Origin of the sequence: Pseudomonas sp. UYIF39 (assembly GCF_029963765.1) — a bacterium.
In the GTDB taxonomy this organism is placed as follows: Bacteria; Pseudomonadota; Gammaproteobacteria; order Pseudomonadales; family Pseudomonadaceae; genus Aquipseudomonas.
The window spans coordinates 57,029-113,678 of the sequence record NZ_JALBYU010000011.1 but is presented as its reverse complement, the minus strand read 5'-3'; the positions used below and the strand labels follow the sequence as shown (position 1 = coordinate 113,678).

49 protein-coding genes, 1 other RNA gene and 1 pseudogene (2 of these 51 cut by a window edge) are annotated in these 56,650 nt (G+C 59.8%); 35 read left to right on the top strand and 16 right to left on the bottom strand.

Translation table 11 applies throughout. The annotated features are described in order from the left end of the window. Both MO767_RS16995 and MO767_RS16990 read right to left on the bottom strand, forming a co-directional pair. Positions 1-320, bottom strand: the start of a protein-coding gene (locus MO767_RS16995) for a class I SAM-dependent methyltransferase (protein ID WP_282481437.1). The gene continues 679 nt to the left of window position 1, outside the view; the window shows 320 of its 999 coding nt (coding positions 1-320); it begins with the start codon at positions 318-320; the stop codon falls past the left edge of the window. A 33-nt stretch (positions 321-353) separates the two neighbouring features. Further along, complete coding sequence (locus MO767_RS16990) at positions 354-1,319, bottom strand: 2-hydroxyacid dehydrogenase (RefSeq protein WP_282481436.1); 966 nt, start codon at positions 1,317-1,319, stop codon at positions 354-356. 91 nt (positions 1,320-1,410) lie between these two features. On the opposite strand from MO767_RS16990, the gene MO767_RS16985 reads away from it, so the two are divergent. Next, complete coding sequence (locus MO767_RS16985) at positions 1,411-2,040, top strand: LysE family transporter (RefSeq protein WP_282481435.1); 630 nt, start codon at positions 1,411-1,413, stop codon at positions 2,038-2,040. A 15-nt stretch (positions 2,041-2,055) separates the two neighbouring features. Here MO767_RS16985 and MO767_RS16980 read toward each other — a convergent pair whose 3' ends face one another. After that, positions 2,056-2,949 (bottom strand): glycosyltransferase family 2 protein, encoded by an 894-nt coding sequence (locus MO767_RS16980; protein ID WP_282481434.1) that lies wholly within the window; start codon positions 2,947-2,949, stop codon positions 2,056-2,058. 344 nt (positions 2,950-3,293) lie between these two features. On the opposite strand from MO767_RS16980, the gene MO767_RS16975 reads away from it, so the two are divergent. The 4 genes from MO767_RS16975 (at position 3,294) to MO767_RS16960 (ending at position 11,760) form a co-directional block, all read left to right on the top strand. Continuing rightward, positions 3,294-4,976, top strand: coding sequence for a fatty acid--CoA ligase (locus MO767_RS16975; RefSeq protein ID WP_282481433.1), 1,683 nt, complete (start codon positions 3,294-3,296; stop codon positions 4,974-4,976). Positions 4,977-5,312: 336 nt separating this feature from the next. After that, positions 5,313-7,250: a DUF1302 domain-containing protein gene (locus MO767_RS16970; RefSeq protein ID WP_282481432.1), complete on the top strand. Its 1,938-nt coding sequence runs from the start codon at positions 5,313-5,315 to the stop codon at positions 7,248-7,250. Between the two features lie 28 nt (positions 7,251-7,278). Then, positions 7,279-8,643: a DUF1329 domain-containing protein gene (locus MO767_RS16965; RefSeq protein WP_033061304.1), complete on the top strand. Its 1,365-nt coding sequence runs from the start codon at positions 7,279-7,281 to the stop codon at positions 8,641-8,643. A 378-nt stretch (positions 8,644-9,021) separates the two neighbouring features. Beyond that, positions 9,022-11,760, top strand: a complete 2,739-nt coding sequence (locus MO767_RS16960) for a LuxR C-terminal-related transcriptional regulator (RefSeq protein WP_282481431.1) — start codon at positions 9,022-9,024, stop codon at positions 11,758-11,760. Between the two features lie 54 nt (positions 11,761-11,814). On the opposite strand, the gene MO767_RS16955 is transcribed toward MO767_RS16960, so the two are convergent. Then, entirely contained in the window at positions 11,815-12,624 is an 810-nt protein-coding gene (locus MO767_RS16955) for a PP2C family serine/threonine-protein phosphatase (protein ID WP_282481430.1), read from the bottom strand. Between MO767_RS16955 and MO767_RS16950 the strand changes: the two genes are divergently transcribed. Further along, on the top strand, positions 12,623-12,802 hold the full coding sequence (locus tag MO767_RS16950; RefSeq protein WP_282481429.1) for a hypothetical protein: 180 nt from the start codon (positions 12,623-12,625) through the stop codon (positions 12,800-12,802). The two genes, MO767_RS16955 and MO767_RS16950, sit on opposite strands and share 2 nt — an antisense overlap. Positions 12,803-13,283: 481 nt before the next feature. Here the strand turns inward: MO767_RS16950 and MO767_RS16945 are convergent. Further along, positions 13,284-14,141, bottom strand: a pseudogene (locus MO767_RS16945) (sialidase family protein); the annotation flags it as partial. A 254-nt stretch (positions 14,142-14,395) separates the two neighbouring features. On the opposite strand from MO767_RS16945, the gene MO767_RS16940 reads away from it, so the two are divergent. From MO767_RS16940 to MO767_RS16930, 3 genes are read left to right on the top strand one after another with little or no spacing between them, the layout of a single operon-like run. Further along, the gene (locus MO767_RS16940; protein ID WP_282481428.1) at positions 14,396-16,117 is read left to right on the top strand and encodes a type I secretion system permease/ATPase; all 1,722 of its coding nucleotides are present in this window, start codon (positions 14,396-14,398) and stop codon (positions 16,115-16,117) included. Positions 16,118-16,124: 7 nt separating this feature from the next. Beyond that, on the top strand, positions 16,125-17,459 hold the full coding sequence (locus MO767_RS16935) for an HlyD family type I secretion periplasmic adaptor subunit (RefSeq protein WP_282481427.1): 1,335 nt from the start codon (positions 16,125-16,127) through the stop codon (positions 17,457-17,459). Further along, positions 17,456-18,784 carry a TolC family outer membrane protein gene (locus tag MO767_RS16930; protein ID WP_282481426.1) on the top strand — a complete coding sequence of 443 codons (1,329 nt, stop codon included), beginning with the start codon at positions 17,456-17,458 and terminating at the stop codon, positions 18,782-18,784. Before MO767_RS16935 ends, MO767_RS16930 begins: the two co-directional genes overlap by 4 nt. A gap of 275 nt (positions 18,785-19,059) precedes the next feature. Here MO767_RS16930 and MO767_RS16925 read toward each other — a convergent pair whose 3' ends face one another. Together MO767_RS16925 and MO767_RS16920 are read right to left on the bottom strand one after the other, a co-directional pair. Continuing rightward, positions 19,060-20,895: a tetratricopeptide repeat protein gene (locus tag MO767_RS16925; RefSeq protein WP_282481425.1), complete on the bottom strand. Its 1,836-nt coding sequence runs from the start codon at positions 20,893-20,895 to the stop codon at positions 19,060-19,062. 82 nt (positions 20,896-20,977) lie between these two features. Continuing rightward, the gene (locus tag MO767_RS16920) at positions 20,978-25,807 is read right to left on the bottom strand and encodes a hypothetical protein (RefSeq protein ID WP_282481424.1); all 4,830 of its coding nucleotides are present in this window, start codon (positions 25,805-25,807) and stop codon (positions 20,978-20,980) included. 404 nt (positions 25,808-26,211) lie between these two features. Between MO767_RS16920 and MO767_RS16915 the strand changes: the two genes are divergently transcribed. Both MO767_RS16915 and MO767_RS16910 read left to right on the top strand, forming a co-directional pair. Then, a complete protein-coding gene (locus tag MO767_RS16915) occupies positions 26,212-26,814 on the top strand; it encodes a methyltransferase domain-containing protein (RefSeq protein ID WP_282481423.1) in 603 nt (200 codons plus the stop codon). A gap of 155 nt (positions 26,815-26,969) precedes the next feature. After that, on the top strand, positions 26,970-27,200 hold the full coding sequence (locus MO767_RS16910) for a hypothetical protein (protein WP_282481422.1): 231 nt from the start codon (positions 26,970-26,972) through the stop codon (positions 27,198-27,200). 37 nt (positions 27,201-27,237) lie between these two features. On the opposite strand, the gene MO767_RS16905 is transcribed toward MO767_RS16910, so the two are convergent. Continuing rightward, on the bottom strand, positions 27,238-27,450 hold the full coding sequence (locus tag MO767_RS16905) for a hypothetical protein (RefSeq protein WP_282481421.1): 213 nt from the start codon (positions 27,448-27,450) through the stop codon (positions 27,238-27,240). Further along, the gene (locus tag MO767_RS16900) at positions 27,353-28,330 is read right to left on the bottom strand and encodes a tyrosine-type recombinase/integrase (protein ID WP_282481420.1); all 978 of its coding nucleotides are present in this window, start codon (positions 28,328-28,330) and stop codon (positions 27,353-27,355) included. Before MO767_RS16900 ends, MO767_RS16905 begins: the two co-directional genes overlap by 98 nt. A gap of 167 nt (positions 28,331-28,497) precedes the next feature. Between MO767_RS16900 and MO767_RS16895 the strand changes: the two genes are divergently transcribed. Beyond that, positions 28,498-29,142 (top strand): MBL fold metallo-hydrolase, encoded by a 645-nt coding sequence (locus MO767_RS16895; protein ID WP_282481419.1) that lies wholly within the window; start codon positions 28,498-28,500, stop codon positions 29,140-29,142. 116 nt (positions 29,143-29,258) lie between these two features. After that, positions 29,259-29,963: an OmpA family protein gene (locus MO767_RS16890; RefSeq protein WP_282481418.1), complete on the top strand. Its 705-nt coding sequence runs from the start codon at positions 29,259-29,261 to the stop codon at positions 29,961-29,963. Between the two features lie 109 nt (positions 29,964-30,072). Here MO767_RS16890 and MO767_RS16885 read toward each other — a convergent pair whose 3' ends face one another. Then, on the bottom strand, positions 30,073-30,507 hold the full coding sequence (locus tag MO767_RS16885) for a DUF1043 family protein (protein WP_008025941.1): 435 nt from the start codon (positions 30,505-30,507) through the stop codon (positions 30,073-30,075). 144 nt (positions 30,508-30,651) lie between these two features. On the opposite strand from MO767_RS16885, the gene MO767_RS16880 reads away from it, so the two are divergent. The 3 genes from MO767_RS16880 to zapE all read left to right on the top strand — a co-directional run bounded on the left by MO767_RS16880 (position 30,652) and on the right by zapE (position 33,847). Continuing rightward, positions 30,652-31,281 (top strand): alpha/beta fold hydrolase, encoded by a 630-nt coding sequence (locus tag MO767_RS16880; RefSeq protein ID WP_282481417.1) that lies wholly within the window; start codon positions 30,652-30,654, stop codon positions 31,279-31,281. Between the two features lie 24 nt (positions 31,282-31,305). Then, positions 31,306-32,661: a tryptophan--tRNA ligase gene (locus MO767_RS16875; RefSeq protein ID WP_282481416.1), complete on the top strand. Its 1,356-nt coding sequence runs from the start codon at positions 31,306-31,308 to the stop codon at positions 32,659-32,661. Between the two features lie 91 nt (positions 32,662-32,752). After that, complete coding sequence (gene zapE, locus MO767_RS16870) at positions 32,753-33,847, top strand: cell division protein ZapE (RefSeq protein WP_046048269.1); 1,095 nt, start codon at positions 32,753-32,755, stop codon at positions 33,845-33,847. A gap of 49 nt (positions 33,848-33,896) precedes the next feature. Here the strand turns inward: zapE and MO767_RS16865 are convergent, their stop codons facing one another. Further along, positions 33,897-34,793, bottom strand: a complete 897-nt coding sequence (locus tag MO767_RS16865; RefSeq protein ID WP_177338842.1) for a GlxA family transcriptional regulator — start codon at positions 34,791-34,793, stop codon at positions 33,897-33,899. A gap of 244 nt (positions 34,794-35,037) precedes the next feature. On the opposite strand from MO767_RS16865, the gene MO767_RS16860 reads away from it, so the two are divergent. Then, complete coding sequence (locus tag MO767_RS16860; protein ID WP_282481415.1) at positions 35,038-36,174, top strand: acyl-CoA dehydrogenase family protein; 1,137 nt, start codon at positions 35,038-35,040, stop codon at positions 36,172-36,174. Between the two features lie 86 nt (positions 36,175-36,260). On the opposite strand, the gene MO767_RS16855 is transcribed toward MO767_RS16860, so the two are convergent. Then, the gene (locus MO767_RS16855; RefSeq protein ID WP_149628860.1) at positions 36,261-37,301 is read right to left on the bottom strand and encodes an NADP(H)-dependent aldo-keto reductase; all 1,041 of its coding nucleotides are present in this window, start codon (positions 37,299-37,301) and stop codon (positions 36,261-36,263) included. A 245-nt stretch (positions 37,302-37,546) separates the two neighbouring features. Here MO767_RS16855 and rplM point away from each other — a divergent pair, with 245 nt between their 5' ends. From rplM to MO767_RS16820, 7 genes are all read left to right on the top strand, one after another. Continuing rightward, positions 37,547-37,975, top strand: coding sequence for a 50S ribosomal protein L13 (gene rplM, locus MO767_RS16850; RefSeq protein WP_007905295.1), 429 nt, complete (start codon positions 37,547-37,549; stop codon positions 37,973-37,975). Positions 37,976-37,989: 14 nt separating this feature from the next. Further along, positions 37,990-38,382 carry a 30S ribosomal protein S9 gene (rpsI, locus tag MO767_RS16845; RefSeq protein WP_003216038.1) on the top strand — a complete coding sequence of 131 codons (393 nt, stop codon included), beginning with the start codon at positions 37,990-37,992 and terminating at the stop codon, positions 38,380-38,382. Between the two features lie 267 nt (positions 38,383-38,649). Further along, positions 38,650-39,243 (top strand): ubiquinol-cytochrome c reductase iron-sulfur subunit, encoded by a 594-nt coding sequence (gene petA, locus MO767_RS16840; RefSeq protein WP_033061319.1) that lies wholly within the window; start codon positions 38,650-38,652, stop codon positions 39,241-39,243. Continuing rightward, complete coding sequence (locus MO767_RS16835; protein ID WP_008155974.1) at positions 39,243-40,454, top strand: cytochrome bc complex cytochrome b subunit; 1,212 nt, start codon at positions 39,243-39,245, stop codon at positions 40,452-40,454. The genes petA and MO767_RS16835 overlap by 1 nt, the downstream gene beginning before the upstream one ends. Beyond that, positions 40,454-41,236 (top strand): cytochrome c1, encoded by a 783-nt coding sequence (locus tag MO767_RS16830; protein WP_282481414.1) that lies wholly within the window; start codon positions 40,454-40,456, stop codon positions 41,234-41,236. The genes MO767_RS16835 and MO767_RS16830 overlap by 1 nt, the downstream gene beginning before the upstream one ends. Positions 41,237-41,384: 148 nt before the next feature. Next, positions 41,385-42,002, top strand: coding sequence for a glutathione S-transferase N-terminal domain-containing protein (locus MO767_RS16825; protein WP_008155978.1), 618 nt, complete (start codon positions 41,385-41,387; stop codon positions 42,000-42,002). Between the two features lie 16 nt (positions 42,003-42,018). Continuing rightward, positions 42,019-42,432 carry a ClpXP protease specificity-enhancing factor gene (locus tag MO767_RS16820; protein ID WP_282481413.1) on the top strand — a complete coding sequence of 138 codons (414 nt, stop codon included), beginning with the start codon at positions 42,019-42,021 and terminating at the stop codon, positions 42,430-42,432. 51 nt (positions 42,433-42,483) lie between these two features. Here the strand turns inward: MO767_RS16820 and MO767_RS16815 are convergent, their stop codons facing one another. The 4 genes from MO767_RS16815 to MO767_RS16800 form a co-directional block, all read right to left on the bottom strand. Continuing rightward, entirely contained in the window at positions 42,484-43,062 is a 579-nt protein-coding gene (locus MO767_RS16815; RefSeq protein WP_282481412.1) for a BON domain-containing protein, read from the bottom strand. Next, positions 43,059-43,652 carry a phosphoheptose isomerase gene (locus tag MO767_RS16810; RefSeq protein ID WP_008025961.1) on the bottom strand — a complete coding sequence of 198 codons (594 nt, stop codon included), beginning with the start codon at positions 43,650-43,652 and terminating at the stop codon, positions 43,059-43,061. The genes MO767_RS16815 and MO767_RS16810 overlap by 4 nt, the downstream gene beginning before the upstream one ends. A gap of 104 nt (positions 43,653-43,756) precedes the next feature. After that, entirely contained in the window at positions 43,757-44,119 is a 363-nt protein-coding gene (locus MO767_RS16805) for a YraN family protein (protein ID WP_282481488.1), read from the bottom strand. Next, on the bottom strand, positions 44,119-45,930 hold the full coding sequence (locus tag MO767_RS16800) for a penicillin-binding protein activator (protein ID WP_282481411.1): 1,812 nt from the start codon (positions 45,928-45,930) through the stop codon (positions 44,119-44,121). The genes MO767_RS16805 and MO767_RS16800 overlap by 1 nt, the downstream gene beginning before the upstream one ends. A gap of 177 nt (positions 45,931-46,107) precedes the next feature. Here MO767_RS16800 and rsmI point away from each other — a divergent pair, with 177 nt between their 5' ends. The 11 genes from rsmI to ftsW all read left to right on the top strand — a co-directional run. Next, on the top strand, positions 46,108-47,013 hold the full coding sequence (gene rsmI / locus MO767_RS16795; RefSeq protein ID WP_223429668.1) for a 16S rRNA (cytidine(1402)-2'-O)-methyltransferase: 906 nt from the start codon (positions 46,108-46,110) through the stop codon (positions 47,011-47,013). 75 nt (positions 47,014-47,088) lie between these two features. Further along, positions 47,089-47,442: RNase P RNA component class A (gene rnpB, locus MO767_RS16790), an RNA gene on the top strand. A gap of 355 nt (positions 47,443-47,797) precedes the next feature. Beyond that, positions 47,798-48,253: a division/cell wall cluster transcriptional repressor MraZ gene (gene mraZ, locus MO767_RS16785; protein WP_008147486.1), complete on the top strand. Its 456-nt coding sequence runs from the start codon at positions 47,798-47,800 to the stop codon at positions 48,251-48,253. Positions 48,254-48,255: 2 nt separating this feature from the next. Next, positions 48,256-49,197: a 16S rRNA (cytosine(1402)-N(4))-methyltransferase RsmH gene (gene rsmH, locus MO767_RS16780; protein ID WP_282481487.1), complete on the top strand. Its 942-nt coding sequence runs from the start codon at positions 48,256-48,258 to the stop codon at positions 49,195-49,197. Further along, the gene (gene ftsL / locus MO767_RS16775) at positions 49,194-49,487 is read left to right on the top strand and encodes a cell division protein FtsL (protein ID WP_003205353.1); all 294 of its coding nucleotides are present in this window, start codon (positions 49,194-49,196) and stop codon (positions 49,485-49,487) included. The genes rsmH and ftsL overlap by 4 nt, the downstream gene beginning before the upstream one ends. Continuing rightward, positions 49,487-51,226 carry a penicillin-binding protein 2 gene (locus MO767_RS16770; RefSeq protein WP_282481486.1) on the top strand — a complete coding sequence of 580 codons (1,740 nt, stop codon included), beginning with the start codon at positions 49,487-49,489 and terminating at the stop codon, positions 51,224-51,226. The genes ftsL and MO767_RS16770 overlap by 1 nt, the downstream gene beginning before the upstream one ends. Continuing rightward, a complete protein-coding gene (locus MO767_RS16765; protein WP_282481410.1) occupies positions 51,226-52,689 on the top strand; it encodes a UDP-N-acetylmuramoyl-L-alanyl-D-glutamate--2,6-diaminopimelate ligase in 1,464 nt (487 codons plus the stop codon). The genes MO767_RS16770 and MO767_RS16765 overlap by 1 nt, the downstream gene beginning before the upstream one ends. Then, complete coding sequence (murF, locus tag MO767_RS16760) at positions 52,682-54,049, top strand: UDP-N-acetylmuramoyl-tripeptide--D-alanyl-D-alanine ligase (protein WP_282481409.1); 1,368 nt, start codon at positions 52,682-52,684, stop codon at positions 54,047-54,049. Before MO767_RS16765 ends, murF begins: the two co-directional genes overlap by 8 nt. Then, positions 54,049-55,131, top strand: coding sequence for a phospho-N-acetylmuramoyl-pentapeptide-transferase (gene mraY, locus MO767_RS16755; RefSeq protein ID WP_282481408.1), 1,083 nt, complete (start codon positions 54,049-54,051; stop codon positions 55,129-55,131). The genes murF and mraY overlap by 1 nt, the downstream gene beginning before the upstream one ends. Before the next feature lie 5 nt (positions 55,132-55,136). Beyond that, complete coding sequence (murD, locus tag MO767_RS16750) at positions 55,137-56,483, top strand: UDP-N-acetylmuramoyl-L-alanine--D-glutamate ligase (protein WP_282481407.1); 1,347 nt, start codon at positions 55,137-55,139, stop codon at positions 56,481-56,483. Positions 56,484-56,485: 2 nt separating this feature from the next. Then, positions 56,486-56,650, top strand: the 5' portion of a protein-coding gene (gene ftsW, locus MO767_RS16745; RefSeq protein ID WP_282481485.1) for a putative lipid II flippase FtsW. Its footprint extends 1,047 nt past the window's final position; only the first 165 of its 1,212 coding nucleotides appear in the window; its start codon is at positions 56,486-56,488; the stop codon falls past the right edge of the window.

Sequence of the window (56,650 nt, the reverse complement as noted above, 5' to 3'; positions counted from 1 at the left end):
CCGCTGCGTTTTTCACCCACCAGATACAGTTCACGACCGGCCAGTCTGGAGGCGAGGGCGTTGAGGATGTAGTCGGTCAGGTCCTTGGACTTGGGCAGAAACACCACGGCGGTGTCGAACGCACGCTCTGTTACAGTCACACCAAAATGGCTGCGCTCGGCGAAGCGAGCATCCAGCGCTGCTTGATCGCCGGCATGCCAGCACCAGCCATGAGCGTCGGGCAAACGGCCCAGCAGGTCATCGTCGGGCAAACCGGCCAGCAGCACCGAACCCTGGAATAACTCGGCCTGACGAAGCAGTACTTCACTGCGCGGATCCATACTCTGCTCCTGTGAAAAAAGTGCCGCAGTCTATCAACTGACGACCCGCAGCGCTTTACCACTGAAGTATCCCTGAGCGTTTTCGGTCAACTGGCCCACGATTCGCTGGCGTGCCTCGCGACTGCCCCAAGCATTGTGCGGGGTGACAATCAACCGTGGAATGTCAGGGGCCAGCAGCGGATTGCCGGCGGTCGGTGGCTCGACGCTTAACACGTCGGTAGCCGCGCCACCCAGGTGACCGTTGCGCAAGGCATCGGCCAGGGCCTGTTCGTCGATCAGGCCTCCGCGTGCGGTGTTGACCACGAACGCACCGGGTTTCATCGAGGCCAGCTCACGGGCTCCGATGAAGTGGCGGGTGTGTTCGTTGAGCGGACAGTGCAGGGTCAGCGCGTCGATCTGCGGCAGCAGCTCATCCAGTGGCAAACGATCCGGCCGGGCAGGGCGCCCGGGAATCTGACCGAGCAGTACACGCATGCCAAAGGCTTCGGCCAGTCGTGCAACCGCGCCGCCCAGTTCGCCGTGACCGAGCAGGCCGAGGGTTTTGCCTTCCAGTTCGACAATCGGGTAATCCAGCAGGCAGAACTGTTTCGCCTCCTGCCAGCGACCTTCGCCGACAGCCTTTTGATAATCGGCCAGGCGCGTTGCCAGATTGAGTAGCAACATGATCGTGTGCTGCGCCACCGACGGCGTGCCGTAACCCTGGCAGTTGCAGACGGTAATTCCGTGGGCGCGGGCGGCGGCGAGGTCAACGTTGTTGGTACCGGTGGCGGTGATCAGAATCAGCTTCAGCTCGGGGCTGGCAGCGATGGCGGCGGCGTCGATCAGGATTTTGTTGCTGATGGCAACGGTGGCGCCCTTAAGGCGTTCGATCACTTGGTCCTGCGTGGTCTGGGCGAAAAGCTGTAAATCGCTGAAACACTCTTGCAGCGGGCTGAGGTCGAGGTCACCCAGGTCCAGGGACGGGTGGTCGAGGAAAACGGCGCGGTGAGTGTTCGTCATCAACTGTACCTTTTGTGCAATGAACTGAAGGCGTAATCTGCCGAGCCTACCAGATGAAACAAACAGTTACGCTTGGCGAAAAGGATCCCCCATGTACTGGACAGAGTTTTTGACCGTTGCCCTGATTCACTTGCTGGCCGTGGCCAGCCCCGGCCCGGACTTTGCCGTGGTGGTGCGTGAGAGCGTGACCCATGGTCGTCAAGCGGGCACCTGGACGGCGCTGGGCGTCGGCACGGCGATTTTCCTGCACGTCGGCTATTCGTTGCTCGGCATCGGCCTGATCGTGTCCCAGTCGATCGTGTTGTTTAATGCCCTCAAATGGGCGGCCGCCGCGTACTTGCTGTACATCGGCTTCAAGGCCTTGCGCGCACAGCCGGCCCAACCGGCGGCTGACGATCTGCACAAGGAAGCGGGCGAGCGCACCGCTCGTGGCGCCTTCACTTCGGGTTTCGTGACCAACGGTCTGAACCCGAAAGCGACGCTGTTCTTCCTTTCGCTGTTCACCGTGGTGATCAATCCGCAAACGCCGCTGGCGGTACAGGCGGGCTACGGCATCTACCTCGCGGTGGCCACCGCTGTGTGGTTCTGCCTGGTGGCGATGCTGTTCAGCCAGCAGCGCGTACGCGCAGGTTTTGCCCGGATGGGCCACTGGTTCGATCGGACGATGGGCGCCGTGCTGATTGCCATCGGTGTGAAACTCGCGTTTACCGAGATGCACTGAGGCCTTGTGAGGCGGCTAGCGATGTAATACCAGCCGCTTGAAGCGTTTGAAGCTGGTTCGATTGAGGTGTCGCCAGGGGATCGAGCGCAACAGCTGCCAGGCTTCTTGCTTGTCTTCGACCACCGCATATTTGAGAGCCTTGTTTACCAGTTTGGTGCGGGCGCTCTGATAGCCGGGATGGTTCACGTACGGCGCGATCGCCTCAAGGTCCGCCTGGAGCAGCATCCGGTATTTTCTAGACAGGTTGTTGGCATGGCGGCGATAGCGGGTCATGCAGATCGGCAATTCATGGATCTCATAACCCAGCCGGGCAATCCGCAACGTCATCTGGAAGTCCTGAACCCGCAGCTTCGGCGCGTAGAAGTCGGCACTTCGCATCGCTTTCATGCGATAGAGCGCAACAGGGGCGCCGATCACAACGGCACCTATGAGGACCTGATCGAAGTTGTAGGTGTGTATCCGGTCGCGTTGTTGCTGCTTGATGGTGTTGCCATCGCAGTCCATGTAGCTGATCAGCGCCCCCACGCAGCCGACGTTCGGGTGCTGGTCCAGGTATTCGGCGCGAATGCGTACGGACTCCGGCAACATGATGTCATCCAGGTCCGGCGTCGACACATAGACGCCTTTGGCGTATCGCAAGCCGTGGTTGAGTGCCGCGCTCACGCCCCGGTTCGGTTGCGAATACAGCTGGAAGTCATAGGTGTGTTGTAAGCGCTTGAGTATGGCGAGGCTGTCGTCGCTGGACCCATCGTCCACGATGATGACTTCGAAGTTCGGGTAGTCCTGGGCGAAGATGCTCTTGATGGCGACTTCCAGGTACTTTTTCGCGTTGAAACAGGGCGCCACGATGGAAACCAGAGGCGCTTGTGTCGATGGGGAGTTCTCGGGGGCGGTCAGTTCAATACTCATTGTTGTATGGGATACCGATGGCGTGTGACCAGACAGGTCTAGTGACAAGATCCTTCTCTTGAAGATGAGGTGGAGGGTTGGGCGACCTGGGCAACTGTTTGGCTGCCAACCGCTCGGCTCATCGTGGCCGTATCGTACGTAGGGTCACAGACAAGTGTTGCGCGCATGCGTTTCAACGTTTTACAGCGCAGGTCCCGAATTCTCGACGAAACACACCAGGTAGTGGCGCAAAGCTAGTATTTGTCCGGTTCTGCAAATCATTCCTTTGGCTGATTTGGCTGGCGTCCAAGCGCACTAAAGTGCTTACTTTCAGCCACGACCGTGCAGTCAGAAAAGGGACTCTTATGTTGCAGACTCGCGTTATCCCCCCAGCCGAAGGCGCTTACCAGTATCCGCTGCTGATTAAACGGCTGCTGATGTCCGGCGCTCGTTACGAGAAAACCCGCGAGATTATTTACCGCGACCAGTTGCGCTACAGCTATCCGACCCTGATCGAACGGGTCGCGAGGCTGGCCAACGTGCTGACGGCGGCCGGCGTCAAGGCCGGGGATACCGTAGCGGTGATGGACTGGGACAGTCATCGTTATCTGGAATGCATGTTTGCCATCCCGATGATCGGCGCGGTGATCCACACCATTAACGTGCGCCTGTCACCGGAGCAGATCCTCTACACCATGAACCACGCCGAGGACCGCTTTGTGCTGGTCAACAGCGAGTTCGTCGGGTTGTACCAGGCCATTGCCGGGCACCTGGCCACGGTGGAGAAAACCCTGCTGCTGACCGATCTGCCGGAAAAAACCGCCGACTTGCCGAACCTCATTGGCGAGTACGAGCAGTTGCTGGCGGCGGCGAGTACGCAGTACGACTTCCAGGACTTCGACGAAAACTCGGTCGCGACCACGTTCTACACCACCGGCACCACCGGTAATCCCAAAGGTGTGTACTTCACCCATCGGCAACTGGTGCTGCACACCATGGGTGTGTCGACCATCATGGGCGCCATCGACAGCGTGCGGTTGCTGGGCACCAACGACGTTTACATGCCGATCACCCCGATGTTCCATGTGCACGCCTGGGGCCTGCCGTATGTGGCGACCATGCTCGGGCTCAAGCAGGTCTATCCCGGTCGCTATGACCCTGAGTACCTGGTGGAGCTGTGGCGCAAGGAGAAGGTCACCTTTTCCCATTGCGTGCCGACCATCCTGCAAATGGTCCTCAATTCCAAAGCGGCGCAAGGCACGGATTTCGGTGGCTGGAAAATCGTCATCGGCGGCAGTGCGCTGAACCGTGCGCTTTACGAAGCGGCCAAGGCCAAGGGCATTCAACTGACCGCCGCTTACGGCATGTCGGAAACCGGGCCGTTGGTGTCGTGTGCACATCTCAACGATGAGCTGATGGCCGGCACCGAAGACGAACGCACCACGTACCGGATCAAGGCCGGTGTGCCGGGGCCATTGGTGGAGGCGGCAATCGTCGACACCGACGGCAACTTCCTGCCCGCCGATGGCGAGACCCAAGGCGAATTGGTGCTGCGTGCACCGTGGCTCACCGAAGGTTATTTCAACGAACCGCAAAAGGGTGCCGAGCTCTGGGCTGGGGGCTGGCTGCACACCGGTGACGTAGCGACCCTGGACAGCATGGGTGTGATCGACATTCGCGACCGGATCAAGGATGTGATCAAGACCGGTGGTGAGTGGATCTCTTCCCTGGACCTGGAAGACCTGATCAGTCGCCACGTGGCGGTACGCGAAGTAGCAGTGGTGGGGATTGCCGATCCGCAGTGGGGCGAGCGTCCGTTCGCGCTGCTGGTGGTCCGCGAAGGCCATGTGATCGGGGCCAGGGAACTGAAGGAGCACCTCAAGCCATTCGTGGAATTGGGGCACCTGAGCAAGTGGGCCATCCCGAGCCAGATCGCCCTTGTTACTGAAATTCCCAAGACCAGTGTCGGCAAACTCGACAAGAAACGTATTCGCGTCGACATCACCGAATGGCAAGCCAACAACAGCACCTTCCTCTCGACGCTTTAAGCGTCAATTGGCGTGCCCAAAAGGGCACGCCAGCCCCACCAAGCAAGCGCTTGGGTTGTCAAATCTGAAATTTCAGCCATCCTTGCCGGGCCGACGGGCGTCGGCTTGGCAAAGGACTGTTCCAGAGTGGCTGGCAGCTGCAAATCACACTTTAGAGGGATCAAGCAGTACTACCTGCTGGCTATAGTCCGCCCAAGGATTTTTAAGAACGGAGCAAGCGCACAAACGGGGGCGATGCAACTTTGGAATGACTTAGGGACGCCTTGGCTCCCAGTCATCCACAGCGTTTTTAGAAGTGCTCACTGCCATAACAATAATGCACATGGAGTAGCGTCGATGACATCAGTAAACCAGTTCTGGCGCCGGGCGAAACTGCCCCTGGCTGTCAGTCTTGCCTCTACGCTCGCCGGGCCAGCATTCGGCGTCAGTTTCAACGTTGGTGAAATCGAAGGTCAGTTTGACTCGTCTCTCTCCCTGGGCATGAGTGTCTCGACCCAGTCGCCGAACAAGAACCTCATCGGTGTCAACAACGGAGGGCATGGCCTGTCCCAGACTTCCGATGACGGTCACTTGAACTTCAAGAGCGGGCAGGCCTTTTCGAAGATCTTCAAGGGTATCCATGACCTCGAACTGAAGTACGGCGACACCGGTGTCTTCGTACGGGGTAAATACTGGTACGACTTCGCACTACAAAACGAGGACCTTGAGTTCAAGAACGTCAGCAATGACAACCGCAAGGAAGGCGCCAAGTCCTCTGGCGGGCAGATCCTCGACGCCTTCGTTTACCACAACTATGCCATTGCCGATCAGCCGGGTTCCGTGCGTCTGGGCAAGCAGGTCGTGAGCTGGGGTGAAAGTACCTTCATCGGTGGTGGCATCAACTCGATCAACCCGATCGACGTTTCCGCGTTCCGTCGCCCTGGTGCCGAGATCAAGGAAGGCCTGATCCCGGTCAACATGTTCTATGTCTCGCAGAGCCTCACCGAGAACCTCTCGACCGAAGCCTTCTACCAGCTCGAATGGGACCAGACCGTTGTCGACAACTGCGGCACCTTCTTCTCGCAACCGGACGTAATTGCCGATGGCTGCGATAACAACCTGGCCGTACTGCGCACCCAAAATCAGGTGAACAGTTCGCTGACGGCTGCGAGGCTGCCGGCTTCGCTGCGTGGTGCCACTCTCAACACCCTCGCAGCCCAGGGTGTGACCTGGGGTAACCCGGATGAAGGTGTAATCGTTCGTCGCGGTCCGGATCGCGATGCCCGTGACAGCGGTCAATTTGGCCTGTCCTTCAAATACATGTTCGATCCGCTGGACACCGAGTTCGGCGCTTATTTCATGAACTATCACAGCCGTGCGCCGATTTTCAGCGGTAAAGGCGCTCCAGCGAGCGCTTACAGTGCGACGGGCCTGGTGGGCTCGCTGGCGGGCGCGGGTGTTCCTGTCAGTGTCGCGCGTTCCCTGGCACCGAGCTTGTTGCCATTGGTGGTGGCCGGTAACTCCAGCTACTACGTCGAATACCCTGAAGACATTCGACTGTATGGCTTGAGCTTCTCCACCACATTACCTACAGGTACGGCGTGGAGCGGTGAAGTCAGCTATCGGCCGAATGCTCCGGTTCAGCTCAATACCACTGACATCCTCTATTCCGGTCTGACCCCCCTGAACCCTAACCTTTCCGTGCTCCAAGGGACCCCAGGACAGGATCAACCAGGCTATCGCCGCAAAGAAGTGACCCAGCTCCAGACGACGTTTACTCATTTCTTCGACCAGGTAATGGGCGCCGCACGACTGACCCTGGTGGGTGAGGTTGGCTGGACCCACGTCGGCGGACTGGAAAGCAACTCGAAAGCCCGTTACGGCCGTGACCCGAGCTACGGTCCGGGGCCGTTGCCAAATGGTCAGTGCGAGGCAGTAAACACCGGCACCCTGGCAGGTGGCGCGCAAAACAACGTGAGTCGCTACTGTGAAAACGACGGCTTCACCACCGCAAACTCCTGGGGCTACCGCGGCCGTGCGATCTGGGAATACAACGACGTATTTGCCGGTGTGAACCTCAAGCCGAACGTGGCCTGGTCCCACGACGTTGAAGGTTACTCGCCTGGCCCTGGCGGCAACTTCGAGGAAGGTCGCAAAGCGGTCAGCCTGGGCGTCGATGCCGAGTACCAGAACACCTACACCGCAAGCCTGGCGTACACCAACTTCTTCGACGGCAAGTACACCACCGTAGATGACCGCGACTTCGTTGCGCTCAGCGTCGGCGTGAACTTCTAAGCACTGTATTTTCAGGACGAACACACATATGAAAATAACAAAGAGTCTGTTCCACGTCGGTGTTCTGGGGCTTTCGCTGCTGGCGACCGGCGTCATGGCGGCGGTGCCTGCGGCCGAAGCGGACAAACTGGGCAAGAGCCTGACCCCGATGGGCGCCGAGATGGCGGGCAACGCTGACGGATCGATCCCGGCCTGGAAGCCGATGGCGAAAAACGCCGGCACTGCCGACAGCAAAGGTTTCCTGTCCGACCCGTACGCCAGTGAAAAACCGCTGTTCACCATCACTGCGCAGAACGTCGACCAGTACAAGGACAAGCTCGCACCGGGCCAATACGCGATGTTCAAGCGCTACCCGGAAACCTTCAAAATGCCGGTTTACCCGTCCCATCGCGGCGCGACTGTGCCGGATGCCGTGTTTGCCTCCATCAAGAAAAACGCCACCGCCACTAACCTGGTGTCCGGCGGCAACGGTCTGGAGAACTTTGAAACCGCCGTTCCATTCCCGATCCCGAAGACCGGCGTCGAAGTCATCTGGAACCACATCACCCGCTATCGCGGTGGCAGCGTGACCCGTCTGGTGACCCAGGCCACGCCGCAGCCGAACGGCTCGTACAGCCTGGTGTACTTCCAGGACCAGTTCGTGTTCCGCGACAAAATGAAGGATTACGATCCGGCGAACCCGGGCAACATCCTGTTCTACTTCAAGCAGAAAGTGACCGCGCCGGCACGTCTGGCCGGTGGTGTACTGCTGGTGCACGAAACCCTCGACCAGGTGAAAGAGCCGCGTTCGGCGTGGGTCTACAACGCCGGTCAGCGTCGTGTGCGTCGTGCGCCACAAGTGTCCTATGACGGGCCGGGTACCGCAGCCGATGGCCTGCGTACCTCCGACAACCTGGACATGTACAACGGTGCGCCGGATCGTTACGACTGGAAACTCGAAGGCAAGAAAGAGATGTACATCGCCTCCGACAGCTACAAACTCGACTCGCCGCAACTCAAGTACGACGACATCATCAAGGCCGGCCACATCAACCAGGACCTGGCACGCTACGAGCTGCGTCGGGTCTGGCATGTGGTGGCTACCTTGAAGGAAGGACAGCGTCACATCTACGCCAAGCGTGACTTCTACATCGACGAAGACACCTGGCAAGCGGCCGTGATCGACCACTACGACGGTCGTAACCAACTGTGGCGTGTGGCGGAAGCGCACTCCCAGAATTACTACAACGTTCAAGTGCCGTGGTACACCCTGGAAACCTTGTACGACCTGCAATCGGGCCGCTACCTGGCACTGGGCATGAAGAACGAAGAGAAATCGGCGTATGACTTCGGCTTCACCGCCACCACCAGCGACTTCACTCCGGCCGCGCTGCGCCAGGATGGTGTTCGCTAAGCTGCCCTGAACAGAGGCCGCATCCTCGAGAAACGCCCCGACTGGTTCGGGGCGTTTTTTTTGTATGGACATAACAATCCGTTGTAGCAGCTGCCGAGCCTGCGAGACTGCGTCCGGCTGCGAAGCAGTCGTAAAACCTGAATGCAAGGTTGTCCTGAAACACCGCAGCGTTTGACTTCACGACTGCTTCGCAGCCGGACGCAGCCTCGCAAGCTCGACAGCTGCTACGAGGGCGGTGTGACTGTCGGGTTTGCTCGACACTTCTGCTTGTATTCTTTTTGTAGCCATTTGTAGCAATAACCTTCATTCCCTCTTCGTTTACCGATAGGCTGCGGACATCTGCAACGCCGCCAACCGCCATTCAAACAAGAGCCGGCCATGACTGATCTGTCCCCACACCCGGGCCCTGCAAGCGTTGCCATCGCGGCACTGGATGGGCGTTTTTTTCGGCCTCCGTTGCCTGACGGCCATGTGCTGCGGCCACGTCTGTGCGAGCGGCTGAGTGCGGGTCTTGGTGGCAGGTTGTTGCTGGTCAGCGCACCGGCGGGGTTTGGCAAGAGTTCGTTGGCGGTGGAGTTCTGTCAGGGCTTGCCGGCTCACTGGCAAAGTCTGTGGCTGGGGTTGAGTCCGCGAGACAGCGATCCCGGACGTTTTCTTGAGCGGTTGCTCGAAGGCCTCCAGGACTTTTTTCCGCGACTGGGCAGCCAGTCCCTGGGGCTGCTGAAAATGCGCCAGCGGCACCAGCCGTTTGCCTTTGAAGAATGGCTGGACGGTTTGCTCGATGAGTTGGCCGTGCACCTGTCTGCGAGTACGCCCCTGCTGTTGGTGCTTGATGACTACCATCTGGCGCAGGGCCCGGTTCTCGATCGCTGCCTGCAATTTTTCCTCAATCACCTGCCTGACGGCTTGCTGGTCATGGTCACCAGTCGGCAGCGGCCGGACTGGCATCTGGCGCGCCTGCGGCTGTCGCGGCAACTGCTCGAGTTGAATGAACAGGACTTGCGCCTGACTCACGATGAAGCCTTGACCCTGCTTGATCGGCACAGCAGCTCCTTGCGCGGCGAAGCGCTGGAGAGCCTCATCCAGCGCAGCGAAGGTTGGGTCGCCGGGCTGCGTTTCTGGCTGTTGGCGGCGTCTGAAGCGGGCTCCCAGGGCGCTTTGCCGCAGGCCTTGCATGGCGGGGAAGGGCTGATCCGCGATTACCTGCTCGAAGAGGTCATCGATTGTCTGCCCGCCGAGGTGCAGTCATTTCTTTACGACACAGCACCTCAGGAACGCTTTTGCAGCGAACTGTGCGATGCCGTTCGCGAAGCCCATGACAGTGCCGAGATCCTGCGTTTTCTGCTGGCCCATCAGGTGTTCCTGGTGCCACTGGATGAAAACGGTCACTGGTATCGCTACCACCATTTGTTTTCCGATTTGTTGCGGACCCGGCCTACCGCGCAAGCGATGGTACCGGCGGCCAGCCTGCACCTGCGCGCCTGTCGCTGGTTCAATGCCCAGGGGCTGCTCGATGAAGCGGTGGAGCAGGCATTGCGCGCCGGGCACCTGGACGTCGCGGCGAACCTGGTGCAGAACCTCTCCGAAGAACAACTGTTGGCTGAACAGAACGTCGGCATGTTGCTGCGCTGGAAAATGGACTTGCCCGACAGCCTGCTGATCAGCACACCACGGCTGATCGTGCTGTACAGCTGGGCGTTGGGGCTGGCTTGTCAGCTGGACGCCGCCGAGGAGCTGGCCAGTCATTTGAGCCGCTTCCTGCCGGCCCCGTCCGCCACTGCGCAGAAATCCATGCTGGCGCAATGGCTGGCCCTGAGCGGGATCATCGCTCGCGGGCGCGGCAATCGTGAGCTGACACTGCTCTACTGCACCGAAGCGCAGGAGAGCCTGCCCGCCAAACGCTACGGGCAACGCCTGATGTGCCTTTCGACCCTCTCCAACCTGGCGATTGCCGACGGCGATTTGTGGCGTGCTCGCGGGTTGAACCGTGAATCTCTGGAGTTGGCGCAGCGGGTCGGCAACCCGCTGTTCGAAGCGCTGGCCCACTACGACCGCGCTCGCGTGCTGCAAGCACGAGGGGAAATCCTTCGTTCGCTGGATGAAGTGCGCCAGGGCCTGCAACGCCTGCAACGGTTATCCCCGCAACGGCTCTATGCGGTGCGCGCCCGACTGACCTTGTACGAAGGCTTTTTGCTGGCCCTGCGCTTGCAACCCCAAGCCGCGCGGGCACGCTTGCAAGCCGGTTTGAGTGAGGCACGCGCCTGTCGCGATATCAGCGTATTGATCGGCCACTGCGTGATCGCCAGGCTTGAGGGCAGCAGCGGCGAATTCGCCAAAGCCTTCGCCGAACTCGCCGAAGCCGAGCGCCTGATGCACATCTGGGACGTGCCACCGATCTACTACCTGGCGATGATCACCCTGGTCAAATGCGAACTCTGGCTGGCTCAGGGACGTACCGATCTGGCCGAAGCCTGGCTCGCTCGCTTGGGTCAGACCTACAACGGTGAACACGCGGCAGCCCCTCCGGAGTTCCATCCGCAACTGCCGCTGCATATCGAGTTGCAGCAGGCTTTGCTGGAGGTCATTCAGGGGCAGCCGATGCTGGCCGAAGGACGATTGGACGCGTTGCTTGAGCATGGGCAGCAAACGGGCAGGCAGCTGCTCAGCGTGATGGCACTGACTCAGAAAGTGACGTTATTGCTGGGGTGCGGACGCGAACCCGAGGCCCGCAAGGCCCTGAGTCAGGCACTCGAAGCAGCGGCCGGTGGAGTGTTGCAACCGTTTGACGGGCTGTTGACCGAACATGCGGACTGGCTGCGTGGACAACTTCAACTCGGTGCGCCGACGCCCGTTTCACAGAGCCTTTCAGAACTACTTCCGACAGTGGCAGCCCGTCCCGCAGCGGAGTCATCCGCCGCGGCGGAACAACTCAGTACGCGGGAAATGGCTGTCCTGCGACTGATCGCCCAAGGCTGTTCGAATCAGGAAATCAGCGATCAGTTGTTTATTTCGCTGCACACGGTGAAAACCCATGCCAGCCATATCAACAGCAAGCTTGGGGTTGAACGACGCACGCAGGCGGTCGCCAAGGCGAAAGAGTTGGGTGTATTGCAGTAGTCGCCGTTTGAAGACCCCCGAAACAAGTTGGGCCTTGCGATCAGAGGTTTTCGGTCATTTCTCCTCTGAGACAGTCACTCCGGATGTCTGTCCCATGTCGATGGAGTGCTTCAGGATTGACAGTAAGCCTATGGAGCAGTCATCTCCGGTTTTACTGGCAATGGACTGTTGCAAGTTGTCACCCAACACTTCCCTCATTTTTTTTCTGGGCAACGTTGCATTCCACTCCAGCAGCTTTTGGATCGCCGGGGCGGGGACGCCGCTGGATTTGTGATAGAGGCTTTCTGCGGTGCCGTCGCTCATGATCGCGAAGCCAGTCGTGGCTTCGATTTGCCCACGGTACAACCTGAGCTGCGACACCGCTTTATGATCAGTCAGAAACAGGGTGGTATTGGCGAACTCGCCATTTACTGGATGAGAAAGGGCCTGAAGTTGTCCGTCCGTATCAACGCTTGCGATGACGCCATCGCCCAAGTGGCCTGCCAGGTAGCGGCCTCGTGAGTAAGCGACGAACGACAAGGTACAGGCCAGGTCGTTGATATCGCCGCCAAGCTTTGCAGATTTACGTCTGAACGCGTCCAGGCAGCGATTAACCAGTCGCTGAGCTGCCTTCGCGTTGTGTTTGTCCATGTTTTGCCACAGGCTTTCAAAGTTTTTGCAGACAAAGGCCAGGGTAGCCGTGACCGCTACTTGGGCGCCGATTTCGGATCTGGCTCTGGAGCCAGCCCCATCGGCCAATGAAATGCAGGTCACTTCGTTGGACTCTCTGGCCGCGACATAGTCCTGGCAAGGCGTTTGAGTCTCGAGGTGCGAGCGTCCTGCCACAAACGCGCAGGCCGTTTTACAGCTGAGGTCTTCTGGCATGGGATTATCCTTGCTGGGAATTGGGTGGTTTGCCTGGCCGTTCTGTGGTGCCGTTGTTCGCTTGAGCGCGAAGATCGGAGTAGGCGATAAAGGGCAGACCATTCTTGCCGCGAATGCGGTTGATAATGTCCGGGTCCAGAAAAAGGACGCGTTTATCGACGAGCACGTGTTCCATTGAAGGGGGGCATTGGCTTCCTGCCGTCTTGTTTCAAAATAGGCGTGGCGCGAGGATAACCTATCAATTTTGCGGATCACAACCGCAGTACCCAGCCTTGGCACCAGGATTAAACCCATGCAAACCCCGAATACAGCCCTCATCCGCGAAACCTTCCCCGTCGGCCCGTCGGCCCGTTGCAGTGCAACTGCAATAACCCTTAGCTTCCTGACTACCTGATTCTTCGGGGTTTATTTTAATTTCTTATTGAAAATCAACTGGTTGTGTCATTGCAAATTGAAGCATTATTGAACGGTATTTTGCAGTGTGATGCAGTGCAGGTGTGCCAGATTTGTGCCGGACGACGAACTCAAAATAGCCTCGCAATACATTGTGATATCCAGAGTGTTGCCGCTGACCGAAAACTGACCCAGGTGTTCAACTGCTTCTGCTCATTTTCCGAGCAGGAGAACACAGGGTGATCAGCATGGAAATGTTGGGAAAAATCCAGCGGACAAGGTTCGCTCCAGCTTTGCCCGGCATCTTCAGTGCGGCTCGCCAGGACCCGGTGGTGGGTGGCGCCGGCATAACGCAACAAGGCAATGCCGCGCTGACCATCCAGCGGAACGATCGCCGGTTGCAATGAATTATTGCCGTGGCTGATACGGAATTTATCGATCACATCACCGTCGGCGCTCAAGTACAGGTACTCGGCAAACTTGCCCAGGAATTCGTGATAGACCGGCAAGCCGATGGAGCCGTCGACATGAAACACCGGTGCCGACCGGACCAGGGTGCTGATGTTCAGGAAAGGTGAAGTGATCAATTGGCGCGGTGCCGACCAATACCCGCCAAAGTCGTCTGAAACCATCACGTTGACCGCGCTACCGGCCCAGCCGCCCATGGATACGGAGACGTAGAACAGTCACAGGCGATTGTCCGGCGCGAGGGCAATCACCGGGTTGCCCAGTTTGCGGATGTATTTTCGTGTGCTTTGCTGGGTCGAATCCCGGGTCGCCATGACCTGTTCCTCCCCCCACTCGCCGGTGCTCAGGTTGAAACGGGCGGAGCGCACCTGCACATCGGCTGCGCCTTCGCGAGTGCCGGCAAACCAGACCGCCATCAGGCTACCGTCAGGCAAGGCAGTGACTGCCGCCGAATGCACGAAGTCCTCAAGCCCCGAGGAGGCGAAACGGCTGGTGTAGATGGGTTTGGCCTGTTTATCCGCCACCGCCATGAGTGGATTTACCAGGGCAAAGGAGGCATGCCTGGGGGCAGGGTGGGTGATCCATGCGCCTGCGAATAGACAAACCAGGGCAAGGTAGACGCCGAGAGCAGGAAAGGCGGGAAAATCAATGCGCATGATCAAGCCTTTGGCATTTCATGGCTCATTAAAACGCTGAAGTTCAGACTTTAGTACAGGTTCGGTTGCTGCTCGTCGGCACATTGAAAATAGGCTCAAGAACGGTTGGTTTGAGCCGATGGAGTAGGGAGCTGACTGGCTTCAGGCGATTTATTAGCTAGAGGCAAAATGCTTCATTGGCCGCCGCGCGATGCACCCGGTCATCGACACAATCATCGTTTTTTTCCCAATGCTTTTTTCATCTTTCGGACTTTATGCGATTTTTCCTAGATCCCCAGCGAGATATCGATGCAGCGCTGCTACGGTATCGTCGGCTTTTCGGCGTGTTGGCACTGTTCAGCGGGGTGATCAACCTGCTGATGCTGGTCCCTTCCATCTACATGATGCAGGTCTTCGACCGCGTCCTGACCAGCCGCAATGAAACCACCCTGTTGATGCTGAGCCTGATCCTGCTCGGGTTCTTTGCGCTTGGCTGTGTGCTGGAATGGGTGCGCGGCCAGGTCATGATCAAGATGAGCGCCGGGCTGGACACCCAGTTGGGCGAGCGGGTATTCGATGCTGCGTTCGAGCGTAGTCTCAAGGAGCACAGCGCCAACCCGGCGCAGGTGCTGAGCGACCTCAACAGCATCCGCCAGTTCGTGACCGGTCCGGCACTGATTGCCATCTTCGATGCGCCGTGGCTGCCGATCTACGTCATCGCGACGTTCCTGTTCCACCCCTGGCTGGGGGTGTTCACCGTCATCGGTTCGCTGATCCTGGCCGGGCTGGCGGTCTGGAACGAACTGACCACGCGCAAAAGCATGAGCGAAGCCAACCGGTTGTCCGTCGCGTCTTCCAGCTACGTGAACAGCACCTTGCAGAACGCCGAAGTGATTCAGGCGATGGGCATGCTCACGCCCCTGCGCCGGCGCTGGTACAACGTGCAGCAACGGGTAATCAGCGAGCAGGGCGAAGCCAGTGACCGCAGCTCGCGGATCGCCGCGCTGTCACGCTTTGTCCGCATGACCTGGCAATCTTTGGCCCTTGGCCTGGGTGCCATCCTGGTGATCGAGAACCAGATTTCCGCCGGGGTGATGATTGCCGTGTCCGTCCTGCTGGGGCGCGCGATGGCGCCAGCCGAGGCGCTGATTGGTTCGTGGAAGCAGATGGGTAACGCCAAGAGCAGCTACGAACGCTTGAACCGGCTCCTCACCGAATTCCCCAAGGCCGCGCTGCGCATGCCTCTGCCGCCGCCGACCGGGGCCCTGAGCATCGACCGCCTGGTGATCATCCCGCCGGGCATGCACAAGCCCGCAATCAACGGCGTGACCTTCAGCCTGGCCAAGGGTGAGGTCCTGGCGATCATCGGCCCGAGCGCTTCGGGCAAGTCTTCCCTGGCCCGCGCCATGGTCGGCATCTGGACCGCGAAACAGGGCTCGGTACGCCTGGACAGCGCCGAAGTCAGCCAGTGGTCGCGCGAAGCCCTCGGCCCTTACCTGGGTTATCTGCCCCAGGACATCGAGTTGTTCGATGGCACCATCGCTGAAAACATCGCGCGCTTCGGTGAGGTTGATTCCGGCAAGGTCATCGAAGCGGCACAGTTGGCCGGTATCAACGAGATGATCCTGCACTTCCCCAAAGGCTATGACACCTTGCTCGGGACCGGTGGACTGGGCTTGTCCGGCGGCCAGAAGCAGCGCATCGGCCTGGCTCGCGCGTTGTATGGCCAGCCGGCGCTGGTGGTGCTCGACGAGCCCAACTCCAACCTCGACGATGCCGGTGAAGCGGCGCTGGTGCAGGCCGTGCGCAAGCTCAAGGCCGAAGGCTGCACCGTAGTGCTGGTCACCCACAGGCCGAGCATTCTCGGCGCAGTCGACAAATTGTTGTTCCTCAAAGATGGCGTACAGACCCTGCTCGGCCCACGTGACCAGGTGCTCAAGACCCTGCTGCCAGCCGCGGCGCCAAAAGCCGTCGTAACCCGCAATGAAGAAGCCTGAGGCGTTAATGCAAGCCAGTTCGAGCGACATTTCGACCCCCGAGAACAAGCCAGATGCGGATGCCGCGGGCATTGCCCGGATCGGTGTCTGGTTTTTGCTCCTGGGCCTGGGCGGGTTTCTGCTCTGGGCCTGCCTGGCGCCGCTCGACCGCGGAGTGGTCGGCAGCGGCACCGTGGTGGTTTCCGGCGAGCGCAAGACTGTGCAGTCGCGCACCGGCGGCATGATCGACAACATCCTGGTGCGTGAAGGCGACCGGGTGCAGCAAGGTCAGGTCGTGGTGCAGCTCAATACCGTGCAGGCCAAGTCGCAACTGGATGTCGCCCTGGGCCAATGGCTCGGCGCACGCGCCGTCGAGGATCGGCTGATGGCCGAACGCCTGGACCGCGCCAGCGTGCAGTGGTCCGCAGCGTTGCTGGCCCGCGCCAGCGACCCGCGCGCCGTCGCGGCGATGGAGCTGCAAGGCTATCTGTTCGCCACTCGCCGTGCCGAACTGGCCAGCCGCATGCAAATCAGCCAGCACGAAGTAGCCTCGCTCAACGAACAGCTCAAAGGCTTCGAAGAGATCAAGCGTAACCACGCCGCACAGCTGCAGTTCCAGCAGCAAGAGCTCAACGGCCTGCGCGAGCTGGCCCGTGAAGGTTACTTGCCACGCAACCGGCTGTTCGAAGCGGAAAGCAGTGCGGCGCAGTTGGGCGCCCAGTTGGCTTCGAGCATTTCCGATATTGGCCGCACGCGCCAGGCGATCAATGAAAGCAAGCTCAAGGCCTTGCAACAGGCGCAGATCTTTCGCAGCGAAGCCGAGTCGCAGCTGACCCAGGTCGTGGCGCAGACCTCAAGCCTGACCGACCAGATCAAGTCACTGGAATTCGAAGTCAACAGCGCCGCCATCGTTGCGCCCGTCGCGGGCCAGGTGATGGGCATGACCGTGCATACCGTCGGCGGTATCGCACCGGCGGGCCAGCGCCTGATGGACATTGTCCCGCAAGGCTCCAGCTGGGTGGTCAAGGCGCAGTTCCCGCCGATGATGGCCGACCGGCTCAAGCCGGAGCTGCCGGTCGACCTGCGTTTCGGTTCACTGCAACGGGTCCACACCCCGGTGATCGTCGGCAAGGTGGCTACGGTATCGGCCGACCAGTTGATCGACGAACACACCGGTTCGCCTTACTTTTCGGTGGAGGTCTCGGTCAGTCCCGAGGCCATCATCCATCTGCGCGAGCTTGGCCTGGATATCAAGCCGGGCATGCAGGCCGAGGTACTGGTCAAAACCGGCGAGCGGACCCTCGCCAACTACTTGATGCAGCCGGTGACCGAGCGTATGGCCGGTGCTTTCAAGGAAGAATGATCGTGTCCATGCGCATAGCCTTGCTGCTCTCCGTTTTTTGCTCGGCCCCGCTGCTGGCGGCCGAACCGCCGTTGTCGCTGGTGGCGCTGTACGACGCCTCGCGACTCAACGATGCGACCTACAAGGTCGCCACTCACGACTACGAAGCCTCGCGCCAGGAAGAGGCGATCGGCCGCAGCGGCTTGCTGCCGCAAGTCGCCATCAACTCTCGCTACGGCCGTGGTGGCCAGTTTGAAAATCAGCCCTCGACCAGCAGCCAGGACGATCAATTCGCTTCCGACAGCGTTGCCCTGACGGTTATCCAGCCGTTGTTCGACAAAGGCCGCTGGGCCTCCTATGAACAGGCCAAGGCGCGCGGGCAACTGGGCGAAGTGCAGCACGAGGGCGCCGACCAGGAGCTGTTCGACCGCGTGGTGCAAGCTTATTTCGATCTCGCCCAGGTGGAAAACGAACTCAAGCTGACGACCCAGCAGAAGGCCTCGGTCGAAGGCCTGGCCAAGCAATCCAAGCGTCTGTTCGAAGCCGGTGAGGGCGCCATCACCGACCTTGAAGAGGCGCAAGCCCGGCTCGATTCGATCCGCGCCCTGGAAATCCAGTTGCAGGCCCAGCATCGCTCGGCCCTGCGCAAGCTGGCGGGCCGCTCCGGTATTCCCGTCAGCGAGATCCCGCAGATGCAGGAGCAGGCCCCGGCCGCCGCCTTGCTCGCCCCCGAACAGGACCTGGACTACTGGTTGATCAAGGCCGACCAGGCCGCGTCAGCACTGGGCATCAGCCGTGCTTCGATCAAGGTGGCCGAAGCCAATCTCCAGCAGCAGAAGGCCGGGCACTACCCGACCGTGGCGCTGAGCGGCCGGCTGGCGCGGGTTGGCCAGAGCGACCTCAACGATAATACCCAGCGCCAGTCGACCTATTACGTGGGCGTCGTGATCGATATCCCGTTGTACCAGGGGGGTGGGGTCAGCGCTTCATCCGAAAAAGCCCGCGCCACCCTGGAGAGCGCCCGGTCCAGCTACGATGCCCAGCTCCAGCAAATGAACGAAGACCTCGAGCTCAACTACCTGGGCGTGGTGGCAGGCTTCGAGAAGAGCAAGGCCCTGGTGACCGCCGTGCGTTCCAGCCAGACCGCCCTGAAATCCGCGGAAAAAGGCTATGAGGCCGGCGTACGCTCGACGGTCGACATTCTCGACGCCCAGCAGCGCCTGTACTCCGCCAAGCGAGACCTGCTCGATACCAAGCTGGCGATGCTGCAAAGCTACGTCAACCTGCACACCCGCACCGGCCAGATGACCCGTAGGGAGCTGGAGAAGGTTCAGGGGTTGTTCTGACCTTTGGACATTGGGTTGCTATCGCCAGCAAGCCGGCTCCTACAAGGTGAAATGCGTACGGCTCACCTGTAGGAGCGAGCATGCTCGCGATGGAGGTTAACGATGACGCGGGAAACCTGACACCCCGCGGCGTTCTCAGGTTTATCGCGAGCATGCTCGCTCCTACAGGGTTGTACGTGAACCTGTGGAGCAAGCATGCTCTGGGCACCTGACACCCCACGGTGTTCTCAGGTTCATCGCGAGCAGGCTCGCTCCTACAAGGGGACCGCGTGCGGTTAAGCCCTGCCTGGCGCCACGCTGCTTATCGCGTCCTCGAAATCCCTGACGAAGCGTGGCGTGTCGAACAGCACAGAGTGCTCGCGCCCCTGCTGCAGACGCTCACGCACGGCGGGCAACAGATCCGCCTGCGTCGCCAGTTCAACGGCGCGCTCCTCGTATTCGGCCAGGGTGGTGGTGATCAGCTCCGGCAGGTCCAGGGACGTCAGCAGGCTGCCTGCCATGCGCGAGGCAAAGGTGCGTCCCGAGCGGGTCAGCACCGGCAGACCCATCCACAAGGCGTCGTTGGCCGTGGTGCCGGCGTTGAACGGATAGGCGTCGAGGAACAGGTCCGCAGCGCTGTAGCGGGCCAGGTACTGCGCCGGTGCAACACGCGGGGCGAACAGCAGGCGTGCCGGGTCCACGCCGTGGGCCTGGGCCCTGGCGCAGAGGTTTTCCTGGGCCCAGGGGTTGTCGGCCAGCAGCCACAACACACTGTCGGGGGCGCGGTGCAGGATTCGCATCCAGCAGTCGAACACTTCTTCGTTGAACTTGTAGTTGTTGTTGAACGAGCAGAATACGAAGCGGTCTTGCGGCAAGCCGCACTCGGCGCGGGTCGGCAACGCCGCTACGGGGCGCTGGCGGTCACTGCACTGGTAGATCTGCGCCAGGTACAGCGGTGTTTCGCTGTAGTACGCCTTCTCGCTGTCGGGGATCAGGTAGCGGTCGGCGATGACATAGTCGATGCCAGGCAGGCCGGTCGACCCGGGAAAGCCCAGGTAAGTCATTTGCACTGCAGCCGGGCGATAAGCCGGAATGTCCGGACGTGCCCCGGAGGTCAGCCCATGAAGGTCGATGAGGATGTCGATCTCATGGTTGCGAATGCATTGTGCGGCGCTCGCGTCATCCATGGCGTCGATGCGCACGAAGTGATCCATGGCCTGCTTGACCCGCTCGCGCAGGGCCGACCCGTCTTCGCGGCTCCAGCAAAAACCATACACCTCGAAGCGCTCCCGATCGATCAGCTCTAACAGCTCCACGGTCAGCAATGACACCGCATGCAGGCAGAAGTCCGATGACAGGAAGCCGATGCGCAGTTTTTGGTGGCCATAGCCTTGGGCCGAAGCCAGGGCGGGGACCCGCACATTGACCCGCTCTTTGACGAAGTGCACCGCGGCGGCCAGTTGCAGGCCTGGGTCATCGCTGCCGGCGAGCAGTGCCAGGGGCGAGGATGCCTTGAGCAGGTCGCCGCGGGTCAGGCCCGCCGGTGGCTCATAGACCGGCCAGACACATTGTTTCTGGCGCAGGTGCACCCAGTGCTGGATGACCTTGGGTTGCACAGGGTCGGCTTCCAGGCTGGTGCGCAGGATGGCTTCCGATTGCTGCAGCTGACGGGTTTCCTCCAGCAGGCGGCCCAGGTTATTACAGGTCATCAGGTACAGCTCGCGGCTTTGCGCGGCGTCGACCAGGTGCTTGTCGAGCATCGACTGCCAGGTGGCCAAGGCCTCTTGCGGCTTGTTCTGACGCTCCAGCACTGTCCCCAGGTTGAACCAGGCCTGGGCGAACTCCGGGTTCTGGGCAATAGCGGCGCGATAGGCACTCTCAGCGGCCTGTATCTGCCCCAGTTGAGTCAGGGTGGCTCCCAGGTTGAACTGGATAATGTAATTGACCGACGAGTGGCAGTGCTGCAGCCAGCGCTGGTAGAGCGCCGCGACATCGTTGACGCGCTGCGCGCCATTGAGCCGGTCTGCGGTTTCGAGCAACTTCATCGGTTCCAGCGCGATACCTTCGGCCAGCTGCAGGGCTGCAGCCAGCACGACATCGAGGTTCGGGCTCTCAAGATTCTCTCTAAGCATTTGCGCGAAGGTCTCTTCCAATAAAAAAATACCGAGCTCTTTCGAGCCCGGTATCGGATCAGTCAAGGTTTACCACTGAAGATCAGTGAATCCAAGTCTGCACATCGGTTGCTACCAACAACTGCACATCGCCATCGTTGAACACGTTGTAGCTGGCACCGTCCACCGTGGTGGTACCGGCCGCTTGCCACTCGCCACTGTCGCCAGTGATGTTCACGGTATCGTTGTGGTCACCGTTGATGATCATCTGCACCGGTGCCGCGGCACCGCTGGCCACATCCACCTGGCCGGCCTGGCCGAGCTTGCTGACTGCCTCGGCATCGACGGTCAGTACGCTGGCCTTGCCGCCATCGGCCGCCAGATCGATGGCACCCAGGGAGTGGGCATCGACTGCTTGCGAATCCAGCTTGGTCAGGTCGAAGGACTGATTGCCATTGGCGTCGGTACGGAACCAAACGTCGGCGATCGTATGGCTCTGGCCATCGCTGGTTTCGTAGCTGCCGTTGAGGCCGATCAGGTTACCGTGGTTGAGCTCGGCAGTCTTGGCCACATCCAGGTTGAACTGGGTGATGCCCAGATCCTTCAGGGTGTGCATCTCGCCTTTGTCGCTGACGCCATCGTTGTTGGCATCGACCCACACTTGCAGCGACGAGAACAGCTGGTCAGCGCCGTTGACGGCGCCGTCATGGTTGCTGTCCAGGCTGACGAGTGCCTCGAAGCCGTCTTTGGCCAGCGAACCGTCCGGCAGGCGGAACGAGGAACCGAACAGCTCGGAGCCATCGTTGACCTGGCCATCGCCATTGAGGTCGAGCGTCAGCAGGCCGTCACCGCCAGTGGCCCAGCCGGTCGCTTCCTTGTGGCCATCGGCATTGAGGTCGAACTTGACGCCAGTGCTCAGGTGCGTGGTCTGCACGCCATCACCGTTGAGGTCCAGGACCAGCGGCGTGGACAGGGCCAGCGCGTCGATCTGGGTGGCGCTCATCGCTTGCAGTTGTGCCGTGGTGAACGAATCCACCTGGGTCATCGAAAGGTGCGACAGTTGCGCCGTGGTCAGCACCGCAGCTTGCGCCGTGGTCAGGGCCGCTACCTGAGCCGTGGTCAATGCCGCCATGTCCGTGGTTTCGATCGCCACGATCTGGGCGGTGGTCAAGGCCGCTACATCAGCGGTTTCCAGGGCGCTGATCTGGGTTGGCTTGAGGGCCGCGATCTGCGCCGTGGTCAAGGCCGCGACCTGGGCAGTGGTGAACGCTGCCAGTTGGGCAGAGGTCAGGGCGCCGATATCGGCCGTTTCGATGGCCGCCACTTGCGTGGTGGTCAATGCCGCGATCTGGGTCACCTTCAGCGCCGCCACTTGTGCGGTGGTCAGGGCAACCACCTGGGCGGTGGTCAGTGCAGCCGTCTGCGCGGTGGTCAGGCTTGCAGTATCGGCCACTGTCAGGGCGGCGATGTCCGCGGTTTCAAGGGCCGCCACTTGGGTGGTGGTCAATGCCGCAGCCTGTGCCGTGGTCAATGCCGCTACCTGAGCGGTGGTCAGGGCGACCACTTGCGCGGTGGTCAGCGCTGCCACATCGTCGGTTTCCAGTGCGCTGATCTGGGCCGGCTTGAGCGCTACCACTTGTGCGGTGGTCAGGGCGGCAACCTGGGCGGTGGTCAAGGCTACCAGTTGAGTATTGGTCAGTGCACCAAGGTCAGCGGTTTCCAGGGCCGCCACTTGCGTGGTGGTCAGGGCTGCGATCTGGGTCGGCTTGAGCGCCGCGACCTGGGCCGTGGTCAGGGCGACCACTTGAGCCGTGGTCAAGGCGGCCACGTCGGCCGTTTCCATGGCACTGATCTGGGTCGGCTTGAGGGCCGCCACCTGTGCAGTGGTCAAGGCTGCCACCTGAGCGGTGGTCAGGGCTACCACGCCGGCGGTGGTCAGTGCGGCGACATCGGCGGTCTGCAGGGCCGCCACTTGCGTGGTGGTCAGTGCAGCCACTTGAGCCGGTTTCAGTCCGGCCACCTGGGCGGTGGTCAAGGCCACGACCTGAGCAGTGGTCAGGGCGGCGGTCTGCGCAGTGGTGAGGGCCGCGACGCTGGTCACTGGCAAGACCGCGATGTCAGCGGTTTCGATGGCCGCCACTTGCGTGGTGGTCAGCGCAGCCACTTGAGCAGTGGTCAGTGCCGCTACCTGGGCGGTGGTCAATGCCACCACCTGGGCAGTGGTCAAGGCGGCCACGTCGGCGGTTTCCATGGCACTGATCTGGGTCGGCTTCAGCGCCGCCACCTGGGCAGTGGTCAGCGCCGCCACCTGGGCGGTGGTCAAGGCGACGACGCCGGCGGTGGTGAGTGCGGCGATGTCTGCGGTTTCGATGGCCGCCACTTGCGTGGTGGTCAGCGCGGCCACTTGGGCCGGCTTCAGCCCGGCCACCTGGGCGGTGGTCAATGCCACAACCTGGGCGGTGGTCAGTGCAGCGGTCTGCGCGGTGGTCAGGGCCGCGACGCTGGCCACTGGCAGGGCCGCGATGTCAGCGGTTTCGATGGCCGCCACTTGCGTGGTGGTCAGCGCAGCCACCTGGGCGGTGGTCAGTGCCGCTACTTGTGCGGTGGTCAATGCCACAACCTGGGCGGTAGTCAGCGCTGCAACATCGACAGTCTGCAGGACGCTGATCTGGGTCGGTTTCAGGGCCGCTACTTGTGCGGTGGTCAGTGCCGCGACCTGGGCGGTGGTCAAGGCGACGACGCCAGCGGTGGTCAACGCGCCGATATCAGCGGTTTCGAATGCCGCCACTTGGGTGGTGGTCAGTGCAGCCACTTGAGTGGTGGTCAGTGCCGCCACTTGTGCGGTGGTCAACGCCACGACCTGAGCCGTGGTCAAGGCCGCCACGTCAGCTGTTTCCAGCGCAGCGATCTGGACCGGAGTCAGTGCAGCGACTTGGGCCGTGGTCAAGGCGGCCACTTGAGCGGTGGTCAAGGCCACGACGCTGGCGGTGGTCAGTGCGGCAACATCGGCGACCTGCAGTGCCGCCACTTGCGTGGTGGTCAGCGCGGCCACTTGGGCCGGCTTCAGCCCGGCTACCTGAGCGGTGGTCAATGCCACGACCTGAGCGGTGGTAAGGGCAGCGGTCTGCGCGGTGGTCAGGGCTGCGACGCTGGTCACTGGCAAGGCAGCGATGTCAGCGGTTTCGATGGCCGCCACTTGCGTGGTGGTCAGCGCAGCCACCTGGGCGGTGGTCAGTGCCGCTACTTGTGCGGTGGTCAATGCCACAACCTGGGCGGTAGTCAGCGCTGCAACATCGACAGTCTGCAGGGCGCTGATCTGGGTCGGTTTCAGGGCCGCTACTTGTGCGGTGGTCAGTGCCGCGACCTGGGCGGTGGTCAAGGCGACGACGCCAGCGGTGGTCAACGCGCCGATGTCAGCGGTTTCAATGGCCGCCACTTGCGTGGTGGTCAGCGCAGCCACTTGTGCGGTGGTCAGTGCCGCCACCTGGGCGGTGGTCAAGGCCACTACCTGAGCGGTAGTGAGTGCCGCCACATCAGCGGTTTCCATGGCCGCGATCTGGACCGGGGTCAGCGCAGCGACCTGGGCCGTGGTCAGTGCCGCCACTTGAGCGGTGGTCAAGGCCACGACGCTGGCGGTGGTCAGTGCGGCAACATCGGCGACCTGCAGTGCCGCCACTTGCGTGGTGGTCAGCGCGGCCACTTGGGCCGGCTTCAGCCCGGCTACCTGAGCGGTGGTCAATGCCACGACCTGAGCGGTGGTCAGGGCGGCGGTCTGCGCGGTGGTCAGGGCTGCGACGCTGGCCACTGGCAAGGCAGCGATGTCAGCGGTTTCGATGGCCGCCACTTGGGTGGTGGTCAGCGCAGCTACTTGGGCGGTGGTCAGTGCCGCCACCTGGGCAGTGGTCAACGCCACGACCTGAGCAGTGGTCAAGGCTGCGACATCGACAGTCTGCAGGGCGCTGATCTGAGCCGGTTTCAGGGCTGCCACTTGTGCGGTGGTCAGGGCGGCGACCTGGGCGGTGGTCAAGGCGACGACAACAGCGGTGGTCAACGCGCCGATGTCAGCGGTTTCGATGGCCGCCACTTGCGTAGTGGTCAGCGCCGCCACTTGAGCGGTGGTCAGTGCCGCCACCTGGGCGGTGGTCAGGGCGGCCACCTGGGCGGTGGTCAGGGCAGCGGTCTGCGCAGTGGTCAGGGCCGCGACGCTAGCCACTGGCAAGGCCGCGATGTCAGCGGTTTCGATGGCCGCCACCTGAGTAGTGGTCAAGGCAGCGAGCTGGGTGGTTTTCAGCGCGGCGATCTGGGCCGTGGTCAACGCCACCACCTGAGCCGTGGTCAGGGCTGCCACGTCGGCGGTTTCCATGACGCTGATCTGGGTCGGTTTCAGGGCCGCCACTTGTGCCGTGGTCAGGGCAGCCACCTGGGCGGTGGTCAACGCGACCAGTTGGGTGGAGGTCAGGGCGCCGATATCGGCAGTTTCCACGGCCGCCACTTGCGTGGTGGTCAGCGCGGCCACTTGGGCGGTGGTCAGTGCCGCCACTTGGGCGGTGGTCAGGGCGACTACCTGTGCGGTGGTCAGGGCGGCGGTCTGGGCCGTGGTCAGGCTGGCGACCGATCCAGCGGGCAGCACAGCGATATCCGCCGTTTCGATGGCAGCGACTTGCGTCGTGGTCAGTGCGGCGATCTGCGCGGTTTTCAGTGCGGTGACCTGAGCGGTGGTCAGGGCAACCACTTGCGCGGTCGTCAGCGCCGGTACTTGCGCGGCCGAGAACGCACCAATGTTCGACACGGTGATGACTGCGATCTGCGCAGCGGTCATCTGGGCGATCTGAGCGGTGCTCAACGCGGCAATATCCTGGGTCTCAAGCCCAGCAATGGTAGTTGTACTCAAGGCAGCGACTTGCGCTGGGGTCAACGAAGAAATAAAGCTCATGAACGCATCCTGTATAGGGGTCATTTACTGCGCTGCCAGCGTTGTCGCCGTAGCCTTGGGCGGAAATTTGGTAGCCCACGTGTCGTTAGCGACACAGTTGGTAAAAACATTAAGAATCTTTTTTGATGGCTTTTTGCCTTTTTATCGATTTTTGGTTATAAAAAAACTTGGCGTTATAGGCTCAAATAGTAGGAAACGACATCATATAGCTATCATTGATTTGTTGACGCCATTTTTTTGAGACTGGAAAATGGCACGCCGATGTAGCGCCATGACCTTGACCCCTGCCCAGCACTTCCCCTAGTGTGCGCGGGACATTTCGTCCGTCGGCAGGCATCGGCCAGCGGAGCAAGCCCCCATTCCCCTTTTGCTATCCGGCAAGGGCCTTGATCGAGTAATTGATTGTGAAAACCTTCCTCCATGTAGGTTGTGGTCCAAAGAGCAAGAACAGCACGACCAAGGGCTTCGCCTCGGAGCAGTGGCAAGAGCTGCGCTTCGACATCGATGAGAGTGTCAACCCGGACATCGTCGGCACCATGACTGACATGTCCCAGGTCAAGGACGCTTCGGTGGATGCGCTGTTTTCCAGCCACAACATCGAGCATCTCTATCCCCATGAGGTGCCGGTAGCCCTGGCGGAGTTCAAGCGCGTGCTCAAGCCTGGCGGCTTCGTGATCATTACCTGCCCGGACCTGCAATCGGTGTGTGCCCTGGTGGCCGAAGACAAGCTGACCGACGAGGCCTACCTTTCGCCGGCCGGCCCGATCGCGCCCATCGACATTCTCTACGGACATCGCCCGGCCATGGCCAACGGCAACGTGTTCATGGCGCACCGTTGCGGTTTCACCAAAAAGGTACTGACGGGTTCTCTTCAAGCGGCCGGTTTCGACATGGTTCTGCCGATACAGCGTGCTCATCCGTTTTATGATCTGTGGGCGGTGGCGGCACTTGCTCCGATCAACGAGCAGGAAGTGGTGGCGATCGCCAACCAGCATTTCCCAGGCTAAACCACGCCGAACCGGGGCCCGCGCCAAGCGCGCCTGCCAGCTGTATTCCTAATGGAATCATTGAGTTACTGAATGGTCATAGACAGGGTTTCAACGCCGTGCGGGATTTTCCACCGGCCGAAACCCTATCACCCCCCGACCTTCAGGATGCTCAAATGAATCGCGCAGTAATGATGACCCTGGCCATTTCCAGCCTGCTCTTGCTGGGAGGCTGCGGACCTCACTGGGAAGACGGAGAAAGGTACGGCCGCTATCACGATCAGGATCATCGCCGCGGCTATGACCAAAGGGATGACGCTGGTCAAGGGTATGGCCATCGATATGATCGTCGTGATGATGATCGCGACTACCGTCGTAATCGCGATCGGGATGACAGGGACGACTGATACATCCAGGATCTTTCAAAAGAGGGGTAGGGGTTGATCAGCTTCCCGACTCACTGCCTCTCTGATTGTCCCCGTCATCCTGCGACTCCGCGTCTTTTTTAATGGAATGCGCGTCGGCACCGGAGTTTGAGCCCGCCGCTTCCTCGCCTTTTTTATTGGCCTTTTCCGCGTTGGATTCTGGCTGGTTGAGCCCGGGAAGTGCCGAAGGGGGAATGGTTACATCCTCGGTGGTTTTCTCGGCGGCCAGCACGTAAAGCGGCGAGTCCCCAATCACTCGACCTTTTCCACAAATCCATCAGGAACGGATCGGCGTTGATGCGCTTGTCGATCTTGTCTTGGGAGAGTTTCTTCTGTTTGAGGTGAAGGGGTAGACCCTCTGTATGGGCGTTGCGTGCATCGGCAATAGCGTCCGCGAATGCTTTGGTGATTGAGTCAGGCCGGCTCCTAAAGCAGCGACCATCGACTCGCTCAGCAAGGTGATTCAATATCTCCACTGCTTTGCTGGAGAGGGGGACGCCACGGGAGGAGCCGTTCTTGGTCATCGGCAGCAGAGCAACTCGCTTGTCTAGATTGACGTTGGCGCTTTGTAGGCCAGTTATTTCACTTCGGCGCATCGCCGTTTCCACTGCGAAGGTCATTATTTCTGGTAGCTCGGTCGAGCGCGAGTGGCGGCGAATCATTTCGAGCTCGTCCAAGTGCTCGCACAGCAGCTTTCCATCCTTTTGTGTCCATACATCTGTGGTGAGAACCCGTCGCTCGCGTGCGTCGTCAACGCTTGGTTGGCGGATGAGTTCGACCGGGTTGCTTAGAGACTCCATGCGCCACTCTTTACGGGCGATGGTGAATACATGAGAGATCAAGGCCAGCTCGCGGCGTACTGTGGCGGGAGCCAGGCCTTCTTCGAGGCGCGAATCGCGGTATCTCGCCATATCGGAGCCGCGGATGCTGGCAAGTGATCTGAGGGCTAATGGATGACGTTGCATGGCCTGGATGCGTGACAGCTCTGAAGCGCTACTTCGCTTTTGGCTGGTCACTTCCTTGGCGTACGACTCTAGGGCGTTGGCGAAGGAGGTCGCCTCAGCCTCGCTGCGGCTGACGAATACTCCAGCGTCCATTTCACGCTCAATCATAGTCGCCCAGGTTTTTGCTTCTAGCTGGGTATTGAATGTGCGTGTCTGTTGGGGCCACCCTTTACGTCTGATTTGAGCGTGCCATTGGTGTGGGCCTTTCTTCCTAAGCGTCGCCATCGCTTTTCGCACTGTGCCAAAAATGTGCCATTAACTTTACGGGAATACCCATGGAAGCCGCAAAGACCGCGTTAATACGAGAAACCTTCCCTGTTGGCCCTTTGCAGTGCAACTGCACGATCATCGGCGATCCGATCACCAAAAAGGCCATCGTGGTCGATCCGGGCGGTAATCACGAACTGATCCTCGCGCGGCTCGATGCGCTGGGCCTGAAGGTGGTCAGCATCATTCACACCCACGCGCACCTCGATCACTTCCTGGCTTCGGGTCAGTTGAAGGAAAAAACCGGCGCAACCCTGCACCTGCATAAAGAAGATCAATTCCTCTGGGACAATCTGGAGATGCAATGTCAGATGTTCGGCGTCCCTTACACGCCGGTGCCGCCGCCTGATCGCTGGTTGGCCGATGATGAAGAACTGGCCTGCGGCTGCGGCGTGGCGTTGCACACGCCGGGTCATACGCCGGGTTCCATGAGCTTTTGGTTTTCAGAGGCTAAGCTGCTGATTGCCGGTGACACGTTGTTTCGTCGCGGGGTAGGGCGCACGGATTTGTGGGGTGGCGATCAGGCGACCATCGTGCGGTCGATCAAGCAGCGGCTGTACACCCTCGACGAAGAGGCGACGGTGGTGACCGGGCATGGTCCGGACACACGTCTGGGCGATGAAATGCGCGAGAACCCTTTTGTGAGGGCCTGATTTCTAACGTTGTGAGGGGCGTGGCGGAATTTTTTTCATCCGCAATGATCCAACGCCCGCAAAGGTTCAATGCCTAAGTCCGTTGCACCACAGAATGCAAAAAGTAGGAGCTCTTCATGTTCACCAAGCAACGTTTGATTATTGTCGCTACGGCTGTGGCCTTGCTGTCTGGCTGCGCCTCGCCTAGCCCTTACGACAACCAGGGCCAGGCCGACGGTGGTTCCACGGGCATGAGCAAAACCGCTAAATACGGTGGCCTCGGCGCTCTGGCCGGTGCTTTGGCCGGTGCCGCCATCAGTCACGATAACCGTGGCAAGGGCGCGCTGATTGGCGCCGCCGTGGTGGGTGCCTCCGCTGCCGGTTACGGTTATTACGCCGACCAGCAAGAGAAAAAACTGCGGGCCAGCATGGCCAACACCGGGGTGGAGGTGCAGCGCCAGGGTGATCAGATCAAACTGATCATGCCGGGTAACATCACCTTCGCCACCGATTCGGCGAACATCGCGTCGGGTTTCTATCAGCCGCTGAACAATCTGGCGGGCTCGCTCAAGGAGTTCAGCCAGAACCAGATCGAAATCGTCGGCTACACCGACAGTACCGGCAGCCGTCAGCACAACATGGACCTGTCCCAGCGTCGCGCCCAGAGTGTGGCGACTTACCTGACGTCGCAGGGCGTGAGCGGTGCCAACCTGTCGGCTCGCGGTGCCGGGCCGGATAACCCGATTGCCAGCAACGGTGACGTCAATGGTCGGTCGCAGAACCGTCGGGTCGAGGTCAACCTGAAGGCGATTCCGGGTCAGCAGTATGGCGGCCAGCAGTAAGGCACTGTTCAGCAGTATCCATAATCGTCTGACTGAACCCCAGGCGTAAAAAAGCCCGCCAGATCCTGAACAGATCGGGCGGGCTTTTTTTGTGTCGCGCGAAACCTGATTACTTCTTCAGACCGTAATGCTCATCAAGCATGCCCGGCGCGTTCGGGGCTTTGGGGGCGTAGTCGCGAGGCGGCTCCTGATTGCGCGGTGGCGTCAGGCGTTCCCGTGGGGCGGCTGCCGCATCGGCGTGCAGCGAGGCCAGCAGGCGTTGGCGGGTTTGCTCGTCCAGGGCCAGGCGGTTGGCGCCCTCGGCGAGGTGATCCTGCACTTCCTGATAGCTCTGAGTCAGTTTCTTGACCAGGTTTGCAGTGCTGTTGAAGTGGGTAACCACCTCGTTCTGATAACTGTCGAAACGTTCCTGAATGTCATCCAGCTGACGTTGTGTGCTGCTAGGCGCGGCATTCGGCACCAGGCGAGCGATCAGGAAACCAATGGCGACACCCACAACCAGGGCAAGAGTCGGCAACAACCAAACTAAGAGCGAGTGTTCCACGAGTCCTTCCTCTATAAACGGCTTTGCTTTACGTTAACGGCTCGAACCTGCGCTGTATACCGCGATTCACTCGCAATAGATTGGCACAGACAATTTGCTAGACGAGTTGACCCGATTCGAGGTCACGGAGTTCCTTCCTTGCTTATGCGCGAAACCCCTGTAGTGATTGATGGCCCGGTCGGCCAACTGGAAGCCCTCTACCTGGACAATGAGCAGTCACGCGGCATTGCGCTGATTTGCCATCCGAACCCGGTGCAGGGCGGCACCATGCTCAATAAAGTCGTCTCGACCTTGCAGCGCACTGCGCGTGACGCCGGTTTGATTACTTTACGTTTCAACTACCGTGGCGTCGGTGCCAGCGAAGGCACCCACGATATGGGCACCGGCGAAGTCGACGATGCCCAAGCCGTTGCCGAATGGCTTCGAGCCAAACACCCAGAGTTGCCGCTGACCCTGTTCGGATTCTCCTTCGGCGGTTTTGTTGCAGCCAGTCTCGGCGGACGCCTGGAAGCGAAGGGCGAACAACTGCAACATTTGTTCATGGTCGCGCCCGCTGTCATGCGGCTCGGCGATCAGGATCAACTGCCGCAGCGTGGCGAGCTGACTCTTATCCAGCCAGAAACCGACGAAGTCATCGACCCGCAAGCTGTCTACGACTGGTCCTCGAAACTCGAGCGCCCCCATGAGTTGCTGAAAGTGGCAGAATGCGGACACTTTTTTCATGGCAAGCTGACCGATCTCAAGGATCTGATCCTGCCGCGTCTTTCGAATTGATTGCAGTCTGACAAGCGATTACCCATGACGACTCGTACCCGTATCCTCACCGGCATCACCACCACCGGCACGCCGCACCTGGGCAACTACGCCGGCGCCATCCGCCCGGCGATCCTTGCCAGCCGTGACAGCAATGCCGATTCGTTCTACTTTCTGGCCGACTACCACGCCTTGATCAAATGCGATGACCCGCTGCGCATCCAGCGCTCGCGTCTGGAAATCGCCGCGACCTGGTTGGCCGGTGGCCTGGATGTGGACCGCGTAACCTTCTATCGCCAGTCCGACATCCCGGAAATCCCAGAGCTGACCTGGCTGCTGACCTGCGTCGCCGCCAAGGGCCTGCTCAACCGCGCCCACGCCTACAAGGCCTCGGTGGACAAGAACGTCGAAACCGGCGAAGACCCGGATGCTGGCATCACCATGGGCTTGTACAGCTACCCGGTGCTGATGGCCGCGGACATTCTGATGTTTAACGCCCACAAGGTGCCGGTCGGCCGTGACCAGATCCAGCACGTGGAAATGGCCCGTGACATCGGCCAGCGCTTCAACCACCTGTTCGGCCAGGGCAAAGAATTCTTCACCATGCCCGAGGCGCTGATCGAAGAAAGCGTTGCCACGCTGCCAGGCCTCGACGGTCGCAAGATGTCGAAGAGCTACGACAACACCATTCCGTTGTTCAGCAGCGCCAAGGAAATGAAGGACGCGATTTCGCGGATCGTCACCGACTCCCGTGCGCCGGGCGAAGCGAAAGATCCGGACAACTCACACCTGTTCACCTTGTTCCAGGCCTTCGCCACCCCGGCGCAGTCCGACGAATTCCGCAGCGAATTGTTGCAGGGCCTGGGTTGGGGCGAGGCGAAGAATCGTCTGTTCCAGTTGCTCGACAGCGAGCTGGGTGAGTCCCGCGAGCGTTATCACCAGCTGATCGAACGCCCGGCAGACCTGGAAGACATCCTGCAGATCGGTGCCAAAAAGGCTCGTTCGGTGGCGACACCGTTCCTTCATGAACTGCGTGAAGCGGTTGGCCTGCGCTCTTTCGTCGCTCAGACCCAAGTCGCGACCACCACCAAGAAGAAAGCCGCGAAAGCCGTGCGTTTCGTCAGCTTTCGTGAGGACGACGGTAGTTTCCGCTTCCGTTTGCTGGCGGCCGACGGCGAGCAGCTGCTGCTGTCGCGCAACTTCGCCGACGGTAAAACCGCAGGCCAGGTGACCAAGCAACTGCAATCGGGTCAGCCATTGGACGTGCGCAACGAAGACCTGAGCTTCAGCGTCTGGCTGGAAGGCGAGTGCGTTGCCGACAGCGCAACCTTCGCTGACAGCGCCGCTCGCGACGTCGCCATCGACGCCCTGCGAGTTGCTCTGACGCCGGTTCAGGAATAAATCAGCGGCTCGGCCCGACCAAGGGCTGATTGCCATTCCCACGGGCCGTCGCTACAGTGACGGCCCGTTTTTGTTGCCTTGCTAACGAATTATGACGCCCCTAGAACGATATCAAGCTGATCTGAAACGCCCGGAATTCTTCCATGACGCCGCGCAGGAAACTGCGGTGCGCCACTTGCAGCGCCTGTACGATGATCTGGTCGCAGCCTCGCACAGCAAACCGGGTCTGTTCGGTAAACTGTTTGGCAAGAAAGACGCGGCACCGGTCAAGGGTCTGTACTTCTGGGGCGGCGTCGGCCGTGGCAAGACCTATCTGGTCGACACTTTCTTCGAAGCGCTGCCGTTCAAGGAAAAGGTCCGCACTCACTTCCACCGCTTCATGAAACGCGTGCACGAAGAGATGAAGACCCTCGGCGGCGAGAAAAACCCGCTGACCATCATCGCCAAGCGCTTCTCCGACGAAGCCCGGGTGATTTGTTTCGATGAGTTCTTCGTCTCCGACATCACCGACGCGATGATCCTCGGCACGCTAATGGAAGAGCTGTTCAAGAACGGCGTGACCCTGGTCGCGACTTCGAACATCGTGCCGGACGGTCTGTACAAGGACGGCCTGCAACGTGCGCGCTTCCTGCCAGCCATTGCGCTGATCAAGCAGAACACCGAGATCGTCAACGTCGACAGCGGCGTCGATTACCGTCTGCGTCACCTTGAGCAAGCGGAGCTGTTCCACTTTCCGCTGGATGATGCGTCCCACGAAAGCCTGCGCAAGAGCTTCCGTGCCCTGACGCCGGAATGCACGGCAGCCATCGAGAACGACGTGTTGATGATCGAGAACCGCGAAATCCGTGCCGTGCGCACGTGCGATGACGTGGCCTGGTTCGACTTCCGCGAACTCTGCGACGGCCCGCGCAGCCAGAACGATTACATCGAACTGGGCAAGATCTTCCACGCCGTGTTGCTCAGCGGTGTCGAGCAGATGAGCGTCACCACCGACGACATCGCCCGACGCTTTATCAACATGGTCGACGAGTTCTACGACCGTAACGTGAAGCTGATCATTTCCGCTGAAGTCGAGCTCAAAGACCTCTACACCGGTGGTCGCTTGAACTTCGAGTTCCAGCGCACCTTGAGTCGTCTGCTGGAAATGCAGTCTCACGAATTTCTGTCCCGGGCGCATAAGCCGTAGGACATTTTGGAAAATGAAAAAGGGCCTGCATTGCAGGCCCTTTTTTTGTTTATGCAGCTTGCTGAAACTGTTGTCGATACTGGTTCGGCGACAATTCCGTGTGCTGGCGGAACAATCGTGCGAAGAAACTCGCATCGTCGTAACCGACTTCATAGCTGATGGTTTTGATGCTCTTGCGGCTGCCGGACAGCAAGCCTTTGGCGGTTTCGATACGCAGGCGTTGCAGGTAATGCAGCGGTTTGTCGCCGGTGGCGGTCTGGAAGCGCCGCATGAAATTACGGATGCTCATGCCGTGTTCGCGAGCCACGTCTTCGAAGCGGAATTTGTCGGCGAAATGCTCTTCGAGCCAGTGCTGGATCTGCAGGATGATCACATCCTGGTGCAGCTTCTGACCGCCGAAACCGATTCGTCCTGGCGAGTAGCTGCGCTGCACTTCATAAAGAATGTCCCGCGCCACGGCCTGGGATACGTTGGCGCCGCAGAAGCGTTCGATCAGGTAGATGTAAAGGTCGCAGGCCGAGGTGGTGCCGCCAGCGCAATACAGGTTGTCGGCGTCGGTCAGGTGCTTGTCCTGATTAAGCTGAACCCGTGGGAAGCGTTCGGCGAACGCATTGAAGAAGCGCCAGTAAGTGGTTGCTTCCTTACCATCGAGCAGCCCGGCCTCGGCCAGCCAGAACACCCCGGTGGCTTCGCCGCAGAGTACTGCGCCGCGAGCATGTTGCTGACGCAGCCAGGGCAGGACCTGTGGGTAGCGTTGGCAAAGGGTGTCGAAATCGTCCCAGAAGGCTGGAAGGACAATGATGTCGGCGTTTTCCAGGCCGCCGTCCACCGGCATGACCACGTCACTGAAGCTGTTCACCGGTTTGCCGTCGGGGCTGACCAGGCGGGTTTCGAACGCCGGAGTCAGGCCTTGGCCCAGTTGTTTGCCGTAACGCAGGCTGGCCAGGTGGAAGAAATCCTTGGCTTGCATGAGGGTGGAAGCGAAAACCCGGTCGATAGCCAGGATGCTGACGCGCCGCAAGGGCGTGGAGACTTGGTTAGACATAATTCAACTTTATTCTTATAGGGGAAAGTGGTCACCAGACGGCTGGATCGTCTTATTTTTTGTCTGATGTGTCCAGTGTCCTGTATCGGATGCGGGGCATAGTCTCTGAAGGTCAATTCCGGCTAACAACAACGATAGGTGCCGCATGATCCCCAGAACATTGTTCAGTTCCGAGCACGAACTTTTTCGCGACAGCGTGCGAACGTTCCTCGAAAAAGAGGCTGTGCCGTTCCATGGGCAATGGGAGAAACAAGGCTATATCGACCGCAAACTCTGGAACAAGGCAGGGGAGGCGGGGATGCTCTGTTCGCATCTGCCGGAAGAATACGGCGGCCTGGGGGCGGACTTTCTCTACAGCGCGGTGGTGATCGAAGAGGTCGGTCGTCTCGGCCTGACCGGTATCGGTTTTTCCCTGCATTCGGACATCGTCGCGCCTTACATCCTGCATTACGGTAGTGAGGCGCTGAAACACAAATACCTGCCGAAACTGGTGTCTGGGGAGATGGTTACGGCGATTGCCATGACCGAGCCTGGTGCCGGTTCCGACCTGCAAGGGGTGAAAACCACCGCGGTGCTCGATGGCGACGAGTATGTGATCAACGGTTCGAAGACGTTCATCACCAACGGCTATCTGGCGGACCTGGTGATTGTCGTGGCCAAGACCGATCCGAAGGCCGGCGCGAAAGGCACCAGCCTGTTTCTGGTGGAAGCCAACACCCCAGGCTTCGTCAAGGGCAAGCGCCTGGAAAAAGTCGGCATGAAGGCTCAGGACACCTCGGAACTGTTCTTCCAGGACGTTCGAGTGCCCAAGGAAAACCTTTTGGGGCAGGCTGGGATGGGCTTCGCGTACCTGATGCAGGAATTGCCTCAAGAGCGTCTTACCGTTGCCATCGGCGGGCTTGCTTCGGCTGAAGCTGCGTTGCAATGGACGCTGGATTACACCCGCGAGCGCAAGGCATTCGGCAAGGCGATCGCCGACTTCCAGAACACCCGCTTCAAACTGGCGGAGATGGCGACCGAGATTCAGATCGGTCGGGTCTTCGTCGATCGCTGTCTGGAACTGCACCTGCAAGGCAAGCTCGATGTGCCGACAGCGGCGATGGCCAAGTACTGGGGCACTGACCTGCAATGCAAGGTACTCGACGAGTGCGTGCAGTTGCATGGCGGTTACGGTTTCATGTGGGAATACCCGATCGCCCGGGCGTGGGCGGATGCGCGGGTGCAGCGGATTTATGCGGGGACCAATGAAATCATGAAGGAGATTATTGCGCGGTCGCTGTAATTTAGACCGCTTTCGCGAGCAGGCTCCCGGAGGTTAAGTGATCTCCTGTGGGAGCGAGCCTGCTCGCGAATGGATCTAGAAATCAATCAAGGCGCAGGGTTCGGGTGATCCTTGTGAATCGCCTCAATCCCCTCCAGCACTTCATCGGATAGTTTCAGCTCGAAGCTCGCTAAATTGCTTTCAAGCTGCTCCATCGTCGTCGCGCCAATGATGTTGCTGGTCACAAATGGCTGCTGAGTGACAAACGCCAACGCCATTTGCGCCGGGTCCAGGCCGTGTTCACGCGCCAGTGCCACATAACGACTGCACGCTGCTTCCGACTGTGGGTTGAAATAGCGGCTGAAGCGGCTGTAGAGGCTCAAGCGGCCTTTAGGCGGGCGGGCGCCACCTTCGTACTTGCCCGACAGGAAACCGAACGCCAGCGGCGAATAAGCGAGCAGGCCGCACTGTTCGCGGATGGCGATTTCCGCCAGGCCGACTTCGAAGCTGCGGTTGAGCAGGTTGTACGGGTTCTGGATCGACACGGCGCGCGGCCAGCCACGGGCTTCGGCCAGGGCGAGGAAGCGCATGGTGCCCCACGGCGTTTCGTTGGACAGGCCGATGTGGCGGATCTTGCCGGCCTTGACCTGTTCGTCCAACGCTTCGAGGGTGTCCTCCAGTGGCGTGAGGTTGGCTTCGATCTTGTGTTTGTAACCGAGCTGGCCGAAGAAATTGGTGCTGCGCTCCGGCCAATGCAGCTGGTAGAGGTCGATGTAGTCGGTCTGCAAGCGCTTGAGGCTGGCGTCCACGGCTTCGGTGATGTGCTGGCGGTTGTGCCGCAGGTTTTTGTCGCGGATGTAATCGATGGTGTTGCCGGGGCCAGCGATCTTGCTGGCCAGGATCCAGTCGGCGCGATCACCACGGCTTTTGAAGTAATTGCCGATGTAGCGCTCGGTCGTAGCGTAGGTTTCGGCCTTGGGCGGCACCGGGTACATCTCGGCAGTGTCGATGAAATTGATCCCGGCACTTTTGGCCCGTTCAATCTGGGCGAAGGCTTCAGCCTCGCTGTTTTGCTCGCCCCAGGTCATGGTGCCGAGGCAGATTGCACTCACGTTCAGATTGGTTCGGCCTAGCTGGCGATAGTCCATCGGGTGCTCCTTGGGCAAAACAATCATAAAAGCAGGTTGAATTATTTTTCGCAATCTGCATAATTGCGCACCTCTTTCTGCAGTGGAAGTGATGCGCCGCCGCCGAAGAATCTTGCCGTTGAACGGACGCGCCGACCCGAGCCCCCGAAAGCGTCTGTATCCGGCTGCCTTTGACTTGTCAAAGTACGCACTATTCAGTAAGATCCGCCGTCTAATTTACAGGGCGGCCCCTGAGGCTATAAAGAATGAAAACTTTTACTGCTAAACCGGAAACAGTACAGCGCGACTGGTTTGTCGTCGACGCTGCAGGTCAGACCCTGGGTCGTCTGGCCACCGAAATCGCGAGCCGTCTGCGTGGCAAGCATAAAGCTGAGTACACTCCTCACGTTGACACCGGCGATTACATCGTCGTTATCAATGCCGAGCAGATTCGTGTAACCGGTGCTAAAACCACCGACAAAATCTACTACTCCCACTCCGGTTTCCCGGGCGGCATCAAGTCGATCAACTTCGAAAAGCTGATTGCTAAAGCCCCTGAGCGCGTGATCGAGACCGCGGTCAAAGGCATGCTGCCTAAGAACCCGCTGGGTCGCGACATGTATCGTAAGCTGAAAGTCTATGCGGGCGCTGTACACCCTCATACTGCTCAGCAGCCCCAAGAACTGAAGTTTTAACGGAATAGTTCATTATGTCGGCGACTCAAAATTACGGCACTGGCCGTCGCAAGACCGCAACCGCACGCGTTTTCCTGCGTCCGGGTACTGGTAACATCTCCATCAACAACCGCACCCTGGAAAATTTCTTCGGCCGCGAAACTGCCCGCATGGTAGTTCGTCAGCCGCTGGAACTGACTGAGACTGTCGAGAAATTCGACATCTACGTCACCGTGATCGGTGGTGGTGTAAGTGGTCAAGCTGGCGCAATCCGCCATGGTATCACTCGCGCACTGATGCAGTACGACGAAACCCTGCGTGGCGCTCTGCGCAAAGCTGGCTTCGTTACTCGCGATGCACGTGAAGTTGAACGTAAGAAAGTTGGTCTGCGTAAAGCGCGTAAGCGTCCGCAGTACTCGAAGCGTTAATTCGCTTTTACGTTCAAAAAGAACGCCCAGTTTCCTTGCGAAGCTGGGCGTTTTTTTATGGGCGCGATTTATCAAAGAATTGCTCTGTGACAACTTGCCACAGCCGTAGAAGCCCTATACTGCAAGGCTTGGCAGTGGAGCCCCTCGGTAATTACCTTGTCAGAATTGGGGCTTTTCATTACCATTCGGCAAAATTTTTATAAGTTCAGATTTTTACTTAGTAGACGCCTGATTTAACAGGCCACAAAGCTGATGGGAGAGGACTGAATGAGCAATGACGGCGTGAATGCAGGCCGGCGTCGCTTCTTGGTAGCAGCCACATCCGTGGTGGGTGCTGCAGGAGCGGTGGGGGCTGCGGTCCCGTTCGTGGGGTCATGGTTTCCCAGTGCCAAGGCGAAAGCTGCAGGTGCACCGGTGAAGGTGAATGTCAGCAAAATCGAGCCAGGCCAGCAGATGATTGCTGAGTGGCGCGGTCAGCCGGTGTTCATTGTCCGCCGAACCGCGGAAATCCTGGGGAATCTGAAAAAGATCGAGGGCCAGCTGTCTGACCCGACCTCCAAGAACTCGACACAACCGACCTACGTCGATCCAGAAACGCGTTCGATCAAGCCAGAGGTTCTGCTGCTGATCGGTATCTGCACACACCTGGGTTGCTCGCCGACCTTCCGTCCAGAAGTGGCTCCTGCGGATCTGGGCAAGGACTGGGTAGGTGGTTATTTCTGCCCTTGCCACGGTTCCCACTACGATCTGGCTGGCCGCGTCTACAAGTCGCAACCTGCGCCTTTGAACCTGCCAGTTCCCCCGCATTCCTATGAGACCGATGACATCATTGTCATTGGCGTCGATACGGAGAAAGCGTGATGAGCAAGTTCATGGATTGGGTTGATGCGCGCTTTCCCGCGACCAAAATGTGGGAAGACCATCTCAGCAAGTACTACGCCCCGAAGAACTTCAACTTCTTCTATTTCTTTGGCTCCCTCGCACTGCTCGTTCTGGTCAACCAGATCGTTACCGGTGTCTGGCTGACCATGAGCTACACCCCGTCGGCGGAAGAGGCGTTTGCTTCCGTCGAATACATCATGCGCGACGTCGAGTACGGCTCGATCCTGCGTCTGCTGCACTCCACCGGCGCCTCGGCGTTCTTCATCGTGGTCTATCTGCACATGTTCCGTGGCTTGCTCTACGGTTCGTACCAGAAGCCGCGTGAGCTGGTGTGGGTCTTCGGCATGCTGATCTATCTGGCGCTGATGGCTGAAGCCTTCATGGGTTACCTGCTGCCGTGGGGCCAGATGTCCTACTGGGGTGCCCAGGTGATCATCTCGCTGTTCGGTGCGATCCCGGTCATCGGCAACGATCTGACTCAATGGATCCGTGGTGACTACCTGATTTCCGGTATCACCCTGAACCGCTTCTTCGCCCTGCACGTTGTTGCCTTGCCGATCGTGATCCTCGGTCTGGTGGTGCTGCACGTTCTGGCGCTGCACGAAGTCGGTTCGAACAACCCGGACGGCGTGGACATCAAGAAATTCAAAGACGAAAACGGTGTACCGCTGGACGGCATTGCCTTCCACCCGTACTACACCGTGAAAGATATCGTCGGCGTGGTGGTGTTCCTGTTCATCTTCTGCTCGATCGTGTTCTTCTTCCCGGAAATGGGCGGCTACTTCCTCGAGAAGCCGAACTTTGAAGTGGCGAACGCCTTCAAGACGCCAGAGCACATCGCTCCGGTCTGGTACTTCACGCCGTTCTACGCGATTCTGCGGGCGATTCCGGACAAGCTCCTGGGCGTTATCGCCATGGGCGCGGCCATTGCTGTGCTGTTCGTCCTGCCATGGCTCGATCGTAGCCCGGTCAAGTCGATGCGCTACAAAGGCTGGCTGAGCAAGATCTGGCTCTGGGTGTTCTGCATCTCGTTCGTGATCCTGGGCGTGCTGGGCGTACTGGCCCCAACCCCTGAGCGGACGTTGCTGTCGCAGGTATGTACCTTCCTGTACTTCGCCTACTTCATTCTGATGCCGTTCTACACCAGGCTCGAGAAGACCAAACCGGTTCCGGAAAGGGTGACTGGCTGATGAAAAAGCTATTTGCTGTACTGATTCTTGCTGCTTTGCCTGTGCTGTCCTTCGCGGCCGAACACGGTGGTCCTGAGCTCGAAAAGGTCGACATCGACGTTTCCGACAAGGCTGCCATGCAGGATGGCGCGCGTACATTCGCCAACTACTGCATGGGCTGTCACAGCGCCAAGTTCCAGCGTTACGAGCGTGTCGCCGATGACTTGGGCATTCCGCACGACCTGATGCTCTCGAAGCTGGTGCTCACCGGCGCCAAGATCGGCGACCACATGAGCATCGGCATGCAGCCGGCTGACGCCAAGACCTGGTTCGGTGCGGCGCCGCCCGACCTGACCCTGGTCGCCCGCGTTCGTGGCACTGACTGGCTCTACGGTTACCTGAGATCTTTCTACGAAGACCCATCGCGTCCTTGGGGTGTGAACAACAAGGTGTTCCCGAACGTCGGGATGCCTAACGTTCTGGTCGGCCTGCAGGGTCGTCAGGTGGTAGGCTGTAAACAAGTTCAAATCGTCGAAGACGGCAAGAAGCAATACGATCCGCTGACCGGCACCGCTTTGACTCATGAAGCCTGCGACCAGCTGACCATACTGCCGAAAACCGGCACGCTGAACGAAGAGCAGTTCGACGAGAAGGTCAAGAATCTGGTGACCTTCCTGGCCTACTCGGCCAACCCGGTGAAGCTGCAGCATCAGCGCATCGGTACCTATGTGTTGCTGTACCTGGCGTTCTTCTTCGTATTCGCATACTTGCTCAAGCGTGAATACTGGAAAGACGTCCATTGATATTGCTGTAAAATTGCTGTCAATCGCGCGCGCCCAAGGGCGTCTCTGAAGGTGTAACGAGCCTGGTGATCCAGGCGTTACGGGAGGCGCCCTCTGGGCGCGCGCGTTTTTCCGTTTCCGATAATTTCAACAAGCGAGGAGGACCGCCATGGGCGTGACCAATCGGTTGGCCTGTTACTCCGACCCCGCCGACCACTATTCCCACCGAGTGCGTATCGTACTTGCAGAGAAGGGTGTCAGCGCCGAGATCATTTACGTGGAAGCTGGTCGCCAGCCGCCTAAACTGATTGAAGTGAACCCTTACGGCAGCTTGCCCACCCTGGTCGATCGTGACCTGGCGTTGTGGGAGTCGACCGTGGTGATGGAATATCTGGATGAGCGTTACCCGCACCCGCCTTTACTGCCGGTTTATCCAGTGGCGCGTGCCAACAGCCGTCTGCTGATTCATCGTATTCAGCGAGACTGGTGTGGCCTGGTGGATCTGATTCTGGATTCCCGGTCCAAGGAAGCAGCCCGTGTCGTGGCTCGTAAAGAGCTACGCGAAAGCCTGACCGGCGTGTCGCCGTTGTTCGCCGACAAGCCGTTTTTCCTCAGTGAGGAACAAAGTCTGGTGGATTGCTGCCTATTACCAATACTCTGGCGATTGCCGATTCTGGGTATAGAACTGCCGCGGCCTGCCAAGCCGCTGCTTGATTACATGGAGCGCTCGTTTGCGCGTGAGGCTTTCCAGGCGAGTCTGTCTGGTGTCGAACGCGATATGCGCTAAGGCTTAAGGAGCCGCTATGAACTCCAGTCGACCTTATCTGGTCCGCGCGCTCTACGAGTGGATTGTGGACAACGATTGCACCCCGCACATGCTGGTCAATTCCGAGTATCCGTCGGTGCAGGTGCCTCAGGGTTTTGCCAGTGACGGACAGATTGTCCTGAACGTATCGCCGGCAGCCGTGCGTCATCTGCACATGGACAACGAAGCGGTCAGCTTCGAAGGGCGTTTCGGTGGCGTGCCGCACACCCTGTACGTGCCTATCGCATCGATCCTGGGCATTTACGCCCGGGAGAACGGTCAGGGCATGGTGTTTGATCTGGAATCGCCTATGGAAGACGAGGAAGAGATCGAGCCGGATGACGATATTCCGCCACCCGACAGAGAGCCGCCGCGTCCCAGCGGTCGACCCAGTTTGAAAGTGGTGAAGTAATAAAAAAGGCGATCCGAAAGGATCGCCTTTTTTGTGCCTGCGTGTTGAGTGTCAGTCGATGTACTCAAACAGCTTCACGATTTTCTGCACGCCGGAAACGCTTTGCACCAGGTTGGTGGCTTGGGCCGCTTCCTGCTTGGTCAGCAGACCCAGCAGGTAGACGATACCATTCTCTGTGACAACCTTGATGCGCGAGCCCGGAATGTTCGGATCGGTGAGCATCTGGGTCTTGATCTTGGAGGTCAGCCAGGTGTCGTTCTGGCGGGCAAGAAAGCCGGAAGGTGGCAGGACTTGCAGTTCGTTGTGGACTGTCTTCACGCGCTGAACAGCCGCTGCAGCCTGTTCGGCCTTGGCCTTGAGGTCGGCACGCGGGGTTTGCCCGGCGAGCAGCACGACACCGTTGAAGCTTGTGACGACGATGTGCGAGTCGTTGTCCAGGGCTGGATCGGCCTTGGCGATGTTCACACCGACCTTGGTGTCGATCAGAGAGTCGTCGATCTTACTGCCGAAGGTGCGGGTGCCGCGGTCATCTTCAATCGGTGCTTCACGGCTGGCGTTAACCACCGAGGTGCAGCCGCTGATGCCGAGGCACAGGGTCAAGGCCAGAAGGCCTAGGCGATTAGGGGTCATTCTTCACTCCCGAACAGTTGGCTGTCGATCAAATCGCAAAGGCAATGGATCGCCAGCAGGTGGACTTCCTGAATACGTGCGGTGACGTTGGCCGGTACGCGAATCTCGACGTCCTCGGGCAATAGCAGCGACGCCATGCCGCCGCCATCGCGACCGGTCAATGCTACGACAATCATTTCGCGATCATGTGCGGCCTGGATCGCTTGAATAATGTTTGCCGAGTTGCCGCTGGTGGAAATCGCCAGCAATACGTCACCCGGCTGGCCGAGGGCGCGGATCTGTTTGGAGAAAATTTCGTTGTAGCTGTAGTCGTTGGCGATCGAGGTGATCGTCGAGCTGTCGGTGGTCAGCGCAATCGCTGGCAGGCTCGGACGCTCGCGCTCGAAACGGTTGAGCAGCTCGGACGAGAAGTGCTGGGCATCACCGGCAGAGCCGCCGTTGCCGCAGGACAGCATTTTGCCTTCGTTGAGCAGGGCGTTGACCATCACCTGGCTGGCTTGCTCGATGTGCGGTGCAAGTACGTCCATCGCCATTTGCTTGGTATCGATACTGGCCTGAAAAAGCTGGCGAATTCGGGATTGCATGTCCATCTGTGTGACCTTAATTAGCGCGGCTACTCGGCACATGAATGTGCAGCCCGCAAAGCAAAGAGCAAAAGTGTTGGGTGAAAGTGTCCGGTGCGGGGCGCACGCGATCAGCTGTCGAAGGCATTCTGCAACCAGTTCAACTGATCGAGGTTGCTGTCGATGGCAACCACGTCGAAACGGCAAGGGGAATTGGCCCAGCGCGACTCGCGCTGAAGAAAATACTGCGCGGCAACTATCAGTTTTTGCCGTTTGCGCTCATCGATGCTATCGAGCGCGCCACCCCATTGAGTGTTTTTTCTGTAGCGGACTTCAACGAATACTACTGTATCGCCATCAAGCATGACCAGATCAAGCTCGCCGCGTTTACACAACCAGTTCTGCGCCAGGAGGCGCAGACCTTGTTGTTGAAGATGCTCGAGCGCATGGCGCTCGGCATCTTTACCGCTTTGCTGGCGTGATCTGTCGGGCATCAGCGCGGGGTGTCCGGCAGGCGTTGAACCTGGCCGCTGACGAACTGTGCCCACGGCAACTGGCGGACCACACGTTGGTTCTGAGTCATGCCCAGGCTGCCCGATTGACCTTCGATGCGGCTGTCCGGCAGAGCCTTGAGTTGCTCCAGGCGTGGTGCCAGGCGATAGGCATCAACACCCATCGCGTACAGACGGCCCAGGCTGCCAGCAGCTTGCGGCCACTGCGCGGTCACTTGTTTGCGCAGTGGATCGTTGGCCTCCAGCAACCATGGGGTTTCGCAGAAGCGAATGCCGTTCATGTCGTTGTACTGATTCACATCGCCGCTGGCGCTGAACACGTGGGAGGTGGCATAGACCGGCACGTCGCCGGCGTACTGGAAGTTCAGTGTCGGCTTGATTTGCTGGGCTTGCTGAGGCGTTGCAGCCAGGAAGATGAACTCGATGTCCTGACGGCGCGAAGGCTGGGCGGCTACCTGCCCGCCAACGGTGCTTTGCAGGCTCTTGGCACGACCTTCGCTCTGACGCAGCTGGAACATGTCGGCAATCTGCTGGGCCAGTTGAACCGGTTGGTCGACACGTTCGGTAGCGACGATGCTGCCACCGTTAGCCTGCCAGTCCTGGCTGAATGCTCTCAACACGCGATCGCCCCATTCGCCTTTCGGCACCATGATGGCGGCGCGATGCAGGCCATCGGCGCGAGCACGGCGGGACACTTCGCGGGCTTCGTCTTCAGCCGCAAGACCGAACTGGAACAGCTGGGCCGGACCTTGTGCGCCTTCGCTGTAATTCAGCGCCAGGGTGGTGATCGGCAGTTGCGGGCGAGCACTGAGCTGTTTGACCAGCGGCTTCTCCAGTGGGCCGACGACCAACTGCACGCCATCGGCTTGGGCCTTGCGGTAGAACTCGTCCATCGAAGTGAGTTTCGAGCTGTCATAGAACTCGATGGCAGGCGGCTTCTGCCCGGCTTGTTGGGCCTGGTAGTGAGCGGCCATGAAACCTTCGCGCAGTGCTTTGCCGACCGACGCCAGGGGGCCGTCTTGTGGCAGCAGCAGGGCGATTTTGCTCAGGGGCTGGCTGGCCAGTTCCTTGAGCTTGGTCAGTGGCAGCGGCAATTGAATGGCGGCCGGGTGCTTTGGATTCTGTGCGCGCCAGTTGTCGATCGCGGCTTGCTGCTGTTCCAGGGTGCCGGCAGTTTTCACCGCCAGTGCCAGGCCCATCCAGCCGCCGAGGTCGTCGGTGGCAGTTGGCTGCAGCTGGTCGGTTGGCAGCGAGGCGATCAGGGTCCAGATCGCTTCGTGGTTTTTGCTGGCGGCTTCACCTTCAAGCATTGGCGCGATGAAGATACGTTCCCGTGCGGCGGCCAGCGTCTGGCCATCGGCTTCAAGGGCGCGGGCATGAACAGTGCCGGTGCGAACCTGTTGCTCAACCGGCAGTTCACTCAGGCGTTGCAGGCTCGGATGACTCAAGGCTGTCAGTGCCGCTTTGGGCTGATTGCGAACCATGGCCAGTTCAGCCGCCAGGGTACTGGCGAAAACCTGTTGGCCAGGCTTGAGTGTTTCGACGGGGACTTGTTGCAGGATTTGCGCGGACTGGCCGGCATTCCCCTGACGATAAGCCAGGTCTGCCGCGCTCAGGCGCAACAGGGAGGCTTTTTCCGGGTCTTTGCTTTGAGCAGCCTGTGCGAGCAATTGCTCGATACTGGCATCCGGGGTTCGTGGAAGTTCGCCAAGGCTGGAGGAGGGCGAGCTGGCGCAAGCCGCCAGCAAGGCAGCGAGGCAGAGGGCAGTGAGCAGCCGCAGGCAAGCGATCATGTAAGTGTTCCTGATACTCGATCAAATTAGCGTGGAATTGTACCCAAGCACTGGCCGGGGCGCGATGTTACTGGTGTGAATCGATCAATTTAGCTCGTGTAAATGTTGCGGCACTGCACAAGAGGCTGCAAAACCGAGGGTTGCTTGCGCGTATCGCGAACGTCACGACGCGCTACAATGGCGGTTTTTACCGATCATGAGGTGTGCGCTTTGACTGCTCCAGGTGCTTTGAATTCCGCTGCTGGCTCGCTTTATGTGGTGGCGACGCCCATCGGCAACCTGGACGATATCAGTGCGCGTGCGCTGAAGATCCTGCGCGAGGTCGCCCTGATCGCTGCCGAAGATACCCGTCACTCACAGCGATTGATGCAGCATTTTGGCATTCCTACACCGCTGGCAGCCTGTCACGAACACAATGAGCGGGATGAAGGTAGCCGCTTTATCACCCGCTTGCTCGCCGGCGACGATGTGGCGCTGATTTCAGATGCCGGCACGCCGTTGATTTCCGATCCTGGTTATCACCTCGTGCGTCAGGCTCGTGCTGCGGGTATCAATGTGGTGCCGGTTCCGGGCGCCTGCGCGTTGATCGCAGCGTTGTCGGCGGCGGGGTTGCCGTCGGACCGTTTCATCTTCGAAGGCTTCCTGCCGGCCAAGGCTGTCGGCCGGCGCGCCCGTCTTGAGTTGGTAAAGGAAGAACCGCGCACGCTGATTTTTTATGAAGCCCCGCACCGGATCCTCGAGTGCCTACAAGACATGGAGTTGGTGTTTGGTGGTGAACGTCCGGCGTTGCTGGCGCGGGAGCTGACCAAGACTTTCGAAACCCTTAAAGGCTTGCCACTGGCTGAGTTGCGCGAGTTCGTCGAGTCAGACAGCAATCAGCAGCGCGGTGAGTGCGTGGTGTTGGTGGCGGGTTGGTCTGCCCCCGAGACCGAGGACGCCGTCAGCAGTGAAGCAATGCGCATTCTGAATCTGTTGCTTGAAGAAATGCCGCTCAAGCGAGCCGCGGCGTTGGCGGCGCAAATTACCGGCGAGCGCAAGAATGTGCTCTATCAGGTCGCGCTGGATAAACAGAAGGGCGAGTAAAAACCGACGTGCAGGCGTAGCCCACGGCGTTTAGCGCTTGTCCTTCGGCCGCTCTGCCGTTAATCTTCGCGGCGGAGAGTCGATCGGACAGTCGCTGCCTTCTATGAAAATTAGGGGGGGGAGGAAAGTCCGGGCTCCATAGGGCGAAGTGCCAGGTAATGCCTGGGAGGCGTGAGCCTACGGAAAGTGCCACAGAAAATAACCGCCTAAGCGCTTCGGCGCCGGTAAGGGTGAAAAGGTGCGGTAAGAGCGCACCGCACGTCTGGCAACAGTTCGTGGCTAGGTAAACCCCACTTGGAGCAAGACCAAATAGGGTCCCAAGGCGTGGCCCGCGCTGGGACCGGGTAGGTTGCTAAAGATGTCCAGTGATGGCCATCGTAGACGAATGACTGTTCAAGACAGAACCCGGCTTACAGATCGACTCTCCACCTTTTTCCCCTCCCTGCTTTAATCATTGAGCAGGGCGCCTGTAGTAGCAATTTCCCTCCTTGCAAAATCAACAGCAGAAGCACTTTCCTAATACCGAAAAAATCTTACTCTTAACAAATTACTTTAACTTTCGAACGCAGCCTTCAGTGCTGATTCAAGTTATTGAGCAGGATGACACGTCAGATTCTCGCTACCCCTCCTTTTGCGCTCCTAAATCTCAGTTCTGTAAGGCTTTTCCTTTAATCCGCGCCTTGACGGTGCGGTGGCCGCATTCCTATAGTGTGCACAAGTGGCGGAAAGTGGCACGAAGTGGGTTTTTTGAGCTCAAAACGCTAATATTTGGAGAAGCGCTGTCGTGTTTCGCGGAGCTAATGCTATCAGTCTCGATGCAAAGGGCCGTCTCGCTATGCCGAGCCGGTACCGTGACGAGCTGGTTTCGAGAAGTTCCGGTCAGTTAATCGTCACCATCGACGCCGTTGATCCATGTTTGTGTGTTTACCCCCTCGATGAGTGGGAAATTATTGAAACCAAACTGCGCGCACTGCCTTCGCTTCGCGAAGAGAACCGCCGCCTGCAACGTTTACTGATTGGTAATGCCGTCGACCTCGAGCTCGATGGCAGTGGTCGTTTTCTGGTTCCGCCGCGTCTTCGTGAATATGCCAAGTTGGATAAGCGCGCGATGCTGGTAGGCCAACTGAACAAGTTCCAATTGTGGGACGAGGATGCCTGGGATGCGGTTTCTGCCGCTGACCTGGCTGCTATTCAACAACCGGGCGCCATGCCTGATGAACTGCGTGATTTGATCCTGTGACTATTGATAGCGGCTTTAACCACATCACCGTACTGCTTGACGAAGCCGTGGAGGCTCTCGCCGTACGTCCTGATGGCTGCTATCTGGACGGTACGTTCGGGCGCGGCGGACACAGCCGGTTGATCCTCAGCCAGCTCGGTCCCGATGGTCGGCTGCTTGGATTCGACAAAGATCCTCAAGCGATTGCCACCGGGCAAACGCTAGCGGCCGAAGACGGCCGCTTTGTCGTTGTACAGCGCAGCTTTGCCGAGCTCGGTTCGGAAGTCGCCGAACGCGGTCTGGACGGCAAGGTCAGCGGCGTTTTGCTCGACCTCGGCGTGTCCTCGCCGCAGCTCGACGACCCTGAGCGCGGCTTCAGTTTCCTCAATGATGGCCCGCTGGACATGCGCATGGATCCGTCCCGAGGAATCAGCGCTGCCGAATTCGTCAACACCGCCCCGGCGGAAGAAATCGCCCGGGTGTTCAAGCAATACGGCGAAGAAAGATTCTCCGGCCGGATGGCCCGTGCCGTGGCCGAGCGTCGCGACATCAAGCCGTTCGAGCGCACTGCCGATCTGGCTGAAGTCCTGAAAGTCGCCAATCCTGCCTGGGAAAAGGGCAAAAACCCGGCGACCCGTGCGTTCCAGGGCTTGCGTATTCACGTCAACAACGAGCTGGGTGATCTGGAAGCCGGCCTCGAAGCTGCACTGGAATGCCTGGAAGTCGGTGGCCGCCTGGTGGTCATCAGCTTCCACTCGCTGGAAGACCGCATCGTCAAACTGTTCATGCGCAAACTGGTGAAAGGCGAAGCCGACAACTTGCCGCGCAACCTGCCGGTACGTCACGTCGCCTTCGAACCAATAATCAAAATCCATGGCAAAGCACAGTCCGCCTCCGAGGCCGAACTCAAAGCCAACCCACGCTCCCGTAGCGCCGTCATGCGCGTCGCGGAGAAGCTGCGGTGAGCAAGCTTTTCGCCAAGCCACTTCCCGGCGGAAGCTTTTTCATGCTGCTGTTGTTTATTGGCGTGCTCGTGTCAGCCATCGGCGTTTCCTACAGTGCCCACTGGAACCGTCAACTGCTGAACTCGCTGTATAACGAGTTGAGCGTGCGCGACAAGGCGCAAGCGGAATGGGGTCGTTTGATTCTCGAACAGAGCACCTGGACTGCCCACAGCCGTATCGAAGTCCTGGCGACCGAGCAACTGAAGATGCGCATTCCAGGCGCTGCTGAAGTGCAGATGGTGGCGCCATGATGAAACTCGAAGGCGCTCTGTTTCCATGGCGTTTCCGCCTGGTGCTGGGTTTGCTCGGCATCATGGTCGTGGCTATTTGCTGGCGCATCATCGACCTGCAAGTCGTCGACCGTGCCTTCCTTAAAGGTCAGGGCGATGCGCGCAGCGTTCGTCATATTCCGATTCCGGCTCACCGTGGTCTAATCACCGACCGTAACGGCGAGCCTTTGGCCGTCAGTACCCCGGTGACTACCCTGTGGGCCAACGCCAAGGAAATGCAACTGGCCAAAGAGAAGTGGCCAGCACTGGCGGCCGCTTTGGGCCAAGACCCTAAAGCCCTGGCCGAGCGTCTCGAGGCTCAAGCCAATAAAGAATTCATCTACCTGGTGCGCGGGCTGACCCCCGAACAGGGCCAGTCCGTGCTCGATCTGAAAGTACCGGGCGTTTACGGCATTGAGGAGTTCCGGCGTTTCTATCCGGCCGGTGAAGTCACCGCCCACATGGTCGGATTTACCGACATCGATGACCACGGTCGTGAAGGCGTCGAGCTGGCCTACGACGAATGGCTGGCCGGGGTCCCCGGCAAGCGACAGGTGATCAAGGATCGGCGTGGCCGACTTATCAAGGATGTTCAGGTCACCAAAAACGCCAAGGCCGGAAAGCCCTTGGCGTTGTCCATTGACCTGCGTCTGCAATACCTGGCCAACCGCGAGCTGCGTAACGCGATTATCGAAAACGGCGCCAAGGCCGGCAGCCTGGTGATCATGGACGTGAAGAGCGGCGAGATCCTCGCCATGGTCAACCAGCCGACCTACAACCCGAACAACCGTCGCAACCTGCAACCGGCGATGATGCGTAACCGCGCAATGATCGACGTGTTCGAGCCGGGTTCGACCATGAAAGCGATCTCCATGAGCGCCGCCATTGAAACCGGTCGCTGGAAACCGAGCGACACTGTCGAGGTATATCCAGGCTCCTTGCAGATTGGTAAGTACACCATCAAGGACGTATCGAAGACTGAAGGCCCGGTGCTCGACCTCACCGGCATCCTGATCAACTCCAGTAACGTCGGCATGAGTAAGGTAGCGTTCGATATCGGCGGCGAAACGATTTTCCGTCTGGCGCAAAAAGTCGGCCTCGGCCAGGACACCGGCCTCGGCTTCCCGGGCGAACGTGTCGGCAACCTGCCGAACTACCGCGAATGGCGCAAGGCTGAAACCGCCACGCTGTCTTACGGCTACGGTATCTCGGTAACCGCGATCCAGTTGGTTCACGCCTTCTCGGCCCTGGCCAACAACGGTCGCCTAGCGCCGTTGACCCTGATCAAAACCGACAAGCCACCGCAAACCACACAGGTATTGCCGGAAGCGGTCGCGAAAACCATGCAAGGCATGCTGACCCAAGTGATCGAAGCCCCGCGCGGTGTGTTCCGTGCGCAGGTGCCGGCGTATCACGTGGCCGGCAAGTCGGGTACTGCGCGTAAGACTTCGGTGGGCACCAAAGGCTACGCCGAGAATTCCTACCGTTCGCTGTTCGCCGGCTTCGGCCCGATGAGCGATCCGCGTTACGCAATCGTGGTGGTGATCGATGAGCCGACCAAGGCCGGTTACTTCGGTGGTCTGGTATCGGCGCCGGTGTTCAGCAAAGTGATGTCCGGGACCTTGCGCCTGATGAACATCACCCCGGACAACCTGCCACCTACTCAACAAGCGAACGCAGCACCGGTCGTTCCGCTGAAAGCCAATGGAGGGCGCGGCTGATGTCTCTGAGTCTGAACAAGATTTTTGCCCACGCCGGCCGCGATCTGTTGATCCGCGAACTGACCCTGGACAGCCGCAACGTGCGGGCTGGCGACCTGTTTCTCGCCGTCCCTGGCGGCAAGTTCGACGGTCGCGCGCACATTGCAGACGCCCTGCAACGCGGCGCTGCCGCTGTGGCGTATGAAGTCGAAGGCGCGACCGTATTGCCGATTACCGATGTACCGCTGATTCCAGTCAAAGGCCTGGCGGCGCAGCTGTCGGACATCGCCGGGCGTTTTTACGGTGACCCGAGTCGTCACCTGAACCTGGTCGGCGTGACCGGCACCAACGGCAAAACCAGCGTGACGCAGTTGGTTGCGCAAGCATTGGATTTGCTTGGTCAGCACTGCGGCATCGTCGGCACGTTGGGTACCGGTTTTTACGGCGCGCTCGAAAGCGGCTTGCACACCACGCCGAACCCGATCGCCGTGCAGGCAACCCTCGCCGACCTGAAAAAGGCTGGTGCCAAAGCCGTAGCCATGGAAGTTTCTTCCCACGGTCTGGACCAGGGCCGCGTGACCGCACTGGCGTTCGATGTGGCGGTGATGACCAACCTGTCCCGCGATCACCTGGATTACCACGGCACCATGCAAGCCTACGGTGAAGCCAAGGCCAAGCTGTTTGCCTGGAACGATTTGAAGTGCCGGGTGGTTAACCTCGACGACGAATTCGGCCGCGAACTGGCAGCCGATAAACGCGAGTCGCGCTTGATCACCTACAGCCTGGAAGACTCCAGTGCCTACCTTTATTGCCGTGAAGCGCAGTTCGATGACGAAGGTGTGCGCGCCACGTTGGTCACGCCGCAGGGTGAGCATCATCTGCGCAGCACCTTGCTCGGTCGTTTCAACCTGAGCAACGTGCTGGCCGCGGTCGGCGCCTTGCTGGGCCTGGACTACGCACTGGACGAAATCCTCAACGTGCTGCCAAAACTCGAAGGCCCGGCCGGACGCATGCAGCGCCTCGGCGGCGGTACTCAGCCGCTGGTAGTGGTCGATTACGCCCACACACCGGATGCGCTGGAAAAAGTCTTGATGGCCCTGCGTCCTCACGCGAAAGGCCGTTTGCTGTGCCTGTTCGGTTGTGGTGGTGATCGCGATCGCGGCAAGCGTCCGCTCATGGCAGAAGTGGTCGAGCGTCTGGCTGACGGCGTGCTGGTGACCGATGACAACCCGCGCACCGAAGACCCTGCAGTGATCTTCGACGACATCCGCGCCGGTTTTACCGCTGTGGATAAAGTCACCTTCGTCGCTGGCCGTGGCCGGGCGATTGCACAATTGATCGCCAGCGCTTCGGCAGATGACGTGATTGTCCTGGCCGGTAAAGGTCACGAGGACTATCAGGAAATCAACGGCCAGCGTCACGCTTTCTCCGATCTGGTCGAGGCCGATCACGCCTTGACCGCGTGGGAGGTGGCTCATGCTTAAGGCCTTGAAACTGAGCGAACTGACCGGCGCGCTGAATGCCCGCTTGGTCACTGCCGATGCCAGCTTCGACGGCGTCAGCATCGACAGCCGCGCGATCAAACCAGGCCAACTCTTTATTGCCCTGACCGGCCCGCGTTTCGATGGGCATGACTATCTCAATGACGTCGCCGCAAAAGGCGCCGTAGCGGCGTTGGTCGAGCGCGAAGTCGCCGACAGCGCACTGCCGCAGTTGCTGGTGAAAGATACCCGTCAGGCGCTGGGGCAACTCGGCGCGTTGAACCGTGCTGCTTACACCCATCCTGTCGCAGCGATCACCGGTTCCAGCGGCAAGACCACGGTCAAGGAAATGCTCGCCAGCATCCTACGCACGCGCGGTCCGGTGTTGGCGACCCGTGGCAACCTGAACAATGATCTCGGCGTTCCGCTGACCTTGCTCGAGCTCGCACCGGAACATACCGCGGCGGTGATCGAACTGGGTGCTTCGCGTCTCGGCGAGATTGCCTACACCGTCGGCATGACCAAGCCTCATGTGGCCGTGCTCAACAACGCCGGGACCGCCCATGTTGGCGAGTTCGGCGGCCCGGAAAAAATCGTTGAAGCCAAGGGCGAGATTATTGAAGGACTGGATGCCGATGGCGTCGCCGTTCTCAATCTTGACGACAAGGCGTTCGACATCTGGAAGATCCGTGCTGCCGGTCGCAAAGTGCTGACCTTCGCCCTGAGCAATGTCAGCGCCGATTTCTACGCCAGCGATCTGGGCCGTGACGCTCGCGGTTGCCCGGCGTTCAACCTGCACACTCCTGAAGGTATGGAGCGCGTTCAACTGAACCTGCTCGGCACCCATAACGTCGCCAATGCCATGGCCGCCGCCGCCGCCGCCCATGCGCTGGGCGTTTCGCTGTTCGGCATCGCCACCGGCCTCGGCGCGGTGCAACCGGTCAAGGGCCGCACCGTCGCGCAACTGGCCAGCAATGGCATGCGCGTGATCGATGACACGTACAACGCGAACCCCACCTCCATGTGCGCCGCCGTTGATATACTCGCCGGCTTTTCCGGCCGCACCGTTCTGGTGCTCGGAGATATCGGCGAGTTGGGCGATTGGGCGGAGCAGGGGCACCGCGATGTGGGCGAGTACGCCCGCGACAAGGTTTCCGCGCTTTACGCTGTCGGGCCAATGATGGCTCACGCCGTGAGCGCTTTCGGTGCACAGGCCTTTCACTTCAGCACTCAAGCTGAACTGATCAAGGCCCTGGGCGCCGAGCAAGATACAAACACCACCATTTTGATCAAGGGCTCGCGCAGCGCTGCGATGGAAAACATCGTCGCCGCTTTGTGCGGGACCAGCCTGGAGAAACATTAATGCTGCTGCTGCTAGCGGAGTACCTGCAACAGTTCTACAAAGGCTTCGCGGTCTTTCAGTACCTGACCCTGCGCGGGATTCTCGGTGTGCTGACCGCGCTGGTTTTGTCGCTGTGCTATGGCCCGTGGATGATCCGCACTTTACAGAACCGTCAGATCGGTCAATCCGTTCGTAACGACGGTCCACAATCGCACCTGTCCAAGTCCGGCACCCCGACCATGGGCGGCGCGCTGATACTGTCGTCCATCGGCGTCAGTACTTTGCTGTGGGCTGACCTGACCAACCGTTATGTATGGACCGTGCTGCTGGTGACCTTGTTGTTCGGGGCCATCGGCTGGGTCGACGATTACCGCAAAGTGATCGAGAAGAACTCCCGTGGCTTGCCGAGCCGCTGGAAGTACTTCTGGCAATCGGTGTTCGGCCTGGGCGCGGCGATCTTCCTTTATATGACCGCCGCGACACCGGTGGAAACCACCCTGATTTTGCCGATGCTCAAGGACCACAGCATTCCGCTGGGCGTTGGTTTCATTGTCCTGACTTACTTCGTGATTGTCGGCTCGAGCAACGCGGTCAACCTGACTGATGGCCTCGACGGTCTGGCGATCATGCCCACCGTAATGGTCGGCGGCGGGTTGGGCATTTTCTGCTACCTGTCGGGTAACGTGAAATTCGCTGAATACCTGTTGATTCCGTATGTGCCGGGTGCAGGCGAGTTGATTGTGTTCTGCGGCGCCTTGATCGGCGCGGGCCTCGGGTTTCTCTGGTTCAACACGTATCCGGCTCAGGTGTTCATGGGCGACGTCGGCGCACTGGCGCTGGGCGCGGCACTGGGCACCATCGCGGTGATCGTCCGTCAGGAAATCGTCCTGTTCATCATGGGCGGCGTGTTCGTGATGGAGACCCTGTCAGTCGTCATTCAGGTTGCTTCCTTCAAGCTAACCGGTCGCCGTGTGTTCCGCATGGCGCCGATTCACCACCACTTTGAACTCAAGGGCTGGCCCGAGCCACGCGTGATCGTCCGTTTCTGGATCATCACCGTGATTCTCGTGCTGGTTGGCCTTGCCACCCTGAAGCTGAGGTAGAACGAGTGTCTCTGATCGCTTCTGACCACTTCCGCATCGTTGTCGGCCTCGGCAAGAGCGGCATGTCCCTGGTTCGCTTCCTGGCGAACCGGGGCACGTCGTTTGCTGTCGCCGATACGCGGGAAAATCCACCGGAACTGGCCACGCTCAAGCGTGACTATCCGCACGTGGAAGTGCGTTGTGGCGAGCTGGACGTCGAATTCCTGTGCCGCGCCGACGAGCTCTACGTGAGCCCCGGGCTGGCGCTGGCGACCCCGGCCCTGCAGGCTGCCGCCGCCCGTGGCGTGAAATTGTCCGGCGACATCGAGCTGTTCGCGCGTAACGCGAAGGCGCCGATCGTCGCCATCAGCGGCTCCAACGCGAAAAGCACCGTCACCACGCTGGTCGGCGAGATGGCTGCGGCGGCCGGCAAGCGTGTCGCCGTCGGTGGCAACCTCGGTACGCCGGCGCTGGACCTGCTCAGCGATGACGTCGAGCTGTACGTGATGGAACTGTCGAGCTTCCAGCTCGAAACCACCGATCAACTCAACGCCGAAGTGGCGACCGTGCTCAACGTCAGCGAAGACCACATGGACCGCTACAGCGGTCTGCCGGCCTATCACTTGGCCAAGCATCGGATCTTCCGAGGTGCCAAGCAGTTTGTGGTCAACCGTCAGGATGCCCTGAGCCGTCCGCTGATTGGCGAAGGTCAGCCATGCTGGACCTTCGGTTTGAGCAAACCTGATTTCAAGGCATTCGGTATCCGCGAAGAAGACGGCGAGAAGTACCTGGCCTTCGAATTCCAGAACCTGATGCCGGTGCGCGAGTTGAAAATTCGCGGCGCCCACAACCAGTCCAACGCCCTGGCAGCATTGGCTTTGGGCCACGCGGTCGGCCTGCCATTCGACGCCATGCTGTCGAGCCTGCGCACTTTCGCCGGGCTTGAGCATCGCTGCCAATGGATCCGCGATTTGAATGGCGTGAGCTACTACAACGATTCCAAAGCCACCAACGTCGGCGCCGCCCTGGCGGCCATCGAAGGCCTGGGTGCGGACATCGACGGCAAGGTCGTGCTGATCGCCGGTGGCGATGGCAAGGGCGCCGAGTTCAATGATCTGCGTGATCCGGTGGCGGCTAACTGCCGCGCCGTGATCCTGATGGGCCGCGACTCCGACAAGATCGGTGAGGCTATTGGCGATGCCGTGCCGCTGATCCGCGCCGCTTCGCTGATCGAAGCAGTCGAGCAATGCCGCGCCGCTGCGCAACCGGGCGACGTCGTGCTGCTGTCGCCCGCCTGCGCCAGTTTCGACATGTTCAAGAATTACGAAGATCGTGGTCACCAGTTCGTCCGCGCTGTGGAGGATCTGGTATGAGCCTGTTGAACATCATCAAGCCCTATCCGTCGCCGATCATCACCGGGCGCGGCATCGACCTCGACTTCCCGATGCTCGCCGGCTGCCTGGCATTGATCGGCCTCGGGCTGGTCATGATTGCATCGGCATCGACCGAGGTGGCTGCGGTGCAGTCGGGCAGCGCCCTG

What these genes read in the sequence shown, in the direction of transcription:
- MO767_RS16985 (WP_282481435.1), top strand. Translation starts at nt 1,411, where the DNA reads ATGTACTGGACAGAGTTTTTGACCGTTGCCCTGATTCACTTGCTGGCC.
- MO767_RS16925 (WP_282481425.1), bottom strand. Translation starts at nt 20,895, where the DNA reads ATGCTTAGAGAGAATCTTGAGAGCCCGAACCTCGATGTCGTGCTGGCT.
- MO767_RS16770 (WP_282481486.1), top strand. Translation starts at nt 49,487, where the DNA reads ATGAAACTCGAAGGCGCTCTGTTTCCATGGCGTTTCCGCCTGGTGCTG.
- MO767_RS16950 (WP_282481429.1), top strand. Translation starts at nt 12,623, where the DNA reads ATGGGATTATCCTTGCTGGGAATTGGGTGGTTTGCCTGGCCGTTCTGT.
- MO767_RS16765 (WP_282481410.1), top strand. Translation starts at nt 51,226, where the DNA reads ATGTCTCTGAGTCTGAACAAGATTTTTGCCCACGCCGGCCGCGATCTG.
- MO767_RS16960 (WP_282481431.1), top strand. Translation starts at nt 9,022, where the DNA reads ATGACTGATCTGTCCCCACACCCGGGCCCTGCAAGCGTTGCCATCGCG.
- MO767_RS16920 (WP_282481424.1), bottom strand. Translation starts at nt 25,807, where the DNA reads ATGAGCTTTATTTCTTCGTTGACCCCAGCGCAAGTCGCTGCCTTGAGT.
- rplM (WP_007905295.1), top strand. Translation starts at nt 37,547, where the DNA reads ATGAAAACTTTTACTGCTAAACCGGAAACAGTACAGCGCGACTGGTTT.
- MO767_RS16860 (WP_282481415.1), top strand. Translation starts at nt 35,038, where the DNA reads ATGATCCCCAGAACATTGTTCAGTTCCGAGCACGAACTTTTTCGCGAC.
- petA (WP_033061319.1), top strand. Translation starts at nt 38,650, where the DNA reads ATGAGCAATGACGGCGTGAATGCAGGCCGGCGTCGCTTCTTGGTAGCA.
- MO767_RS16970 (WP_282481432.1), top strand. Translation starts at nt 5,313, where the DNA reads ATGACATCAGTAAACCAGTTCTGGCGCCGGGCGAAACTGCCCCTGGCT.
- MO767_RS16800 (WP_282481411.1), bottom strand. Translation starts at nt 45,930, where the DNA reads ATGATCGCTTGCCTGCGGCTGCTCACTGCCCTCTGCCTCGCTGCCTTG.
- MO767_RS16980 (WP_282481434.1), bottom strand. Translation starts at nt 2,949, where the DNA reads ATGAGTATTGAACTGACCGCCCCCGAGAACTCCCCATCGACACAAGCG.
- MO767_RS16810 (WP_008025961.1), bottom strand. Translation starts at nt 43,652, where the DNA reads ATGGACATGCAATCCCGAATTCGCCAGCTTTTTCAGGCCAGTATCGAT.
- MO767_RS16975 (WP_282481433.1), top strand. Translation starts at nt 3,294, where the DNA reads ATGTTGCAGACTCGCGTTATCCCCCCAGCCGAAGGCGCTTACCAGTAT.
- rpsI (WP_003216038.1), top strand. Translation starts at nt 37,990, where the DNA reads ATGTCGGCGACTCAAAATTACGGCACTGGCCGTCGCAAGACCGCAACC.
- MO767_RS16935 (WP_282481427.1), top strand. Translation starts at nt 16,125, where the DNA reads ATGCAAGCCAGTTCGAGCGACATTTCGACCCCCGAGAACAAGCCAGAT.
- MO767_RS16910 (WP_282481422.1), top strand. Translation starts at nt 26,970, where the DNA reads ATGAATCGCGCAGTAATGATGACCCTGGCCATTTCCAGCCTGCTCTTG.
- MO767_RS16890 (WP_282481418.1), top strand. Translation starts at nt 29,259, where the DNA reads ATGTTCACCAAGCAACGTTTGATTATTGTCGCTACGGCTGTGGCCTTG.
- MO767_RS16820 (WP_282481413.1), top strand. Translation starts at nt 42,019, where the DNA reads ATGAACTCCAGTCGACCTTATCTGGTCCGCGCGCTCTACGAGTGGATT.
- MO767_RS16835 (WP_008155974.1), top strand. Translation starts at nt 39,243, where the DNA reads ATGAGCAAGTTCATGGATTGGGTTGATGCGCGCTTTCCCGCGACCAAA.
- MO767_RS16825 (WP_008155978.1), top strand. Translation starts at nt 41,385, where the DNA reads ATGGGCGTGACCAATCGGTTGGCCTGTTACTCCGACCCCGCCGACCAC.
- mraY (WP_282481408.1), top strand. Translation starts at nt 54,049, where the DNA reads ATGCTGCTGCTGCTAGCGGAGTACCTGCAACAGTTCTACAAAGGCTTC.
- MO767_RS16830 (WP_282481414.1), top strand. Translation starts at nt 40,454, where the DNA reads ATGAAAAAGCTATTTGCTGTACTGATTCTTGCTGCTTTGCCTGTGCTG.
- MO767_RS16900 (WP_282481420.1), bottom strand. Translation starts at nt 28,330, where the DNA reads ATGATTGAGCGTGAAATGGACGCTGGAGTATTCGTCAGCCGCAGCGAG.
- MO767_RS16965 (WP_033061304.1), top strand. Translation starts at nt 7,279, where the DNA reads ATGAAAATAACAAAGAGTCTGTTCCACGTCGGTGTTCTGGGGCTTTCG.
- MO767_RS16990 (WP_282481436.1), bottom strand. Translation starts at nt 1,319, where the DNA reads ATGACGAACACTCACCGCGCCGTTTTCCTCGACCACCCGTCCCTGGAC.
- zapE (WP_046048269.1), top strand. Translation starts at nt 32,753, where the DNA reads ATGACGCCCCTAGAACGATATCAAGCTGATCTGAAACGCCCGGAATTC.
- MO767_RS16815 (WP_282481412.1), bottom strand. Translation starts at nt 43,062, where the DNA reads ATGACCCCTAATCGCCTAGGCCTTCTGGCCTTGACCCTGTGCCTCGGC.
- MO767_RS16940 (WP_282481428.1), top strand. Translation starts at nt 14,396, where the DNA reads ATGCGATTTTTCCTAGATCCCCAGCGAGATATCGATGCAGCGCTGCTA.
- MO767_RS16805 (WP_282481488.1), bottom strand. Translation starts at nt 44,119, where the DNA reads ATGCCCGACAGATCACGCCAGCAAAGCGGTAAAGATGCCGAGCGCCAT.
- MO767_RS16895 (WP_282481419.1), top strand. Translation starts at nt 28,498, where the DNA reads ATGGAAGCCGCAAAGACCGCGTTAATACGAGAAACCTTCCCTGTTGGC.
- MO767_RS16875 (WP_282481416.1), top strand. Translation starts at nt 31,306, where the DNA reads ATGACGACTCGTACCCGTATCCTCACCGGCATCACCACCACCGGCACG.
- rsmI (WP_223429668.1), top strand. Translation starts at nt 46,108, where the DNA reads ATGGCGGTTTTTACCGATCATGAGGTGTGCGCTTTGACTGCTCCAGGT.
- MO767_RS16955 (WP_282481430.1), bottom strand. Translation starts at nt 12,624, where the DNA reads ATGCCAGAAGACCTCAGCTGTAAAACGGCCTGCGCGTTTGTGGCAGGA.
- MO767_RS16880 (WP_282481417.1), top strand. Translation starts at nt 30,652, where the DNA reads ATGCGCGAAACCCCTGTAGTGATTGATGGCCCGGTCGGCCAACTGGAA.
- murF (WP_282481409.1), top strand. Translation starts at nt 52,682, where the DNA reads ATGCTTAAGGCCTTGAAACTGAGCGAACTGACCGGCGCGCTGAATGCC.
- MO767_RS16855 (WP_149628860.1), bottom strand. Translation starts at nt 37,301, where the DNA reads ATGGACTATCGCCAGCTAGGCCGAACCAATCTGAACGTGAGTGCAATC.
- MO767_RS16930 (WP_282481426.1), top strand. Translation starts at nt 17,456, where the DNA reads ATGATCGTGTCCATGCGCATAGCCTTGCTGCTCTCCGTTTTTTGCTCG.